The organism is Cobetia sp. MC34, from assembly GCF_018340035.1.
GTDB lineage: Bacteria > Pseudomonadota > Gammaproteobacteria > Pseudomonadales > Halomonadaceae > Cobetia > Cobetia amphilecti.
Window position 1 is genome coordinate 114425 of sequence record NZ_JADPPY010000007.1, and the last position, 44313, is coordinate 158737.

At 63.0% G+C, this 44313-nt stretch carries 39 protein-coding genes (1 of these 39 running past the window's edge); 25 read left to right on the plus strand and 14 right to left on the minus strand.

What is annotated here, in order from left to right:
* Together fdhA and argE are read left to right on the plus strand one after the other, a co-directional pair.
* Nucleotides 1-132, plus strand: the 3' end of a protein-coding gene (gene fdhA, locus IZU87_RS06005) for a formaldehyde dehydrogenase, glutathione-independent (RefSeq protein ID WP_054555477.1). 1077 nt of this gene lie to the left of the window's left edge; 132 of the gene's 1209 nt are visible here — the last part of the coding sequence; the start codon falls outside the window, past its left edge; its stop codon occupies nt 130-132.
* A gap of 231 nt (nt 133-363) precedes the next feature.
* Nucleotides 364-1602: an acetylornithine deacetylase gene (gene argE, locus IZU87_RS06010; RefSeq protein WP_249330455.1), complete on the plus strand. Its 1239-nt coding sequence runs from the start codon at nt 364-366 to the stop codon at nt 1600-1602.
* A gap of 42 nt (nt 1603-1644) precedes the next feature.
* Here the strand turns inward: argE and IZU87_RS06015 are convergent, their stop codons facing one another.
* Nucleotides 1645-2583, minus strand: coding sequence for a LysR family transcriptional regulator ArgP (locus IZU87_RS06015; RefSeq protein WP_213113987.1), 939 nt, complete (start codon nt 2581-2583; stop codon nt 1645-1647).
* Nucleotides 2584-2718: 135 nt separating this feature from the next.
* On the opposite strand from IZU87_RS06015, the gene IZU87_RS06020 reads away from it, so the two are divergent.
* Nucleotides 2719-3324: a LysE/ArgO family amino acid transporter gene (locus IZU87_RS06020; RefSeq protein ID WP_213113988.1), complete on the plus strand. Its 606-nt coding sequence runs from the start codon at nt 2719-2721 to the stop codon at nt 3322-3324.
* 356 nt (nt 3325-3680) lie between these two features.
* Nucleotides 3681-4760: a 4-hydroxyphenylpyruvate dioxygenase gene (hppD, locus tag IZU87_RS06025; RefSeq protein WP_054555475.1), complete on the plus strand. Its 1080-nt coding sequence runs from the start codon at nt 3681-3683 to the stop codon at nt 4758-4760.
* Between the two features lie 150 nt (nt 4761-4910).
* On the opposite strand, the gene IZU87_RS06030 is transcribed toward hppD, so the two are convergent.
* Complete coding sequence (locus IZU87_RS06030; protein ID WP_213113989.1) at nt 4911-5399, minus strand: Lrp/AsnC family transcriptional regulator; 489 nt, start codon at nt 5397-5399, stop codon at nt 4911-4913.
* A gap of 557 nt (nt 5400-5956) precedes the next feature.
* Here IZU87_RS06030 and IZU87_RS06035 point away from each other — a divergent pair.
* Both IZU87_RS06035 and gltS read left to right on the plus strand, forming a co-directional pair.
* Nucleotides 5957-7681 carry a 2-isopropylmalate synthase gene (locus IZU87_RS06035; protein ID WP_213113990.1) on the plus strand — a complete coding sequence of 575 codons (1725 nt, stop codon included), beginning with the start codon at nt 5957-5959 and terminating at the stop codon, nt 7679-7681.
* Nucleotides 7682-8138: 457 nt separating this feature from the next.
* Nucleotides 8139-9329, plus strand: coding sequence for a sodium/glutamate symporter (gene gltS, locus IZU87_RS06040; protein ID WP_043331271.1), 1191 nt, complete (start codon nt 8139-8141; stop codon nt 9327-9329).
* Nucleotides 9330-9563: 234 nt separating this feature from the next.
* Here gltS and IZU87_RS06045 read toward each other — a convergent pair whose 3' ends face one another.
* Nucleotides 9564-11060 (minus strand): SLC13 family permease, encoded by a 1497-nt coding sequence (locus IZU87_RS06045; RefSeq protein ID WP_054555474.1) that lies wholly within the window; start codon nt 11058-11060, stop codon nt 9564-9566.
* Between the two features lie 522 nt (nt 11061-11582).
* Between IZU87_RS06045 and galE the strand changes: the two genes are divergently transcribed.
* From galE to ihfA, 15 genes are all read left to right on the plus strand, one after another.
* The gene (galE, locus tag IZU87_RS06050) at nt 11583-12605 is read left to right on the plus strand and encodes a UDP-glucose 4-epimerase GalE (protein ID WP_213113991.1); all 1023 of its coding nucleotides are present in this window, start codon (nt 11583-11585) and stop codon (nt 12603-12605) included.
* Nucleotides 12606-12790: 185 nt separating this feature from the next.
* A complete protein-coding gene (gene cysQ, locus IZU87_RS06055) occupies nt 12791-13618 on the plus strand; it encodes a 3'(2'),5'-bisphosphate nucleotidase CysQ (protein WP_213113992.1) in 828 nt (275 codons plus the stop codon).
* A gap of 79 nt (nt 13619-13697) precedes the next feature.
* A complete protein-coding gene (locus tag IZU87_RS06060) occupies nt 13698-15548 on the plus strand; it encodes a sulfatase-like hydrolase/transferase (protein ID WP_213113993.1) in 1851 nt (616 codons plus the stop codon).
* A gap of 1 nt (nt 15549) precedes the next feature.
* Nucleotides 15550-16902, plus strand: a complete 1353-nt coding sequence (locus tag IZU87_RS06065; RefSeq protein WP_213113994.1) for a UDP-glucose dehydrogenase family protein — start codon at nt 15550-15552, stop codon at nt 16900-16902.
* Entirely contained in the window at nt 16899-18032 is a 1134-nt protein-coding gene (locus IZU87_RS06070; RefSeq protein WP_213113995.1) for a glycosyltransferase family 4 protein, read from the plus strand. Before IZU87_RS06065 ends, IZU87_RS06070 begins: the two co-directional genes overlap by 4 nt.
* A 231-nt stretch (nt 18033-18263) precedes the next feature.
* A complete protein-coding gene (locus IZU87_RS06075) occupies nt 18264-18776 on the plus strand; it encodes a DUF2489 domain-containing protein (RefSeq protein WP_213113996.1) in 513 nt (170 codons plus the stop codon).
* A gap of 20 nt (nt 18777-18796) precedes the next feature.
* A complete protein-coding gene (locus tag IZU87_RS06080; protein WP_213113997.1) occupies nt 18797-19951 on the plus strand; it encodes an amidohydrolase in 1155 nt (384 codons plus the stop codon).
* A 277-nt stretch (nt 19952-20228) separates the two neighbouring features.
* On the plus strand, nt 20229-21104 hold the full coding sequence (locus tag IZU87_RS06085) for an OmpA family protein (protein ID WP_213113998.1): 876 nt from the start codon (nt 20229-20231) through the stop codon (nt 21102-21104).
* Nucleotides 21105-21441: 337 nt separating this feature from the next.
* A complete protein-coding gene (gene thrS, locus IZU87_RS06090) occupies nt 21442-23340 on the plus strand; it encodes a threonine--tRNA ligase (RefSeq protein WP_043335653.1) in 1899 nt (632 codons plus the stop codon).
* 34 nt (nt 23341-23374) lie between these two features.
* Nucleotides 23375-23914, plus strand: coding sequence for a translation initiation factor IF-3 (infC, locus tag IZU87_RS06095; protein WP_082388253.1), 540 nt, complete (start codon nt 23375-23377; stop codon nt 23912-23914).
* Nucleotides 23915-24014: 100 nt separating this feature from the next.
* Entirely contained in the window at nt 24015-24209 is a 195-nt protein-coding gene (gene rpmI, locus IZU87_RS06100; RefSeq protein ID WP_043335648.1) for a 50S ribosomal protein L35, read from the plus strand.
* 45 nt (nt 24210-24254) lie between these two features.
* A complete protein-coding gene (rplT, locus tag IZU87_RS06105) occupies nt 24255-24608 on the plus strand; it encodes a 50S ribosomal protein L20 (protein WP_043335644.1) in 354 nt (117 codons plus the stop codon).
* Nucleotides 24609-24966: 358 nt separating this feature from the next.
* A complete protein-coding gene (gene pheS, locus IZU87_RS06110; protein ID WP_043335643.1) occupies nt 24967-25986 on the plus strand; it encodes a phenylalanine--tRNA ligase subunit alpha in 1020 nt (339 codons plus the stop codon).
* A gap of 56 nt (nt 25987-26042) precedes the next feature.
* On the plus strand, nt 26043-28427 hold the full coding sequence (pheT, locus tag IZU87_RS06115) for a phenylalanine--tRNA ligase subunit beta (protein WP_213113999.1): 2385 nt from the start codon (nt 26043-26045) through the stop codon (nt 28425-28427).
* A 26-nt stretch (nt 28428-28453) separates the two neighbouring features.
* A complete protein-coding gene (ihfA, locus tag IZU87_RS06120; RefSeq protein WP_107336300.1) occupies nt 28454-28810 on the plus strand; it encodes an integration host factor subunit alpha in 357 nt (118 codons plus the stop codon).
* A 140-nt stretch (nt 28811-28950) separates the two neighbouring features.
* Here ihfA and IZU87_RS06125 read toward each other — a convergent pair whose 3' ends face one another.
* Genes IZU87_RS06125 through IZU87_RS06130 form a run of 3 tightly spaced genes read right to left on the minus strand, consistent with a single transcriptional unit; the run spans nt 28951 to nt 30994 of the window.
* The gene (locus tag IZU87_RS06125) at nt 28951-30084 is read right to left on the minus strand and encodes a potassium transporter TrkG (protein ID WP_349305164.1); all 1134 of its coding nucleotides are present in this window, start codon (nt 30082-30084) and stop codon (nt 28951-28953) included.
* Nucleotides 30078-30344, minus strand: coding sequence for a hypothetical protein (locus IZU87_RS17630; RefSeq protein ID WP_249330456.1), 267 nt, complete (start codon nt 30342-30344; stop codon nt 30078-30080). Before IZU87_RS17630 ends, IZU87_RS06125 begins: the two co-directional genes overlap by 7 nt.
* Entirely contained in the window at nt 30341-30994 is a 654-nt protein-coding gene (locus IZU87_RS06130; RefSeq protein ID WP_213114000.1) for a potassium channel family protein, read from the minus strand. The genes IZU87_RS17630 and IZU87_RS06130 overlap by 4 nt, the downstream gene beginning before the upstream one ends.
* A gap of 433 nt (nt 30995-31427) precedes the next feature.
* On the opposite strand from IZU87_RS06130, the gene IZU87_RS06135 reads away from it, so the two are divergent.
* Nucleotides 31428-32891: a sodium-dependent transporter gene (locus IZU87_RS06135; RefSeq protein ID WP_213114001.1), complete on the plus strand. Its 1464-nt coding sequence runs from the start codon at nt 31428-31430 to the stop codon at nt 32889-32891.
* Between the two features lie 147 nt (nt 32892-33038).
* Here the strand turns inward: IZU87_RS06135 and lapB are convergent, their stop codons facing one another.
* From lapB to IZU87_RS06150, 3 genes are all read right to left on the minus strand, one after another.
* Nucleotides 33039-34217 carry a lipopolysaccharide assembly protein LapB gene (gene lapB / locus IZU87_RS06140; protein WP_043335632.1) on the minus strand — a complete coding sequence of 393 codons (1179 nt, stop codon included), beginning with the start codon at nt 34215-34217 and terminating at the stop codon, nt 33039-33041.
* Nucleotides 34218-34523 carry a lipopolysaccharide assembly protein LapA domain-containing protein gene (locus IZU87_RS06145; protein ID WP_054555462.1) on the minus strand — a complete coding sequence of 102 codons (306 nt, stop codon included), beginning with the start codon at nt 34521-34523 and terminating at the stop codon, nt 34218-34220.
* Nucleotides 34524-34766: 243 nt separating this feature from the next.
* A complete protein-coding gene (locus IZU87_RS06150; RefSeq protein ID WP_043335630.1) occupies nt 34767-35063 on the minus strand; it encodes an integration host factor subunit beta in 297 nt (98 codons plus the stop codon).
* 269 nt (nt 35064-35332) lie between these two features.
* Here IZU87_RS06150 and IZU87_RS06155 point away from each other — a divergent pair, with 269 nt between their 5' ends.
* Together IZU87_RS06155 and IZU87_RS06160 are read left to right on the plus strand one after the other, a co-directional pair.
* The gene (locus IZU87_RS06155; RefSeq protein ID WP_043335628.1) at nt 35333-35608 is read left to right on the plus strand and encodes an FAD assembly factor SdhE; all 276 of its coding nucleotides are present in this window, start codon (nt 35333-35335) and stop codon (nt 35606-35608) included.
* The gene (locus IZU87_RS06160) at nt 35568-36449 is read left to right on the plus strand and encodes a hypothetical protein (protein ID WP_213114002.1); all 882 of its coding nucleotides are present in this window, start codon (nt 35568-35570) and stop codon (nt 36447-36449) included. Before IZU87_RS06155 ends, IZU87_RS06160 begins: the two co-directional genes overlap by 41 nt.
* A 53-nt stretch (nt 36450-36502) precedes the next feature.
* Here IZU87_RS06160 and nadB read toward each other — a convergent pair whose 3' ends face one another.
* The 3 genes from nadB to IZU87_RS18030 all read right to left on the minus strand — a co-directional run bounded on the left by nadB (nt 36503) and on the right by IZU87_RS18030 (nt 40823).
* Nucleotides 36503-38209: an L-aspartate oxidase gene (gene nadB, locus IZU87_RS06165; protein WP_213114003.1), complete on the minus strand. Its 1707-nt coding sequence runs from the start codon at nt 38207-38209 to the stop codon at nt 36503-36505.
* Entirely contained in the window at nt 38206-39555 is a 1350-nt protein-coding gene (locus IZU87_RS06170) for an FUSC family protein (RefSeq protein ID WP_213114004.1), read from the minus strand. The genes nadB and IZU87_RS06170 overlap by 4 nt, the downstream gene beginning before the upstream one ends.
* A gap of 335 nt (nt 39556-39890) precedes the next feature.
* On the minus strand, nt 39891-40823 hold the full coding sequence (locus IZU87_RS18030; protein ID WP_213114005.1) for a peroxiredoxin-like family protein: 933 nt from the start codon (nt 40821-40823) through the stop codon (nt 39891-39893).
* A gap of 71 nt (nt 40824-40894) precedes the next feature.
* Between IZU87_RS18030 and IZU87_RS06180 the strand changes: the two genes are divergently transcribed.
* On the plus strand, nt 40895-42286 hold the full coding sequence (locus IZU87_RS06180) for a class II fumarate hydratase (RefSeq protein WP_213114006.1): 1392 nt from the start codon (nt 40895-40897) through the stop codon (nt 42284-42286).
* Nucleotides 42287-42391: 105 nt separating this feature from the next.
* Here IZU87_RS06180 and glpD read toward each other — a convergent pair whose 3' ends face one another.
* Nucleotides 42392-43894 (minus strand): glycerol-3-phosphate dehydrogenase, encoded by a 1503-nt coding sequence (gene glpD, locus IZU87_RS06185; protein ID WP_213114007.1) that lies wholly within the window; start codon nt 43892-43894, stop codon nt 42392-42394.
* Between the two features lie 192 nt (nt 43895-44086).
* Nucleotides 44087-44313: hypothetical protein (locus tag IZU87_RS06190; protein WP_213114008.1), on the minus strand; the 227-nt coding region annotated here is incomplete at its 5' end.

Sequence of the window (44313 nt, forward strand, 5' to 3'; positions counted from 1 at the left end):
GCCGATGCGGTCAATGTTCAGGTCATCAGTCTGGAAGAAGCACCGCAGGGCTATGCGGACTTCGATGGCGGCGCTGCCAAGAAATTCGTCATCGACCCCCACGCCATGGTGCGCAACGGCCGTGCCGCCTGATGCCATCACGGCCTGTATCCCGCCCGTAGCGGAGTTCTGCCGCCACAGACGACGCCGCCACGCCCTTTCATCGGGTGTGGCGGCGTCGTCTTTTTTGAAGCGTGCCTGCCAGTCGGATGTTGCAGCCAGGCCCTTGTTGTCGAAGAAGCGCTGCGCTATACCGGTGGGCATATGAGGCCAGCGCGCTGCGTATGGTGCTCTCCGCTCTGATGTATCTGCACAGGAATGCCCATGTCCGCTTCAGCGTCCCCCATCGCCAATACCGCCAGCCTGATGCCGCAGCACGCCGATTTCTCCGACTGGCCCAATAGCCGCGACTGGCTGGCGCATCTGGTCAGCTTCAATACCGTGTCGCGCGAGTCGAATCTGGCGTTGATCCATTGCCTGCGCGACGCCCTGGAAGTGGTCGGCGTCAGTGCCGAGGTCATCCACAACGATGGCGGCGACAAGGCCAATCTGCTGGCGGTGATCGGGCCGGAGGTCGAGGGCGGTGTGGTGCTCTCCGGGCACACCGATGTGGTGCCGGTGGAGGGTCAGGCCTGGGACAGTGATCCCTTCACGCTGCGTGAGGCCGAGGGTCGCCTTCATGGGCGCGGTTCCGCCGACATGAAGGGCTTCATCGCCTGCTGCATGGCGGCGGTGCCGGCGCTGGTGAATGCCCAGCGTGCGGGCACGCTGAAAAAGCCGGTGATTCTTGCCTTCTCCTATGACGAGGAGATCGGCTGTCTGGGGGCGCCGCGCATGATCGCACGCCTGCGTGACCGCCTGCCGCGTCCGGCGGCGGTGCTGGTGGGCGAGCCGACCATGATGGCGATCGTCGATGCTCACAAGGGCATTACCGATCTGCGCACCACGGTGACCGGCAAGCCGTCGCATTCCAGCCTGGTCTATCAGGGGGTGAGTGCCATCCATCTGGCGGCGCGCATGGTGACCTTCATCGAGGACCGCATGCAGGCGCGCATCGACTGCGGTCATCTGGACGAGTGCTTCGATGTGCCCCACGCCAGTCTGCATGTCGGGCGCATCGAGGGCGGCACGGCGGTCAACATCACCGCCGGGGAGTGCATCTTCGACTGGGAGCTGCGCCATCTGCCGGGCGAGGATGTCGAGGCGATGCTGGCGGAGATCGATGCCCACGCCGAGCGTCTGGTCGCTCCCTATCGTGAGCGGGCGCCTGAAGTGGCGATTCGTAGCGAACGCACGGTGGAAACGGTGCCGTCACTCGGGCATGGCGATCGGGACCCGGCCATTCGCCTCTGCCAGCGTCTGCTGGGCGATGAGCGGGCCAGCGAGGCCGTGGCGTACACCACCGAGGCGGGACAGTTCCAGAGCGAAGGCTGGCCGACGGTGGTCTGCGGGCCAGGCTCCATCGGGGTCGCGCATCAGGCCAACGAGTACATCGAGCTCAGCCAGCTGGCGGCCTGCGATCGCTTCCTGGCCCAGCTGGTGCGTGAGCAACAGGGCGGCTGAGCCCCCTTTTTGCCGGGCCTGATGCACGACTGACACGCGCTCTCACAGCATGCCGGGGCGGGGCGTCTCCTGCTCCGGCATCGGGCGCAATACCGTGGCACATTCCCGCAGCAGGTGGTCGGTGAGCTTGTCCAGCGTGCTGCCACCGTGGCGCCAGTGATGCCAGTAAAGCGGCACATCGAGGGCATGGTTCGGTGCGATATCCACCAGCTCACCACTGGCCAGCAGATGCGCCGCCTGCTGCTCGGGAATCATGCCGTAGCCCATGCCGCTCAAGGCCAGGCGCACGAAACCTTCCGACGACGGGCAGAGATGGTGAGGGAAAGGCTCATCGAAGCCCATGGTCGACAACAGCCGGTGCTGCAGGCGGTCATCACGGCCATAGACGATGGCGGGCATGCTGCGCAGGGTCTCGGCCGGCAGAATGGGCGGGATGGGATGGCCTTTCTTTGCGATATGGCGCTGCACGAAGTCCGGGCTGGCCAGCGCCCGATAACGCATGCTGCCCAGCGGGTGGGAGCGTGCCCCCTGCACCGGGCGTGGCGTGGCACAGATGCAGCCCGCGACTTCTCCATCGCGCATGCGCCTGAGCGCCACTTCCTGATCCTCCACCAGCATGTCCAGCAACAGGTCTCGCTCGCGACAGAAACTGCCGGTGACGGTCGGCCACCAGGTGGCCAGCGAATCGGCATTGATGGCGATGCGCAGTCGCTGCTCGCTCTCGCCGAGGGCGGGAATCTGGTCGAGCAGATCATGCTCCAGCAGACGCACCTGCTGGACATGATTGAGCAGGCGCCGCCCGAGTGGCGTCGGCCCCAGGCGTGGTGTACGCACCAGTACCGGCTGCCCCAGCCGTGCTTCCAGCAGCTTGATACGCTGCGAGACCGCCGACTGCGTCAGCCCCAGTGCTCGCGCCCCGCGTTCAAAGCCCGCCTGATCGATGACGGCCGCCAGCGCCTCCAGCAGTTTATAGTCCAGCATCAGTATTCCTTATGATCCATTCCCTGAATCAATTTCCTTGATGGATTCATCCTAGCGTACTCTGCCTGCCTCAGCACTGACAGCCGTGGCAGACGTCGTCAGTCACGGCAACGACACGACGAAAGGACAGGCGATATGTGGTGGTCATTCTTCAATGGGGCAGGGGTAGGCGCAGGCTTGATCATCGCCATCGGGGCGCAGAATGCCTTCGTGTTGGGACAGGGGCTCAAGCGCGAGCATCAATGGTGGGTGGCGGGGCTCTGCGCGCTGTGTGATGGCATGCTGATCATCGCCGGCGTGCTCGGGCTTGGCGCGCTGATGCAGCAATCGCCGCTGTTGATGAGCATTGCCCGCTGGGGAGGGGTGGCGTTTCTGCTCTGGCAGGCACTCAAGGCGTTGGGGCGCATGCGCACTGGTGGCCAGCTGACGGCGAGCAACGCCCTCAAGGCCAATCTCGGCAAGGTGCTGGCGGCAACCTTGGCCGTCACGCTGCTCAATCCCCAAGTCTATCTGGATACGCTGGTGATGCTGGGCGCGATCGGCGCGCAGCAGCCGTCCCCGCAAAGCTTCATCGTCGGGGCGAGCCTGGCCTCCTTCGGCTGGTTCTTCGGTCTGGTGGCATGTGCCGGTTGGCTTGCGCCACGTCTGACCAGTCCGCGTGCCTGGCAGGTCATCGAGGCCTTCATCGCCACGATTCTGCTGTGGGTGGCCTGGCAGCTGGGCAGCGGTGCCTGGCTCTAGCGGCCAACGCAAGGCGGGCAAGAGGCAACAGCAGGCGTGACGCGCCGATAGGTGTAAAGAAAGCATGACGCAGTGTCAGGCGCTGGCGGCAGCGGGAGTGCCCCGAGTGGGCAGTGTCGAGATGGCCGTCAGCGCCATGGCAGGGTTTCGTTACATGTCTGGCGTGGGAAGAGGCCGGACACGGCACCAAAGCAGGCGCAAGGCGAATGGGCAGGGTGGCAGGCAAGGCATAGATTTCCGATAACGGAATCGGGACACGACAGGCGAGGCGCGATGCGTTCGCCTGTCGTGAAGGATGTTGCCCGCCTTTTCTCTACCTTGCCTGCCCTGTCGGCAGCCCGACTCAGGAGCCCCTCATGAACGCACCGGCGCGTATCGAACAGCACAATCCCATCGGCACGGACGGCTTCGAGTTCGTCGAATTCACGGCCCCGGATGCGGCCGGCATCGATGCCCTGCGCAAGTTGTTCAACCAGCTCGGATTTACCGAGACCCGTCGCCATCGCTCCAAGCAGGTGTTCCTGTTCCAGCAGCACGGGATCAATGTGGTGCTCAACGCCGAGCCGAACAGCCCGGCGGCGGAATTCGCGGCGATCCACGGCCCGAGTGCCTGTGCGATGGCCTGGCGCGTGGCGGATGCCGAGCAGGCGCATCGCTACGCCCTGGCGCACGGTGCGCGCAGCGTCGAGCATCCGGTCGGGCCGGGCGAGGTAGGCATCCCCGCGGTGCAAGGCATCGGCGGTTCGGTGCTGTACTTTGTGGACCATCACCGCGAGCGCTCGATCTACGATACCGACTTCGTCGCCATCGACGGCGCAATCGAGAATGCCAACAGTGTCGGCCTGCATACGCTGGATCACCTGACCCACAATGTCGGGCGTGGCCAGATGGATGTGTGGGCAGACTTCTATGCGCGTATCGCCAACTTCCGTGAGATCCGCTATTTCGATATCGAAGGCAAGATGACCGGGCTCTTCTCGCGCGCGATGACGGCACCGTGCGGCAAGATGCACATTCCCATCAACGAGTCAGCGGATGATGACTCCCAGATCGCGGAATTCATCCGCGAATACCATGGCGAGGGTATCCAGCATCTGGCGATGGCGACGGATGATATCCAAGCCACCGTCAAGGCACTCAAGGCCAATGGCGTCACCTTCCTGACCACGCCGGCCACCTATTATGAGAAGGTCGATGCGCGGGTGCCCAACCACGAAGAGAATGTCGAGGACCTCAAGGCATTGAACCTGCTGGTCGATGGCGCGCCGGGGGAGGGCATTCTGTTGCAGATCTTCACCGAGACGGTGATCGGACCGATCTTCTTCGAGATCATCCAGCGCAAGGGCAACGATGGTTTCGGCGAGGGCAACTTCAAGGCGCTGTTCGAATCCATCGAGGAAGACCAGATCCGTCGCGGCATCATCGGCGCCGAGTGATTTCCCCAATCGGCACGCCGAGTGATTTCGCTAGCCGGCACGCCCTGATCACCGCGTGATCACGATGGCATCTTCAGCAACACGAAAGCCCCGCCGGTGATAGCCGACGGGGCTTTCGTGTTGCTGAAGTCTTGATTCAGGCAGTCAGGCTCAGGAGGTCGTCGGGACGCGCTGGTGATCGATCACCTGACGCAGCACGAAGCTTGAATGCACGCCGGTCACCCCCTCGATCCGCGTGATCTGCTTGAGCAGCAGGTCGTGATAGTCATCCATGTCCTTGACCACCACCTTGAGCTGGTAGTCGGCTTCCTGGCCGGTGATCAGCAGGCATTCCATCACCTGGGGCAGCGAGGCGATGGTGTCCTCGAAGTTGGTGAAGCGCTCCGGGGTGTGGCGGTCCATCGAGATATGCAGCAACGCCATCAGGCTGAGTCCCAGCTTGCGGGCATCTATCTGGGCGCGGTAGCCGGTGATCATGCCGCTTTCTTCCAGCGCACGGACACGGCGCAGGCAGGGCGACGGGGACAGGCCAATGCGCTCTGCGAGCTCCTGATTGCTGATGCGACCCGAGTGCTGAAGCTCGTCAAGAATGCGACGGTCGAAGCGGTCCAGTGTCGGGAGAGGAATATTATGGCTCATTTTCGCAATCCATTAGCGGTGAAGATGTGAATGGTGAAATAATCTGCTTTTAAGATGGCGATGTCATGTGGTTTTCGCAATCGTCCGCCCTGATATGCGGCATATACTGTAATCACTGCTCAGCGATGAAGACGCCCGCTCGGGTCGTGGCTGTCGCATGACACGACGCACGACGCGAACGACAGACCTGAGCAGGATGAGCCACCGGCGCTGGCGACACGCCTCTTGCAACCGGTGAACGCGGAACGCAGTCGGCTTCTGATCGAAGCGAGGCTGCCGAAAGGGCTCTGGTGGTGATCCCACCGTCCTTCTCTCCGCGCTGGAGACCGTGATCCGGTCCCGGAGCTTGCGGCGGGCAGTGACGTTACGCTGCCCCCGACTTGCTTGCTTGCCCTGCTGACGGCAAGCTTTCGGATGCAAGGCCTTCACGCCTTCGTCATCTCACATTTACTCAGGCGCCCCGATTGGGACACTGTTGAGTGCGAAAGGTGCCATCGATCTCCCGTATCGGGCCTCGATTGCCGGTTTTTCGCACCCAGACCGCCAAGGACACGACCATGACTGCTGCATCCACGCCAAGTGCTGCCTTCGACCACACCAAATATCGCCCCGTGCCCCCTGTTGCACTGACCGACCGCCAGTGGCCGTCGCGTACCGTGACCCAGGCGCCGCTATGGGCGAGTGTCGACCTGCGTGATGGCAATCAGGCGCTGCTCGAGCCGATGACGGTCGAGCAGAAGAAGCTGATGTGGAAGCTGCTGGTCAAGATCGGCCTCAAGGAGATCGAAGTCGGTTTCCCCTCCGCCAGTCAGCTCGATTTCGACTTCGTGCGCTGGTTGATCGAGGAAGATCAGGTTCCGGAAGGCGTCAGCATCCAGGTGCTGGTGCAGGCGCGTGAGCATCTGATCGCGCGTACCTTCGAATCGCTGGTCGGCGCGCGTGATGCCGTCGTTCACGTCTACAACTCCACCTCCACCGTGCAGCGTGAGCGGGTGTTCGAGATGGACCGTGACGGCATCAAGGCCATCGCCGTCGAGGGTGCACAGCTGGTCAAGGACTACGCCGAGCGCTACCCGGACACCAACTGGGTGTTCCAGTACTCGCCGGAGAGTTTCACCTCCACCGAGATGGATTACGCCGTCGAGGTATGTGAAGCGGTGATGGATGTCTGGCAGCCGACGCCGGAAAAACGCTGCATCCTCAACCTGCCGGCCACGGTGGAAGTGGGCCCGGCCAATCACTTCGCCGACCAGGTCGAGTACTTCATCAAGCACCTGAGCCGTCGTGACTGCGCGATCATCTCGCTGCACACCCACAACGACCGCGGTGGCGCCGCTGCCGCCGCCGAACTTGGCCTGCTGGCCGGCGCTGACCGCATCGAAGGCACCTTGCTGGGCAACGGTGAGCGCACCGGCAACATGGACCTGATCACCCTGGCGATGAACCTCTACAGCCAGGGCATCGATCCGGAGCTGGATCTCTCCAACCCGGACGAGATCATCCAGGTCTATACCGAGTGCACCAATCTGCCGGTTCACCCGCGTCACCCCTGGGTCGGCGAGCTGGTCTACACCGCCTTCTCCGGCAGCCACCAGGACGCCATCCGCAAGTGCCTCAAGAAGCAGCAGCCTGACGAGCCGTGGCAGGTCGCCTATCTGCCCATCGACCCGCAGGATCTGGGCCGCGACTTCCAGGCGGTGATCCGCGTCAACAGTCAGTCCGGCAAGGGTGGCATGGCCTTCCTGCTCGAGCGCGATCATGGCATCAGCCTGCCGCGCTGGATGAGTCTCGAGCTTGCGCCGCACGTGCAGAAGGCCAGCGAGCAGGTCAGTGGTGAGCTGTCCAGCGACCAGATTCGCGCGATTCTCGATGCCAGTTTCAAGCGTGAAGCGCCACTGAGCCTCAAGGGTTATCGTCTGGATCGCGAAGGGGCCGAGCAGCTCACCGCGACGCTGGTCGATGACAAGGGCGAGCAGATAGCGCTGGCCGGCGAAGGCAACGGTGCCATCTCCGCCTTCATGGATGCCTGGCAGCGTCACACCGGTTCCACCGTCAGCGTGGTGGACTACGGTGAGCACGCCCTCGGCGAAGGCAGCGATGCCGTCGCGGTGGCCTTCGTGATGCTCAACCTGGATGGCAAGCGTGTCTGCGGCATGGCCGAGGATGGCGATACCGTGAGCGCATCGCTCAAGGCCGTGCTGTCGGCGGTCAATCGCGGCCTGGAAAGCAGTGCACGCAGCGAAGCGGAACGTGCCGAGGAAGCCGGTCCGGTCGCTGTCTGACGACAACACGCCTCATGCGTGACTGATCAGAGGCATTTTTGCCTCTCTCGAGACCCTCGCTCATCAGAGCGGGGGTCTTTGCGTTTCGCGGCAGGGCAGAAGCTGCCCGGCCGGCGCTCACGCCCGCCGTTGCTGGGCTGACGCGGGCAGGCTTGCGTGGAAAATACGTGTCATGCTCGCCAGGCCGCTATAGACTTTTGTCTGATGTTGACGGCTCAGTCAACATCCGGACTTGCACCGGTGCCCACCCTGCGTATCATCGCTGCACCCGCATAATGATAACGATCTGGTGGCAGACCGGATTCGAGAACACAACAATTCCAAGCGGTGCAAAGGCAAACCCCCTGATTGAAGAGATAATGGATGCGTCCCCATCCATGCTCTGATCGGGCATCGCCAGTGCACCTCTCGTTCAGGAGGTCCGCTAGAACAACCCACAACTACTCATCGGTATCGCATGATTCAACTTGATGCTATCACCACCCTGTTGCTGGCGGCGCTTGTCCTCGTCGTTGGCCATCTGATCGTCGAGCGCGTGCGCGTGCTGCGCGAATTCAATATCCCCGAGCCTGTGGTCGGCGGCCTCATCGCTACCATCATCGTCACCGGCCTGCGCGGCCTGGGTTACGAGTTCCAGTTCTTCGGCGGTCTCCAGACTCCCTTCATGTTGCTGTTCTTCGGCTCCGTCGGTCTGTCGGCAGACGTGCGCATGATTCGTGCCGGCGGAAGCAAGCTGGTGCTGTTCCTCGCGCTGGTCATCGGTCTGCTCATCCTGCAGAACCTGCTGGGTGTCGGTGTTGCCAGTCTGTTCGGTCTTGATCCGGTACTGGGTCTGCTCGGCGGTTCCATCACCATGTCCGGTGGCCACGGTACCGGCGCGGCATGGGCCAACGTCTTCGCCGACGAATATGGCATCAATGGCGCGATGGAAGTCGCGATGGCCTGTGCCACCTTCGGGCTGGTGTTCGGTTCCCTGATCGGTGGGCCGACGGCGCGTTTCCTGATCAATCGCATGAAGCGTGAAGGGCAGGACATCAACGCCCAGGTCAGCGATTCCGAATATGACGAGACGGAAGTCCAGCATCCGCTGAATACGTCCAATGCCCTGAAGACACTCTTCATGCTGCTGCTCGGGGTCGTCTGTGGCCAGCAGCTGCAGTCACTCACCTCGGGCACCGCCTTCTCGCTGCCGACCTTCGTGTGGGTGCTGTTCAGCTGTATCGTCATCGGCAACGTGGTGCGCGCCTTCGGCGACAAGCACCTCAATACCCACGCCGTGGATGTGCTGGGCAATATCAGCCTGTCCATCTTCCTGGCGCTGGCGCTGATGACGCTCAAGCTCTGGGATCTGGCCAATCTGGCACTGCCGATTCTGGCCATCCTGCTGGCACAGGTCGCGCTGGTGTTCCTCTACACCACCCAGGTCACCTTCCGCCTGATGGGCAAGAACTATGACGCTGCGGTACTGGTCGCGGGTAACTGTGGTTTCGGCATGGGCGCCACGCCGACGGCGATCGCCAACATGCAGGCGGTCACGCAGCACCACGGGCCGTCGCGTCTGGCCTTCATCATCGTGCCGGTGGTGGGTGGTTTCCTGATCGATATCGCCAACTCGCTGATCATCAAGGGCTTCCTCGGCTTCTTCTGAACATGACCGCAGGTGTCATGATGAGAAGTCGCAGAATCTGCCTGGCATGAACGACAACGCCGGACTCCATTGGAGTCCGGCGTTGTCGTTTCGGGGGGCTGAGGCTTGCAGGTTGCGATGTCTCAGGCTTCAAGGGCTCAGGCTTCAAAGACGGTGAGAAGCTCGTCAGGCGCTTGTGCTCTCGCCCTCGTTCTCACCTTCGCTCTCTTCCCGGCCCCGCGTCAGCAGCCTCATCTACACCCACAGTGCCACGATCAGGCCATAGGCCAGCAGCGTGACGACCACGGTACCGGCCAGGTTCAGGAAGAAGCCGGCGCGCATCATGGTCTGGATCTTGAGGTGGCCGGTGGCGAACACGATGGCGTTGGGCGGGGTCGCCACCGGCATCATGAAGGCACAACTGGCCGCGATGGCCGCCGGCACGGTGATCAGCAGCGGATCGATGTCCAGTGACAGCGCCAGTGCCCCCAGCAGCGGCAGGAAGGCGGCTGCCGTCGCGGTATTGGAGGTGACCTCGGTCAGGAAGATGATCACCACGACCACGATGGCGACCAGGCCGATGAGCGGCAGCACGCTGAACATCGACAGCTGGCCGGCGATCCACTCGGCGAGACCCGAGCTCTTGATCACGCCCGCCAGTGCCAGACCACCCCCGAACAGCAGCAACACGCCCCAGGGCAGGTCACGCGCGTCTTCCCACACCAGCAGGCGGCGGCCGCGTGAGGTGCCGGAGGGAATGGCGAACAGGCCCACGCCGATGGCCATGGCGATGCCGGTGTCCGACAGCCAGGCAAGGCCCATCTGGTTGATCAGCGGACGGAACATCCACAGCAGGGCAGCCACCAGGAAGGCGACGCCGACACGTTTCTCGGCGCTGCTCATGGCACCCAGTGCCTTGAGTTCACGGCTGATCATCTCGCCGCTGTCTGCCGTCTCGGACTTGAAGGAGAAGGGCGTGCGCGTCAGCCACCACCAGGTGATGGCACACATGGCGATGGCGACAGGCAGGCCGACGACCATCCACTGGGCGAAGCCGATCTCGATGCCTTGATCGCTGGACAGGTAGCCTGCCAGCAGGGCATTGGGCGGCGTGCCGATCAGGGTCGCGATACCACCGAGGCTGGCGGAGTAGGCGATGCCCAGCAGCAGGGCGGCGGCATAGCGCTTCAGTTCCGGGTCATTGCTGTCGCGCTCGTCCTGGCCACTGGACATCAGGCTGACCACTGACATGCCGATGGGCAGCATCATGATGCTGGTGGCGGTGTTGGACACCCACATGCTGATGAAGCCGGTGGCGATCATGAAGCCGGCGATCTGGCGGCGCGGCGAGTGACCGGCAAGCTTCAGCGTATGCAGGGCCACGCGGCGATGCAGGTCCCAGCGCTGCATGGCGATCCCGAGCAGGAAGCCACCGAGGAACAGGTAGATGGTCGGGTTGGCATAGGCGGCGGTGGTGCTCTTGATGTCGTCGATGCCAAGCGCCGGCACCAGCACGATGGGCAGCAGCGAGGTCACCGGAATCGGCAGGGCCTCGGTGGCCCACCAGGTGGCCATCAGCAGGGCAAGGCCGACGCAGAGCCAGGCGCTGTCCGGCATGTCACCCGGCGCCGGTGTCAGCCAGGTCAGCAGCAACAGGAGGGGTCCGAGTATCAGGCCGATGCGCGCCGCGAGTGGCGCTTGTGGCGGCGTAGTGGATTGATCAGCGACGTGATCGGGAGATTGCTCAGGCATGTCGACTCCAGAGAAGCCGGTCGGCGACTGGCTTCCTCATCATGGTGGTCATCGTGTTGTTGGTATGGGTCATGGTAGGTGATGGCGAGTTGTCGTGTTGGTGTTATTCATTACATGTCGCGCATGTATCCCCGGTCGGGTGACGTGCACGGCGTGTCATGTTGCCTGCCTTGTCAGAAAGTCGCTCGCGAGTCGATCAGCCGGGCGCTCAGGCGGCAAGGCGCGGCCATTGTCTCAGCATTGCGGCGCGGCTCAATAGCCTTCATTGCCTGTTTTGAAACTCCGGCAAGTGAAACCTTGACGCCGCGCAAGCGCGACGCTTGATCCGAGGTGCTCACACCTCGGGCCAGGCCCTGTGTGACGCCATCTTGCACGGGGCAGGTTGCTGTCTGGCGACAGACGCTGTCGTTGGCTGTGGACTTGTGAGCGCAAGGGCCGGAAGGTAGGGTTAGCAGCCATGAACAGGGCCAGCGCAGGACAACTGCGTGGCCCACTGTCGCGTTACTTTCACAAGGAAGATGATTGATGATTCTGGTCACGGGTGGTGCAGGCTACATCGGCTCTCATACGGTATTGGCGCTCATGGAGGCCGGCCATCAGGTGCTGGTGCTGGACAACCTGTCCAATGCCAGTGAAGCCTCTCTTGCGCGTGTGGCGACGCTTGCCGGGCGCGAAGTGCCGTTCGTCGAAGGAGATATCCGCAACGGCGCGCTGCTCGACAGCCTGTTCGAGCGTCACGATATCGAGGCCGTGGTCCACTTCGCCGGGCTCAAGGCGGTCGGCGAGAGCGTCGCCAAGCCGCTGGCCTACTACGACAACAACGTCAACGGTACCCTGGTGCTGTGTGACGCCATGGCGCGTGCCGGCGTCAAGCGTATCGTGTTCTCTTCCTCCGCCACCGTGTATGGCGATCCGGCCTCCACGCCGATCCGTGAAGACTTCCCGACCTCCGCGACCAACCCCTATGGCCGCTCCAAGCTGATGGTCGAGGAAGTGCTGCGCGACCTGGCCGTCGCGGATGACAGCTGGCGCATCGCGCTGCTGCGCTACTTCAATCCGGTGGGCGCCCACGCATCCGGCACCATCGGTGAGGACCCCAACGGCATTCCCAACAACCTGGTGCCGTATATCAGCCAGGTCGCCGTGGGCCGCCTCGAGGAACTGGCCGTGTTCGGTGATGACTACCCGACGCCGGATGGCACCGGGGTGCGCGACTACATCCACGTCGTCGATCTGGCCGATGGCCACCTCAAGGCGCTGGACTACCTGGCCGGTGATGCGCGGGATGGCGTTCATACCTATAACCTGGGCACCGGGACCGGCTACAGCGTGCTGGACATGGTCAAGGCGTTCGAGAAGGCCAGCGGTCGCCCGGTGCCGTATCGCATCGCACCGCGTCGTGCCGGCGATATCGCCGAGTGCTGGGCAGAGCCGGACAAGGCCTTCAACGAGCTGAAGTGGAAGGCCGAGCTGGGTCTCGACCGCATGATGGCCGACAGCTGGCGTTGGCAGTCACGCAACCCCAACGGCTATCGCAGTGCCTGAAAACTGACACTGCAGGGTCAGTGCGCCGAAGTTGACCGAGCTTGAATTGACCGAGCTTGAGTTGACGGCGCTTGTGTGAAGACCTCTTGAAGCGGTCGCGGGCAGCATCCGCGGCCGCTTTTGCGTATGATGACGGCGGGCCGAAGGGCCCGTGTCGACTCCTTCGAATTCTCTGCGAGACCCCCATGACCCAGTCTGATGTCACCCTCGATCTTGAACTGCTGACGGCCATTGAACAGCTTTGCCGTGAAGCGGGGCAGGCGATACTCGCCGTTGCCCGTGGGGGAGAGCTCGGCACGCGCGCCAAGGCGGATGACAGCCCCGTCACGGCGGCGGATATGGCGGCGCATCATGTGCTGGTCGAGGGGCTGGCCCGTCTGACGCCGCAGATTCCGGTGCTCTCGGAGGAGAGTGACAAGGCCGATATCGCGGCGCGGCGTGACTGGCAGACCTTCTGGCTGGTCGACCCACTGGATGGCACGCGTGAATTCGTCACCGGCAGCGGTGAATACACCGTCAACGTGGCACTGATCCAGGGTTCGCGCAGCGTGCTGGGCGTGGTGGATGCGCCGGTGCTGGAGACGACCTGGAGCGGGCTCGCCGGCGTAGGGGCCTTCCGGGAAGACGCCACCGGGCGTGTCGCGATCACGGTCAGTCCGGAGCCCGAGGTATTGAGAGTCGTGGCCAGCAAGTCGCATCTCGATGCGCGTACGGCGGCGCTGATCGAACGACTGGCACCGGTGGAGAACGTCAGTTGTGGCAGCTCGCTCAAGTTCTGTCGCATCGCGGAAGGCAATGCGGATCTCTATCCGCGCTACGCGCCGACCAGCGAGTGGGACACCGCGGCGGCTCAGGCCGTACTGGAAGCGGCCGGCGGCCAGGTCTTCGATGCCGAGTCATTGCCCGCACAACCGCGTCGTCTGGACTACAACGCCCGCGATACGCTGGTGAATCCCTTCTTCATCGCCTGTGGCCAAGCAGATGGTCGCTGGCGCCAGGCGCTGGAGGTCTGAGGGTGGCCGGGGCTCGACGGCTCGTGCATCCATTGGCCCGCGTGAGGGCTGAAGCGTTCATGTCATGGCGAGGACGCGCATGAAGGGCCTGCTGCAGCGCCTCGTCCGTCGCCTGTTTGCGCGCAGCGATCAGGCGAGCAAACGGGCCGGGGTGATCTCCGCCATCACGCTGGCCCTGCTGGCGAGTCTGGTGCCGCTGATCTATCACGGCTTGCTCGAGGGCGGCCTGATCCTGTTCGGCAATCTGTTGCTGTGGCCGTGTCTGCTGGCGGCGCTGCATCGTCCGCGCTGGCGTTGGCCGGCGCTGGGGCTGATGGCGGCGCTGGGCGTCAATCTCTCCGCAAGCGTGGTCAGCGCCGTCTATTACGATTCCCGCTATGGGCTGGCCTTTGCGCTCAGCTCGCTGGATACCAGCCGCAGCGAATCGATGGCGATGCTGTTCAAGTTCCCGCTGGCCCTGATCGTGCCGCTGGGGTTCTTCCTGCTGGCGCTGTCACTGGGCAATCGCTTCGGGGCGGGGCTGGCTCGCGCCCGGCTGGGCGGGCGCAGCGGAATCGCCTTCGTGCTCTGGATGCTGATGCTGCTGGCCGGTAGCTGGCAGTGGGGGCGGGCCAGCGTGCCGTTGGCCATCACGACGCTGTCGGTCTCGCCGGGCTGGAACCTGGCCACCACCTCGCATGCCTGGTGGGAGAAGGAGCGCTACAAGGCTCTGATGGCGGATGACTATGATTTCGGTGGCGTCTCGCGCAGTCCCGAGGTGTCGGATGACGCCGTCTTCGTCCTGATCATCGGCGAATCCCAGCGCCGCGATCAGCTGTCGCTGTATGGCTATTCCCGCGCGACGACGCCGAATCTCGATGCGCGTCGCGACGAGCTGGTGGTCTTCGATCAGGCCATCGCCCCGGCGCCGCAGACCGTGCTGGCGGTACCGATGCTGGCCAGCCTGACCGACCCGCGGACCTTCTCGCCGCGCTACCTGGACGCCAATCTGATCTCGCTGGCCAATCAGGCCGGCTATCATACCGAGTGGCTGTCGCGCCAGGGGCTCGATATCACTTCCGAGCGCACCTGGATCACCGCCATCGCCCAGCGTGCCGATGTCGCTCGCACCATCATGACCGACTATGACGATGGCTTGCTGGATGCGCTTGATGAGGCGCTGGCGCGCGAGGTCGAGGGGCCGCGGCTGATCGTGCTGCATCTCTACGGCAGTCACCCGCCGGCCAGCCTGCAGTATCCGGACTCACTGCGCTATTTCCTGACCCCGGACAGCCGCTCACCGCTGACCGATGCCTACGATGACAGCATCCGCTTCACGGATCAGGTGATCGAGGGCGTCTTCCAGCGCCTGGAAGGGCGACCCGCTGGCGTGCTCTATCTGTCGGACCACGGCCTCGAGCATGACCCGCTCAGTGACGCCTATGTGCATGGCGGTGATCGCCCCAGTCAGGCGCCGTACCGCATTCCGCTATGGCTGTGGCAGACGGGGCAGGCGCCCAATCCCGCGCGTGAGCTGACGCGCCTGCGCTCGCACGCCGATGAGCCTTTCGCCAGTTTTGACCTGCCCTATCTGGCCAGCGACTGGCTGGGCATCCGCTTCTCCGGTGACAAGCCGTGCCTGTCGCCCTGGGCGGTCTGCTATCAGCCGCGTGAACGTCATCCGGTGCTGGACCAGCTGGGACGATTGAACTTCTATGAAGCCCTGCCGTCGGACTTTCTTTCCCGACCTCTCGCGCCGGGAGCCGAAAAGCTCGAGGAAGCGGTCGAGGCGACCACCGAGCTGCTGGAGCGCCCGGAGTTCATGTCCGGGCAGGGCGCGAAACGCGACGGGCAAGCCCCGCAGCCGGATTCCCGCGTGACGCCGTCGGAGGATTCATCGGCGTTCACCTTGTCACCTGCTTCATTACCTTCAGAAACCCTCAAGGACTGACATGAAAATCACTGTCTTCGGAACAGGCTACGTAGGCCTGGTGACTGGCACCTGTCTGGCCGATGTCGGCCATGACGTGATCTGCATGGACGTAGATGCGGCCAAGATCGATGGCCTCAAGCAAGGCGAGATCCCCATCTTCGAGCCGGGGCTGGAGAGCATGGTGCTGCGCAATGTCGAGGCCGGCCGTCTCAACTTCACCACTGACGCCCGTCAGGCCGTCGAGCATGGCGTGCTGCAGTTCATCGCCGTGGGCACACCGCCGGACGAGGACGGCAGCGCCGACCTCAAGTACGTGCTTGCGGTGGCCGGCACCATCGGTGAGCACATGAATGACTACAAGGTCATCATCGACAAGTCCACCGTGCCGGTGGGCACGGCGGATCGTGTCACGGCGCGAGTCGCCGAAGTGCTCGCCGAGCGCGGCGAAAGTGTCGACTTCGATGTCTGTTCCAACCCGGAATTTCTCAAGGAAGGCGCGGCGCTGGAGGACTTCACGCGTGGCGCGCGCATCGTGGTCGGCACCGATTCCGAGAAGGTGCGTGAGCGCATGCGCGAATGCTACGCGCCCTACAACCGCAATCATGAAAAGCTGATGTTCATGGATGTGCGCGCCGCCGAGCTGACCAAGTACGCCGCCAACGCCATGCTGGCGACCAAGATCAGCTTCATGAACGAGATTTCCAACCTGGCCGAACGCCTGGGTGCGGACATCGAGGAGGTGCGTCGCGGCATCGGCAGTGACCCGCGTATCGGCTACCACTTCATCTATCCCGGTTGTGGTTATGGCGGTTCCTGCTTCCCGAAGGACGTCCAGGCACTGGCGCGTACCGCCAGTCAGGTCGGCTATGACGCCGAGCTGCTGACTGCGGTCGAGTCCGTCAACAAGCGCCAGAAGGTCACGCTGTTCGACAAGCTGTCGCGGGCCTTCGATGGCGACCTCAAGGGCAAGACCATCGCTGTCTGGGGTCTGGCCTTCAAGCCCAACACCGATGACATGCGCGACGCGCCGAGCAGTACGCTGATGGAAGCGCTGTGGGACGCGGGCGCGACCGTGCAGGCCTACGACCCGGAAGCGATGAAGGAATGCCGCCGCATCTACGGCGAGCGTGATGAGCTGGTGCTGGTCGCGGACCGTCAGCAGGCAGTCAAGGGCGCCGATGCGCTGGTGGTGTGCACCGAGTGGAAGGAATTCCGCACCCTGGATGGCGAGTGGCTCAAGGCGCAGCTCGGCTTCCCGGTGGTGGTCGATGGCCGCAACCTGTTCGAGCCCGCCGCCATGAAGGCCGCTGGCCTGATGTACTACGCGGTCGGCCGCGGTGACTCCATGCGCCGCGTGCAGGAGGCGTCGTGAGCACTGGCGCAGGCAAGCTGGCCGCGATCGCCATTCGTCAGGTCGAGAAGAACACCGGTGCCAGCCGCAATGCCTTCGAGCAGGCGGATGCGTTGCGCGCGCTGGGCTATCGCGTGGTGATTCTCGCCGAGCGCGGCAAGCCCGAACTGGCTCGCGCCCACGGCGCGGAACTGGTGCGCCTGTGGCGGTGGCCCTTCAAGGGGGCGTATCGACGTTTCTGGTTCAATCGCCGTGTTCAGGCCTGGGCCAGCCGTCATGCGCCCGACCTGCTGATCAGTCATGGTGACTGCGAAAGCCCGGATACCGTCTATCTGCACAATTGCGTGCACCTTGCCTCGCAGTGCATCCATGGCCGTGAGCTGCCTCGCGACCACGAAGTGGCGGCGATTCATGATCACGTGCTCAAGGGTGGCAAGTTCCGTCAGGTTGCGGTCAATTCGCGCATGATGGGCGAGGATCTGATGGTGCGCTACGGTATCGCGCCTGAGCGGATCGAGATCAGCTACCCGGGCTATGACCCGGTGCAATTCACGGTCGAGCGCGCGCGCGCAGGGCGCACCGCCCAGCGTGAGGCATTGGGCGTGGCTGAGGATGAGCTGCTGGTCGGTCTGGTGTCATCCGGCAACTTCACCAAGCGCAACGTGGCCGGGTTCGTGGCGATGGCGGCGCTGATGGAGCAGGCCTCACCGGGCCGCTATCGCTTCCTGGTAGTAGGCAAGGATGATGCCGCGCCTTACCAGCAGCAGGCCAAGGAGGCGGGCATCGCCGAGCGCATGATCTGGCGCTCGACCATTCCCGAGGTCGAGACGCTCTATGGTGCGCTGGACCTGTTCGTGATGCCGGCCCATATCGAGGAGTTCGGGCGTGTCGCGCTGGAGGCGATGGCCTGTGGTGCGCCGGTGCTGCTCAATGCGCGGGTTGGCTCGGCTGAGCTGCTCGATGACCACCCTGAGCTGGTCATGGCGGCAGAGTCCACGCCACAGCAGTGGGCCGAGCGCTGCACCCATCTGCTCGAGAGCGACACGCAGGCGCTGAGCGCTGCGCTGGCCAGTCTGGCACGCAATTACTCGCATCAGGCGCAGAATCTCAAGCTCAAGGCCAGCTTCGAGGCCTTGATGGCGGGGCGGTGAAGATCTGCGCTGACAGATGGATCGCTCGCGTGCCGGACGAAGCATGAGTGCGACAGAGAAAAGCGTGCAAGAGTGAATGACGCGACTGGCCCCGTATCCCTGATGCGGGGCCTTTTGTTGACGCAAGGGGTGGGCGAGGGCGGGCTGCGTGGTCATCGGTCGCAGTGCCCCGCCTTGGGTGTCGCGTGTGCAGTCCCTATACTCATGGCTTGTTTACCGCAGGAGAAAGGCATGTCCCTGACTATCAGCATCATTCTGGCCGTCATCGCGATCATCATCATCGCGGGATTGGCGTTCTATGCCCTCAAGCTGCGCCGCGAGGTCAAGGTGCGTGAGGCGCGTCGTGAGCAAGAGCTCATCCAGGCGCGCGCCAACTGTCTGGAAAGCCTCGAAGCCATCGCACGCGCCATGCAGGCCGGGCAGGTCGACATGGTGGAAGGCGGTCTGCGCTGCAAGGTACTGATCGAGATTCTCGATACCAGGCTGGCAGAAGATGACGTGCTCTCGGTCTTCGGTGTCCTGCATGGGCGGGTCTCACACCTGCACACCCATTCGGCGCGCAAGGAGCTGTCGCCGCGTGAGCGTCTGGCCGAAGACAAGGAGCGCATCGCCGTCGAGGAAGCGCTGGCGGAGTCGCTGCAACTGGCGGCGAGTCGCGTGCTAAGCAACATGGAGTTCTGGCATCAGCATTACCTGGGGCGCAAGCGTCCCGCTTCGCCAGCAGATCTGGGGCAGGCCGTCTGATGAGTCTTCACGAGGCAGGCATGAACACGACACTTTCCTTGCTGGGCACGCCGCTGGCCGAGCTGCGTCACGCCCTGCACCGCTCACCGGAACTCTCCGGACAGGAAGCCGCCACGGCGGCCTGCATCGCCGGCTGGATGCAGGAGGCCGGCGCCGAGGTGGTCAGCGGGCTGGGCGGGCACGGTCTGGCCGCCATCTTCCGCGGCGCCGAGCCAGGCCCGCGCGTCATGCTGCGCTGTGAGCTGGATGCGCTGCCCATCGATGAGGCGCCACGCGGCGACTGGTCCTCCTGTCACCCGCATGTCGGGCACCTGTGTGGCCATGACGGCCACATGAGCTGGATGCTGGGCGTGGCGCAGCGCCTGGCGGCGTCTCCGGTCGCGAGGGGCGAGGTAGTGTTGCTTTTCCAGCCTGCCGAGGAAACCGGCGAAGGTGCGCGTGCCGTCGTGCGCAGCAAGGCCTTTGCCGCACTCAAGCCGGATTATCTTTACTCGTGTCATAACTTGCCGGGGCGCCCTCTCGGGGAGGTCAGTGTGCGCGACCATGCCTTCACCTGTGCTTCACGTGGCATGATCGTGCGCCTTTCCGGGCTCTGTGCGCATGCAGCTCACCCGGAAAATGGTCGCAGCCCGGCGATGGCCATGTGTCGCATCATGCAAGGCCTGTCGCGGCTGCCGTTGCAATTTGCCGATGAGACCGGACTTGCCATGGTGACCCTGATCCATGCGCGGCTGGGCGAGGTCGCGTTCGGCACCTCGCCGGGCGACGCCGAGGTGATGGTCACCCTGCGCACTGAAAGCGATGACATGATGAAGGCACTGGCTGAAGCGGCGGTCTCACTGGCGCGCAGCGAGGCGGAAGAAGACCGTCTGGGCATCGATGTGGACTGGTGTGACACCTTCGATGCAACCTGGAATTCTCCCGAGGCGAACGACATGATTCGCCGTGTAGCACGACAGCAAGGTATTGATTGCGTGGAACTTCCTCAGGCGCATCGCTGGTCCGAGGACTTTGGCGTGCTGGCACGAGACTGCCATGCCGCCATGTTCACATTTGGCGCAGGTGAGGAAATGCCGGGGCTTCACCACCCCGATTACGATTTTCCTGATACGCTGTTGGCGCCCGGCGTCGAGATCTTCGAGGGGCTGGTGCGCCAGCACCTTGGAAAAGGGTAAAACAGGGGTTTTACAGCGTCGCCATTCTGATACAGTTAGTGTCAAAGTTTTTCGACGTTGCAAAAAACACTGTTTTCCTTCAACGTATGCCTGAGGATCGGTACCGTTTTCAAGGGAAACAGACCCGATCAGAGCTGGAAGGACGCACCTGCATGTGCTTTCTTCTTAAAGGAAGATTTGAATAAAATTCCTTTCATCGTAACGAGTTCGGCTCTTATACTGAGTCGATACGTAACACCCTCGTTACATATTGCGCTGTGTTAAGAAGGAGTCTTACATGAAAAGATCTACGACTGGCCTGGTTCTGGGTTCTGCATTGGTTGTTGGCCTGTCTGGCTGCGCAAGCTCTGCTTCCCAGTCTTCATCTGCTGAGAAGCCCTGGTACAGCCAGCCGTTCGTCTGCGGTCTGGCCGGTGGCCTGATCGGTGGCGGGATTGGTTACGGCGTCTCTGGCGACAGCGACGAAGACACCGGCGCTTCTCTGGGTGCTGTCGGCGGCGCGACCGCTGGCGCACTGCTGTGTGCTGACGATGCTCCGAAGTCCATGGACGACGATGGCGACGGCGTGCCGAACGACCGTGACGAATGCCCGGGGACTCCGGCAGGCGTCGCTGTTGATGCGAAAGGCTGCCCGCTGGACACCGACGGTGACGGCGTTGCTGACTACAAGGACCAGTGCCCGGGTACTCCGGCCGGCGTCACTGTTGACGCGAAAGGCTGCCCGCTCGATTCCGACGGTGACGGCGTGCCGGACTACCAGGACCAGTGCCCGAACACCCCGGCCGGCGCCAAGGTCAATGCTATGGGCTGTGTCGCTGACCTCGTCCTGCGTGACGTGAACTTCGAGTTCGACTCCGCCAAGCTGACTGCCAACGCCGAGAAAGTGCTGAACGGTGTGGCGGCCAAGCTGGTCTCCAACGAGAACGTCCGCGTTCGCGTCGAAGGTCACACTGACTCCGTGGGTTCTGACTCCTACAACAAGCAGCTGTCCCAGAAGCGTGCTGACTCCGTGAAGGCCTACCTGGCTTCCGAAGGTGTTGGCGCCAACCGTATCCAGACTGTGGGTTACGGTGAAGAGCAGCCGGTCGCCAGCAACGATACCGCTGCAGGCCGTGCCGAAAACCGTCGTGTCGAGCTTGCTGAAGTCAAGTAAGCCGATCGCGGTAAGCTGAATCAGACGGGGCGCCTCAGGGCGCCCCGTCTGCGTTCGTGTCGTGCATGGCCTCCAGTGGCTCAAGCGTATCTTTACGACTTTTGAACGGGCTGCTAAGGTCTTGCCTCGTTCATGTTCCCGCGTTATGTGTCCACACCCTGACTGGTCGCTCGATCATCATGGGGCAGTGGGCGGCGCCCCAGGCATTGTAGGCCGGGGTCAGTAACGCGAGGGCGTGATCGTCATTGCCCCCATTTCGAGCCGACGCCCCGCGTTCGGCCAAATTCGCTTCACGTGACCCTTGGTAAGGGCCACCACTGAACGCAAGGAATTCTTCATGCCTATCGTTACTCTGCCTGACGGCAGCCAGCGTACCTTCGATACCCCGATTTCCGTGATGCAGCTGGCCGAGTCCATCGGTCCTGGTCTTGCCAAGGCCTGTGTGGCTGGCAAGATCAATGGCGTCGAGGTCGATGCCGCTGACATGATCACCGAAGACGCCAACGTCGCCATTCTCACGGCGCGTGATGCGGAAGGCCTGGACGTGATTCGTCACTCCTGCGCGCACCTGATCGGTCATGCTGTCAAGCAGCTCTACCCGGAGGCCAAGATGGCCATCGGCCCGGTCATCGATGACGGTTTCTATTACGACATCGACTTTGGCCGCTCGGTCACCCCGGAAGATCTCGAGACCATCGAGAAGCGCATGAAGCAGCTGATCGACAGCGAGTACGATGTGGTGCGTGAGTATGTCTCGCGTGACCAGGCCATGGCCGCTTTCGAGAAGCGCGATGAGCCGTACAAGCAGGAGATCATCGAGGGCATCGGCGAAGGCGACACCATCCGCCTTTACCATCACGAAGAATACACCGACATGTGCCGCGGCCCGCACGTGCCGAATACCCGTCACCTCAAGCACTTCCAGCTGCTCAAGCTGGCCGGTGCCTACTGGCGTGGTGATTCCACCAAGCCGATGCTGACCCGCATCTATGGCACCGCCTGGCCGGACAAGAAGCAGCTCAAGGCCTACCTCAAGCGTCTCGAGGAAGCCGAGAAGCGCGATCACCGCAAACTGGCCAAGAAGCTGGACCTCTTCCATATGCAGGAAGAAGCGCCGGGCATGGTGTTCTGGCATCCGAATGGCTGGACCATGTACCAGGTGCTCGAGCAGTACATGCGTCGTATCCAGCGTGCCAATGGCTACCAGGAGATCAAGACGCCGCAGGTGGTCGATCTTTCGCTGTGGAAGAAGTCCGGGCACTGGGGGCATTACAACGAGCTGATGTTCACCACCGAGTCCGAGAAGCGTGAGTACGCGGTCAAGCCGATGAACTGCCCGTGTCACGTCCAGGTCTTCAATCAGGGCCTGAAGAGCTACCGTGACCTGCCGCTGCGTCTGGCCGAGTTCGGCTCCTGCCACCGCAACGAGCCGTCCGGCTCTCTGCATGGCCTGATGCGTGTGCGTGGCTTCACCCAGGATGACGCCCACATCTTCTGTACCGAGAATCAGGTCGAGTCCGAGGCCGAGGACTTCATCCGTCTGACGCTGGAAGTCTACCGTCAGTTCGGCTTCGAAGACGTCGAACTGAAGCTCTCCACCCGTCCGGAATCCTTCATCGGTGAGCCGGAAGCGTGGGACAAGGCCGAAGCCGGCCTGCAGGCAGCACTGGATGCGACTGGCCTGCCGTGGGAGCTGCAGCCGGGTGAGGGGGCCTTCTATGGACCAAAGATTGAATTCTCTCTGCGAGATTGTCTGAATCGTGTCTGGCAGTGTGGTACTCTACAGCTCGACTTCAATCTGCCTGAGCGTCTCAGTGCCCAGTTTGTCGATGAAAGTGGAGAGCGTCGCATGCCGGTCATGTTGCACCGCGCGATTCTCGGCTCCTTCGAGCGCTTCCTCGGCATCCTGATCGAGCACCACGCAGGCGCGATGCCATTCTGGCTCGCCCCGGAGCAGGTTGTCGTAATGAATATCACGGATTCCCAGGCAGAATATGCCAAGGATCTGGTCTCCCGCCTCGAGAAACATGACATCCGTGTCAAAGCAGACTTGAGGAACGAGAAGATCGGCTTTAAAATCCGTGAGCATACTCTGCAGAAGGTTCCTTACCTCATCGTCGTTGGCGACAAGGAAGTGGAAGCTGATGCAGTAGCTGTCAGAACCCGTTCCGGTGAAGACCTCGGCACCATGAAAGTTTCAGAATTCATGGAACGCCTGAAGGAAGAACAGGTCTGACAGTAACGAATTTCAGCCAAACGGAGACGCAACGATCAAGCGGAATAATCAGCGCGGACGCCCCCAGGAAAAGCGGGCTCCCATCAATGACCGTATTCGTGCGGACGAAGTCCGCCTCATCGACGCAGATGGCGAGCAGGTTGGCGTAGTGTCAACCAAAGATGCGCTTGTCAAGGCCGAAGAGGCAGGGCTCGACCTCGTCCAGATTTCCAATGCCGACCCCATCGTCTGCAAGATCATGGATTACGGCAAGTTTCTTTTCGACGAGAAGAAACAGAAGAATCTGCAGAAGAAGAAGCAGAAACAGATCCAGGTCAAGGAAGTCAAATTCCGTCCTGGTACCGATGAAGGCGATTATCAGGTCAAGCTACGCAACCTGACTCGCTTCATCGAAGGCGGAGACAAGGGTAAGGTAACCTTGCGCTTCCGTGGTCGCGAAATGGCGCACCAGGACATCGGCCGCAAGCTGATGGAACGGATCGCCGGCGACCTCTCGGAGCTCGTGACCGTCGAGTCCTTCCCGAAAATGGAAGGCCGTCAGATGATCATGATTCTCGCGCCTAAAAAGAAGTGATCCATAGGCAGTAAAACGGACACATCAGGGTCACGCCTGCGGGCGTGGCTCTTTTTGTCGGCCCTGGATTTTCTCAAGAAACCGAGCGGAGTTAATACTCATGCCGAAGATCAAGACTAACCGCGGCGCTGCCAAGCGCTTCAAGAAGACTGCCAACGGCTTCAAGCACAAGCAGTCCTTCCGTAGCCACATCCTGACCAAGAAGTCGACCAAGCGTAAGCGTCAGCTGCGTGGCATGAAGCAGGTTCACGCTGCAGACAAGGCGCTGATCCAGCGCATGCTGCCGAACCTGTAAGCCGTCCTTACCTCGGTCCAACTTTCTTAATATCAGGAGTACGCTATGTCCCGCGTCAAGCGTGGCGTCGTCGCACGTCGCCGTCACAAGAAGATCATGAAGCAGGCCAAGGGTTACTACGGAGCGCGTTCACGCGTCTTCCGCGTAGCCAAGCAGGCTGTCATCAAGGCCGGCCAGTACGCTTACCGTGACCGTCGTGTCCGCAAGCGTCAGTTCCGTGCCCTGTGGATCGCGCGTATCAACGCTGCGGCCCGCATCAATGGCATGTCCTACAGCCGCTTCATCGCTGGCCTGAAGAAGGCCAATATCGAGATCGACCGCAAGGTCCTCGCCGATATCGCGGTTCACGAAAAAGCTGCCTTTGCTGCCATCGTCGAGAAGGCCAAGGCTGCTCAGTAAGTGACCGGATCAGATGTCGCCCAGTCCCGGCGAGCCGCTCATGTGGCGAACCGGGCCGTGACTGTCGAATGCTTGCATTGGACAACTCAGGCGGTATCGAGATGACGTGTTACGTCACAGGGGAAGAGCAGCCGCTCTTCCCCTGTTTTTGTTTGGCCTGCCGTCAGAGAGCCGGCGGTGGGTCAGCAGCGACATGAACGGGATTGGCCGCGTTGTGGGCCGGTCTCTGGCAAGGGCGCGATCGTCTGTGTGACTCACCGCAGGCGGAGCGCTCTCCCTGCCGACCTTCGGGTCGGCGCGACTTCCATTGGTGGCGGACATTGCCGCGCCAGTGACTCAAGCGATCGGAGCTGAACGGATGGAACATCTTTCCACCCTGGTGGACGAAGCACGCACCGCGATCCAGGCGGCCGAAGACGTCCAGACCCTCGACGAGGTACGGGTACGTTTTCTCGGCAAGAAGGGCGAGATCACCGCACTGCTCAAGGGCCTCGGCAAGCTGTCCCCCGAAGAGCGTCCCAAGGCCGGTGAGACCATCAACGAAGCCAAGCAGCTGCTGAGTGGCGAGTTGGATGCACGTCGCAATACGCTGGAAACGGCGGCGCTCAATGCGCGTCTTGCCGCCGAGCGCGTCGATGTGACCCTGCCGGGCCGTGGTGAGCCGGTAGGCGGCCTGCACCCGGTCACCCGCACGCTTGAGCGTATCGAAAGCTTCTTCTCGCACATCGGTTACGGTGTCGCTGAAGGGCCGGAAATCGAAGATGACCATCACAACTTCGAAGCGCTGAACATCCCGTCGCATCACCCGGCGCGCGCGATGCATGACACCTTCTATTTCGATGCCACGCGTCTTCTGCGCACTCACACCTCACCGGTCCAGGTACGCAGCATGAAGGCCAGTGAGCCGCCGCTGCGCATCGTCTGCCCGGGTCGCGTCTATCGCTGCGACTCCGATCTGACCCATACCCCGATGTTCCATCAGGTCGAGGGTCTGCTGGTCGACGAGAATGTCAGCTTCGCCGACCTCAAGGGCACCGTCGAAGAGTTCCTGCATGCCTTCTTCGAGCGTGATGACCTGGAAGTGCGCTTCCGCCCGTCCTACTTCCCGTTCACCGAACCGTCCGCTGAAGTCGATATCCAGTGCGTGATGTGTGCCGGTGACGGCTGTCGTGTCTGCTCCCACACCGGCTGGCTCGAGGTGATGGGGTGCGGCATGGTGCATCCGGAAGTCTTCCGTCACTCCGGTATCGATAGCGAGCGCTTCCGCGGCTTCGCCTTCGGCATGGGCGTGGAGCGTCTGGCGATGCTGCGTTACGGCGTCAACGACCTGCGGTTGTTCTTCGAGAACGACCTGCGTTTCCTTCGCCAGTTCAGCTAGGCACTCATTCACGTATCGCGCCTTGAGGGCGTGAACTTACGGAACAGGACAGCAAGATGAAATTTTCCGAACAGTGGCTGCGTGAGTGGGTGTCGCCGGAACTGAATACCCAGCAGCTGGCCGATCAGGTCACCATGGCCGGTCTGGAAGTCGATGGTATCGAAGCGGTCGCCGGTGAGTTCACCAGTGTGGTCGTGGCCGAGGTCAAGGACAAGCAACCGCACCCGGAGGCCGATCGCCTCAATGTCTGCCAGGTGGATGATGGCAGTGGTGCACTGGTGCAGGTCGTCTGTGGCGCGCCGAATGTCGCCACTGGCCAGAAGGTGCTCTTCGCTCAGGTCGGCGCCAAGCTGCCGGGCGACTTCAAGATTCGCAAGGCCAAGCTGCGCGGTGTCGAATCCCGCGGCATGATCTGCGGTGCCTCCGAGCTGGGTCTGGAAGCCGAAGCCTCCGACGGCATCATGGTGCTGGCCGCGGACGCGCCGGTGGGCCGTGATGCCCGTGACTTCCTGAATCTTGACGACAACGCCATCGAGGTCGATCTGACCCCGAACCGCGGCGACTGCCTGAGCGTCAAGGGTCTGGCGCGTGAAGTCGGCGTGCTCAACCGTCTCGCCGTCACGGCGCCGAGCATTGAGCCGGTCGCCGCCCAGATCGACGATACCTTCCCGGTCACCGTCAGCGCGCCAGAGGCGTGCCCGCGCTATCTGGGACGTGTCGTGCGTGACGTCAATGTCGCCGCGACCTCGCCGCTGTGGCTCGAGGAGCGTCTGCGTCGCAGTGGCATCCGCAGCATCGACCCCGTCGTCGACGTCACCAACTACGTGCTGCTCGAACTCGGCCAGCCGATGCACGCCTTCGATCTGGCACGCCTGAACGGTGGCATCGAGGTGCGCATGGCAGCCGCTGAAGAGCCGCTGACGTTGCTCGACGGTCAGGAAGTCGCGCTGCGTGACGACACTCTGGTCATCGCCGATGAGAAGGGCCCGCTGGCCATCGCCGGTGTGATGGGTGGCGAAGGCAGTGGCGTGAACGCCGAGACGCGCGACATCTTCTTCGAGTCGGCCTTCTTCGCGCCGTTGAGCGTCGCTGGCAAGGCGCGCAGCTACGGCCTGCACACCGACAGCTCGCATCGTTTCGAGCGTGGTGTGGACGCCCAGTTGCAGCGTGATGCCATCGAGCGCGCGACGGCCCTGCTGCTCGAGATCACCGGCGGCAAGCCGGGCCCGATCATCGAGGTCGCCAGCGACGTAGCACTGCCCAAGGCCGCCGTCGTCAGCCTGAGCGGCGCCAGTGTCGAGCGTACGCTGGGCATGGCACTGCCGGATGACGAGATCGTCGAGATTCTCGAGCGTCTGGGCATGCAGGTCGCCGCGAATGGCGATAGCCAATGGCAGGTGACGGTGCCGAGCTGGCGTTTCGATGTCAGCATCGAGGCTGACCTGATCGAAGAGCTGGCGCGCATCCATGGCTACAACAATCTGCCGGTCAGCCGCCCGAACGCGCGTCTGGCGCCGGCCGTGGCCAATGAGACCACCCAGCCGCTGACCAGCCTGCGTCGTCAGCTGGTGGCGCGGGGCTATCAGGAAGCGATCAGCTACAGCTTCGTCGCCCCTGAGCTGCAGAAGACGCTGGACCCGCAAGGGGTGGCGCCGGCACTGGCCAACCCGATTTCCAGCGACATGGCCGTGATGCGCAGCTCACTGCTGCCGGGGCTGGTCAAGGCGCTGAGCCACAACCTCAATCGTCAGCAGTCGCGCGTGCGCCTGTTCGAGACCGGGCTTGTGTTCCGTGGCGAGCTGGACTCCCTCGAGCAGACGCCGATGATCGGCGGCCTGATCACCGGTGCACGTCTGCCGGAAGGCTGGAATGGCGGTCGTGACAAGGTCGACTTCTTCGATCTCAAAGGCGATGTCGAGGCATTGCTGGCACTGGGCGGCAATCTGGATGCCTGGCGCTTCGAAGCCGCCGAGCATCCGGCACTGCACCCGGGCCAGTGCGCTCAGCTGTTCTTCAATGGCGAGCCGGCAGGCTGGATGGGTGCCCTGCACCCGGCGGCGCGCGCCGAGCTTGGCCTGAAGGTCGAGGTGTTCGTGTTCGAGATCACGTTGGCCTCTGCCTGCGCGGGCCGTCTGCCGCGCTTCGCGCCGCTCTCCAAGTATCCGGAAGTGCGCCGTGACCTGGCCTTCGTGGTCGAAGAGGGCGTTCACGTGCAGTCGCTGCTCGACGCCATCCGCTCGCAAGCCGGTGAATGGCTGACGGACCTGCGCCTGTTTGACGTCTATCAGGGTCAGGGGGTAGCCGATGGTCACAAGTCGCTCGCCCTGGGCTTGACCTGGCAGCATCCTTCGCGCACGCTGAATGATGAGGAAATCAATCAGTTAGTCGATGCGATCGTCACCGATGGCCACACACGTTTCGGGGCGGCGCTGAGAGCATGAGTCGCCACTTGAACGAGGGAGCGGACATGGGAGCGTTGACCAAGGCGGAACTTGCCGAGCATCTGCACGCAGAACTCGGCATGTCCAAGCGCGAAGCCAAGTCGATGGTAGAGGTATTCTTCGACGAGATTCGCGGTTGCCTGCGGGAAAATGAACAGGTGAAGCTGTCCGGTTTCGGCAACTTCGATCTACGTGACAAGCGCGAACGTCCGGGGCGCAATCCCAAGACAGGCGAGGAGATTCCGATCTCCGCGCGTCGCGTGGTGACATTCCGCCCAGGTCAGAAGCTCAAGGCCCGAGTGGATGAGTACGATGGCGAGACGCACGCACATCAGCGTCTTGAAGAGCATGATGACCACGATGATCATGATGATGATCACTGAGGTCATTGCCTGACCTCACCCGCCGCTCCCTGAGCGGGTGACCATGCTCACGAAAGCCCCGACGCCCAGCGTCGGGGCTTTCGTCGTTCTGAGGCGTCGTTTGTGGTGTGCCATCAGCCGGGCGCCATCACCCGTGCACATCAGCCGATCGAGAGCTCAGTGCGTGCATAGCTGATGCCGGGGCGGCTGCGGGTCGCCAGCAGGTAGCCGAGGGCGAGTGGTCCGGTGCGGCCCAGCAGCATGGTCGCGATGATCAGCAATTGCCCGCCGGGCGAGAGCTCGGGCGTCAGGCCGTGGCTCAGGCCGACGGTGCCGAAGGCCGAGACGGTCTCGAAGGCCAGCGACAGAAAGGCGTGGTCCGGGTCGGTGATGGTCAGGCCGAACAGCATGCTGAAGATCAGCAGCATCGCCGCCAGTGCCACGGCGATCGACTTGAAGACGGTGTCATCGCCGATGCGGCGGCCATGCAGGGTGGGGGAGGGCTCGCTGCGCAGAAAGGCGCGCGTGGTCAGCAGCAGCACCACGAAGGTGGTCAATTTGATGCCGCTGGCCGTCGAACCGCTGCCGCCGCCGATGAACATCAGCGCCATGGTCCACAGGGTCGAGGCTTGTGTCATCTCGGCGGAATCGATGACGCTGAACCCGGCGGTGCGCGGTGTGATGGCCATGAAGGCAGCGGCGAGCAGGCGTTCGCCATGACTGGCCATGGCACCCAGCGTGCCGGGGTTGCGCCATTCAAGCGCCAGTATCACCACCAGGCTCAGCAGGTTGAGCGCCACGGTGGCCTCGATCACCAGGCGTGTCTGCACCGAGAAGCGTGACGGCTGCAGCAATACGCGCCAGCCATGTTGGCGACGCCGCTCGCGCAGCTCGCCGATGACGGCAAAGCCGATGCCGCCGGTCATGAACAGAATGCCGATCACGCCGCTGGTCAGGGGGTTGGCCGCCTCACGCATCAGGCTGTCCGGCCACAGGGTGAAGCCGGCATTGTTGAAGGCCGAGACCGAGTGGAAGAGGCTCAGCCAGAGGCCCTCCTGCCAGCCGTACTCGGGCACCCAGTCCAACGCCAGCAAGGAGGCGCCTGCCAGCTCGAGCGTCAGCGCAAAGGCGGTGATGATCTTGAGCAGGCGGCCTATCTCGCGTGAGCTGCTGCGATTGAGCGCTTCGCGCAGCAGGCTGGTCTGATGCATCGGCAGGCGCTGACCCAGCATCACCAGTGACAGGGCGGCGATGGTCATGAAGCCGAGACCGCCGAGCTGGATCAGTATCAGCACGACGGTCTGGCCCGCGAGGGTAAGTCGCTGAGCGGAGTGACGGAGAGGCCGGTGACCGTGACGGCAGAGGTCGCGGTGAACAGCGCCGACAGCCAGCTCAAGCCCTGCTGATGCATGCCGGGCAGTTTCAGCAGGCAGGCGCCCAGCATGCCGAGGCCCAGAAAGCCGCTCAGCAGAATCTCCGGCGGCGACAGATGGATGATGGGCCCGCGTGGGCTGCGGGTCAGGGGGCGGAGATAGCGCCGGTAGCGCTGCCTCATAGATGTGCTCCCAGCTTGCGCAGCACGCTCAGCTCGCCGATCAGGACCAGATGGTCACCGGCGGCCAGACGCGTGCTGCCGGAGGGTTGGCGATCGAGTGTCTTGCCCTTGCGCAGCGCGATCACGCTGATGTCGTCATCGATGGGCAGCTGATCGAGCTGCTGGCAGTCATCGCCCAGTCGTGCACTGACCTCCAGCTCGACCACGAACTGGTGATCGCCGAGATGGATGAAGTCGACCATGGCATGGTAGGCGAGGCTTTCCGCCACACGCACGCCCAGGTCGTACTCCGGATGCACGATGTGATCGACACCCAGACGACTGAGCAGCTTGTGGTGTGCATCCGAGGTGGCCTTGACCCACAGCTCCCTGGCGCCGAGCTCCTTGGCCAGCAGCGCGCAGATCAGGCTCTGTTCCATCGAGTCGGCCAGATCGATCAAGACGGCGTCGTACTGCTCAAGCCCCAGCTCCTGCAGGGTATGTTCATCGGTGGGGTCCGCGATCACGGCTTGATTGAGCAGGTCTGCCACGGCATTGAGGCGCTTCTCATCGGCGTCCACGCCGAGCACTTCATGGTCATGGCGCCTGAGCTCCCGCGCGACGGTGCTGCCGAAATAGCCCAGTCCGATGACCGCGAATTGACGATGCATGACGACTCCTTGTCTGCGCTGCTGGGTGAGGCCAGACGCTCTTTGTCCAGACGCTCTCTGGTCAGGCACTCTCAGGCCCAGCCCTCTCTAGCCAGAGCGTTCTGGTCGGCGTCTCTTGAATGAGCCTACTCCAGTGATGCGGTGATGTCGGGTCCTTTTGCGGCGCGGTGCGTCTCAGGCGAGGTTGCTTGTCAGGCTTGGGAAGCAGGTATCGTTTCAAATGTTACCAATTTGAAGCATCCAATGTAGAGTGATTGCCGTCGTGTGGTGATGGCGTTTTCGCAGACGAATTCTGAGGGAATCGTGGTGATTTTCGATGGGAATCGCGGACGAACCTGCTTCATATCAGTAAAATGGTCTGTGTGAGCACCCAAGGCGGCCAGGCGTTGCGTCGATCACCACTGGCTCACAACAATAACTCGTAAGGTATTCCATGACGGCAAGACAGCAACCCAAGAATCTCTGGATCAGTCGCTGGGGCTTCATCCTTGCAGCTACCGGTTCCGCGGTAGGGCTGGGCAATATCTGGAAGTTTCCCTATATCACCGGTGAGTACGGCGGGGGCGCCTTCGTGCTGGTGTATCTGGCCTGCATCCTCGCCGTGGGCGTGCCCGTGATGATGGCGGAGATCGCCTTCGGGCGGCGCGGGCGCGGCAGCCCCATCGAGGCGATTGCCAATCTGGCGCGTGAAGCGGGGGCCAGTCCGTTGTGGAAGGTCTTCGGCTGGATCGCGATGCTGGCCGGCTTCATGATCCTGTCGTTCTATGTCGTGGTGGCGGGGTGGTCGTTCAGTTACCTGTGGAAGATGGCCAGTGGCGCGCTGTCCGGACACAGCGTCGCGGAGCTGGGCGCCATCTTCGAGGCCGGCAACGCCAACCCCTGGGCGCTGGGTGGCTGGGCCACGTTGGTGACGGTGGTGACGATGCTGATCGTCGGGCGCGGGGTGCAGGAAGGCGTCGAGAAGAGCGTGCGCTGGATGATGCCGGGCATGGTGATCATGCTGCTGATCATGATCGGCTATGCCCTGACCTCGGGCAACTTCTCGGCAGGCTTCCACTTCCTGTTCGATTTCGATGTCACGCGCTTGAGCAGCGAGGGGGTGCTGGCCGCGCTGGGGCATGCCTTCTTTACCCTGTCGCTGGCCTCCGGTGCCATCCTCACCTACGGCTCCTACCTGCCGTCGGGCACTTCCATCGCCCGCACCACCTTCACGGTGGCGATCGCCGATACCCTGGTGGCGCTGATGGCGGGACTGGCGATCTTCCCGATTATCTTCGCCAATGGCATGGACCCGTCCTCCGGGCCGGGGCTGATCTTCATGAGTCTGCCGGTGGCCTTCAGCCAGATGCCCTTCGGGCAGCTGTTCGGGGTGCTGTTCTTCGCCATGCTCTCGATCGCCGCCCTGACCTCCGCCATCTCGATGATCGAGGCGACCGTCGCCTGGCTGAGCGAGAACCGCAACATGAGCCGCACCAAGGCTTCGTGGCTGGCCGGCAGCGTGCTGTGGCTGGTGGCGATGTTCGCGATGCTGTCGTTCAATCTCGGCGCGGACTGGACGCTGGCCGGCAAGCACTTCTTCGACTGGCTCGATTATCTGACCTCGCGCTGGATGATGCCGATCGGTGGCATCGCCATGGCGCTGCTGGCCGGGTTCGTCTTCAAGAGCAGCATGCTGCGCGATGAGCTGAATCTGAGCGAAGCCGGCTATCGTCTGTGGCTGTTCATGATTCGCTATGTCAGCCCGGTCTGCATCCTGGCGATCTTCGTCGATGCCCTGGGCGTCGCAGAGCTGTCATTCGACGACTGGCCGTATTTCGTGGCCGTCATCCTGGCAGCCTGTCTCGTGGGCGAGCTGCTCTCGCCGCGCCTGCGCGAGCGTGCCGCCGAGCAGGGCTGATATGATCGCTGGCGTCAGTTCGATAGCGCCAGCCCGCTAGTCATCAAAGCGGCATGAAAAAGCCCCCTGCAGCGCGCTGCAGGGGGCTTTTCGTTCTGATGTCTGTGGCCTGTCTGTCTGCTGGTATCTGTGTGCCAGCTGGTGCCGTTACTCGCCTTCCAGACCGGTGATCGGCTTGACCGTGCCCCAGTGGCGGCACTTCGGACATTGCCAGAGCAGCATCGAGGCTTCGAAGCCGCAGCGATGACAGCGATGGCGAGGACGCGCCTGGATCAGCTGCTGGGTATGGCGCTTGAGCAGATTGAAACGCTCGGTCTCGCGCTCGTCGGCATCCAGCAGGTAGAGATCGAGCAGATAGTCGACGCCGCGCAGGCTGGGGTGACGATGCAGCTGCTCGCTGGCGAAGCTGGCAGCGGCCTCGACGCCCTCGCGGCGCTCGATCAATTGGGCAAGGCTGATGACTGTCGTGGTGTAGGGCGCGCGCTCGACTTCCTGATGCAGCAGGCGTACCAGGCCGCTCTCGTCATCCAGCATGCGAAAGGCGTTGCCCAGTGGCTCGAGGATGATGGGGGTGAAGCCGGTGTCCTGACGTGGAATGCGCTGCAGCAGGCGGATGCACTGCTTGTAGTTGGCATGATCGAATTCGATCTCGGCCAGCATCCAGTTGGCGCGGACGCATTTCTCGTCGGTGGAGAGCGCCTGCTTGAGGCGCTTGCGGGCCATCGCCTGACTGCCTTCGGCGATATCCAGCGCGGCCAGTTCGCAGTGCCAGTGGGCCGCTGCGCGGCGGATGCCGCCTTCCTGGCGCAGAATGGCGTGGGCGACTTCGAGCGCGGCCTCCCATTCGCGTTCCCGCTCGAGGAGGTCGATCAACAGGCGGCGGCCGGCACGCCGATGGCTGTCGTGCTGCGCTTGCTTGAGGAGGGTTTCCAGCAGCTTCTCGGCGCGGTCATAGACACCGCTGCGCATGAAGTCGCGGGCCAGTTCCAGCTGGACACGCTCGCCCTGTTCGCTATCCAGGGCAGGGCGGGCCAGCAGGTTCTGGTGAATCTTGACGGCACGATCGACTTCGCCGCGACTGCGATAGAGATTGCCCAGCGCGATGTGGGTATCGACGGTGTCGCTGTTGACTTCCAGGGCCTGAACGAAGGTTTCGATGGCACGATCAGGCTGCTCGTTGAGCAGATGATTGAGGCCGACGAAGTAGTCGCGGGACAGGGTGGCAGGAGCCGGTGCTTGTTCATCGGGGCGACGATCACGCCGCCCCAGCCAGAATCCGATGGCGATGGCCGCCATCAGCAATCCCAGCAATATCAGATCAGGCATTTATGCCACTTCCTTGATCTCCTGGATGCGCAGTTGGTCCAGTTCCTTGCGTTGCTGCTGGTTGCGACGCTGGGCACGGGTCAACAGCGTGCGCAGGCGCAGGTACATGCCGGTCATCGCGACCATGCCAAGCACGACGCCGACGGCCAGCGAGAACAGCAGCCACATGGAAAGGGACGCAGCAGGCAGCTCTACCCAGATGAGGTCGAGGGGCACGGCTTGCTGGTTGTGAACGGCAAAGAGAATACCGACCAGCAGGACGATCAGCAGGATCACGGCCAGAACGAGACCTTTTAGCCAACGCATAACGGTTTCCTTGTCATGAAATGCAGTCGTGAATCATCTGGGAGCGAGTGTATCACTGCCCATCGCGCGAGTCTTGGCGGCGACGCCGTTGAGGTGGGTGGCTGTTGTCTCTGGCATGACGGCTTGAGCAGATGTCGGCCGGCACTGAGCCAGCCGGCCCCGTCACGCCGGGTCTTCCTCTGCGGGCAGCGCTGTCAGTCAGCCGCGCCGTCGTCTTTGGCACTGTCATCGGTCGCGCTGTCGTCAATACCCCAGGGCGCGACTGGCATCGACCTGCTCGCGCAGCTCCTTGCCGGGCTTGAAGTGGGGGACGAACTTGCCATCCAGGTCCACCGGCTCGCCGGTCTTGGGGTTGCGCCCCAGTCGTGGCTCACGGTAGTGCAGCGAGAAGCTGCCGAAACCGCGAATCTCGACGCGACCGCCGTGGGCCAGGGCGTCTGTCACATCATCGAGGATGATGCGAACCGCGGCCTCTACATCCTTGAGCGACAACTCAGGCTGTCGCATGGCTATCTGTTCGATCAGCTCGGACTTGGTCATCGGATCTCTCCATGCCTGCACCTTTCTCGCGAAAGGCGTTCGTGATGCGGCAGCCGGGCGACCTCTTGTCACCGGACAGGCACACGCATCCTTGTGATTGTTATCTCCTCAGCATAATGGGCAAATCCTGAGAAAACAACGCACTAGGGACATCATTGCCGATCACGGCACGGATTGCCAATTCCTGCCCGAGCAACGGGTCAACGGATGCCGCTGACGCCCCCCTCGGGTATACTGCGCGCATTGATGTGACGACTGAGGTTCAGGCAATGGAAGATGTGATTCGCAAGCGGCTTCATTGGCATTCGCGTCGCGGCATGTGGGAGCTCGATCTGCTGCTGCTGCCGTTTCTGGAGCAGCGTTTCGACGCCTTGAGCGAAGACGACAAGGCGCTCTATGTGCAGCTGCTGGCCGAAGAGGACCAGGACCTCTTCGTGTGGCTGATGAAGCGCGACCCGTGCGGCAATGCCGAGTACCAGCGCCTGATCAACATGGTGATCGCCAATGCCGAGAATGGCGAGCGCGATCAGTTCAAGGGCCTCTAGACAGGCGTTCGCGACCCACGCCAGCCTGCGCGTCGGGCTGTTGGTGGCGAGTCTCGCCTTGTGGGTCTGGCTTGCCGAGCTGGCGACTGGCCAGTTCGTTGTCAGTACCTGGTGGACCTGTCAGTGGCAATATCTACGCAATGCCCTGCCTTTCGAGGCGGGGCATTGTGCGTTTGAGGGGCTCGCTCAGCTGTCGGATGGCGTCATGGCGCTGCTGAGCGTGTTGGGGCTGGGCTGGCTGCTGCAGGCCGGAGAGCTGGCGTCATGGTGGCGCCAGGCTCGGCGGCGACTCAAGGACCCCGAGGCGCGAGTCTGGCTGGCCCTTGGGGGCAGCCTCTGCGCCGATGCGGCGCTTGCCAGCGGTGGCCAGGCGCCAGTGCCGGAGAACGAGGTTGAAGCAGAGAGCGAAGTCGAGACCGAAGTCAGCGACACCCCGCCTGCGTCAGATGCACGCCACCGTCACCCGGAGATGCAGCTCTGCTGGTGGTGGGCCGATGGTGCCTCACGCAGCTGGCAGCCCGTCAACGTGCGCTGTCTGTGGTGCTCACCACGTCTGCTGGGGCTCGAGATCTCGCCGCAGGGTTTCGGGCCACAGGGGGTGGGACCACAGAGGGTGGGGCCACAGGGGATGGAGCTGCAGGGCTTGAGAGCGCAGGGCGCGGACCAGCAGCACCTGAAAACCCAGCGGGTGTGGCTGTGGCCGGATAGCGCCTCCAGCGAAGACCTTCACCAGCTGCGGCTGTGGTTGCTGTGGCCGCCCTTGCCGCATGGCTTGCCGCGTCAGCCGCCGCCATTGGAGACCCTGCGGCGCGTCGCTGCCCAGGGCTCCCGCCCACGCTGAGCCTGCTCATGGGCCTTTTCATGGGTCTTCGCATAAGCCTTCTCAAGAGCCGCTCAGGTCGCGGCAGCGAAGGCCGAGAGGCGAATGACGCTATCGCGGGCACGCGGCGCCGGCATCGGGAAGTCGCGGATGAAGTGCAGGCCACGTGACTCATGGCGCTGATGGGCGCACAGCAGCAGCAGCGGTGCCAGCGTCAGGGCCTGATAGAGCGCAAGGTGATCGAGCCCTGCTCGCGGCGCTGAAGCTTGCCTGTGCTGCTCGGCCTCCGCCGTTTGCCCCGCCTCCAGCGAGACCCACTGCGCTATCTGCTTCAACGCCTCCCTCAGGCCGTGCTGGCTGCGCTCGATCCCCGCTTGCAGACTCATCAGCTGGCGCAAGCTTTGCAGGCGCGTGCGCGCCTCGTCGGCGCTCAGACGCATCACGCAGCGCCAGACCTGACCATTGTCGGCGAGCTGTGTGAGCAGGGCGGCGTGTTGCGGCATCAGCGAGTCGAGCGTGCTCATCAGGCGTGGCTCGTCGGCGCGGCGCGGCTGCCCAAGTGCTTCACCACAGGCACGCGCCTGCACCAGGCACTCGAGCAGCGAGTTGCTGGCCATGCGATTGGCGCCGTGCAGGCCCGTGCAGGCGACTTCGCCGATGGCCCACAGCCCGGGCAGGTCGCTGGCGCCATCCAGTCCGGTGGCGATGCCGCCGCAGCTGTAGTGGGCGGCAGGGACGACGGGAATCGGTGCATGACGAATATCGATCCCGCGTGCCAGGCAGTGCTCGGCGATGGTCGGGAAGTGGTGCTCGATGGCCTCGGCCCCCAACGCGCTGATATCCAGACAGACATGCTCGAGACCGTGCGTGCGCATCTCGGCGAGGATGGCGCGTGCCACGACATCACGCGGCGCCAGCTCCAGACGCGGATCATGATCGGCCATGAAGCGATGCCCATCCGGGCGCAGCAGCAGCCCCCCTTCGCCCCGTACCGCCTCGGAGATCAAAAAGGGCGTGCCATCGGGGTCATACAGGCAGGTGGGATGAAACTGCTGGAACTCCAGGTTCATCAGGCTGGCGCCGGCGCGGGTCGCCATCGCCATGCCATCACCGACACTGGCGCTCGGGCTGGTGGCGTGGGCGAACAGGCCGCTGGCGCCGCCGGTGGCCAGTACCAGGTCATTGGCTGCCAGCCATTGGCGCTGACCCGTGCCATCCATCACCCACAGGCCACTGGCGCGGCCGGCGTTGACCGCGATGTCGACGGCCAGCAGGTCTTCGAGAATCTCGATGTTCGGGTGGGCTTCGACATGGGCGCTGAGCGTATCGAGCAGCGCCCGCCCGGTGGCGTCGGCGGCGTGGATGATGCGGCGGCGACCATGCCCGCCTTCACGGGTGAGGTGGAAGGGGTAGCTGGCGTCGGCGTCGGCCGGGGTGAAGGGCACGCCGAGTGCGATCAACCATTCGATGGCCTCCCGCGAGTGACCGACGGTGAAGCGCACCGCACGCTCGTTGCACAGGCCATCGCCGGCAATCAGGGTGTCGGCGACATGGGATTCCACATCGTCCTCGGGCGCCAGCACCGCCGCGATACCGCCCTGTGCCCAGCGGCTGGCGCCCTGTGCCTCACGCGCTGGACGCAACAGCGTGACGCGGCGAGTACGCGGGCCGGGGGGCAGGCGATTGGCGAGGCTGAGTGCCAGGGTCAAACCTGCCGCGCCGCCACCGACGATCAGCACGTCATGCTGGCTTGCGGGAGTCACTCCGGATACTGAGTTCATGTGTCTTTCCTGGCAGTCTCATTGCCGGCCGAGTCCGGCTGGTGCCTGTCGTGGCGGTCTGGCTCATCGCTGCTGTTGTCACTGATGCTGTCATCACTCGCCGGCGCTTTGCTGGTCGTCTCATTATTGGCCGTCGCTTTGCTGGCCGGCGCTTCGCTGACCGATGAGTGTTGCTCGCCAGCGTTGTTCTCGCGCCTGGTGGGGGCTGCCGTATCGCCCGGTGTCGGGTCTTCCGGCAGGAACAGGCGGCGTGCATCACTGATCAGGCCATGGCCCGGCAGTCGGCGTTGCAGGCGCTGGCTCGGCAGACGCTCCAGCAAGGCCAGGCGCTCGCCCAGGGCTTCGGTCAGGCGTGCCAGTTCGCGATTGAGCCACAGGTAGCCTGCCGGGCTGAACAGCGCACGGCCGTTGCGGCTCTCGACATTGCGGACATCGGCATAGCGTTGCAGGTCGAAGGGCGTCACCGTCAGTTCGATGCTCTGGCCGGTGCGCACCTGAAAGGCCAGGGTGCCAAGCGCGCGGGCCAGGCGATGCTGGGCATCGCGCAGGCCATCCAGCCCCTCGATGAATTCATGCCCCTCGCGGGTGTTCCAGTGGGTTTCCTGCAGCAGTTCGATGGTCGAGATCATGCGGCGCTCGAAGGACAGGATTTCCTCGATGTCGGCACGATTGATGCGGCCTTCCTGAGCGACGGCATCGACCAGACCGCGCTGCTTGACCAGCTGTGCCGAGGTGGCACGCACCAGCGCGAGCCCCTCATTGACGCCCTCACGCTCGGCCTTGGTATGGCCGTGGTAGAGGCGTGCCAGCTTGTCGAGGTTGTCGGCCAGCAGGAAGCGGAAGACATCCGTTGCCTTCTGGGGCAGCAGCACCATGCTGACCACGATGCTGATCAGGGTGCCCAGCACCACATTGAAGACACGCCACAGCCCGATGCCGAGATCATGATTGCCATCACCGATCACCATCAGCAGCGTGACGCAGAACAGCAGCGAGCTGTAGCCATAGCGATTGCTGAAGGTGGCATTCAGTGCCAGGGCGATGCCGACGATGCTCCAGAAGGGCACCACGCCGGGCAGAGGCTCGGCGACCAGAATCAGGATCAGGCCCCACAGGCCGCCAAGCAGCGTGCCGACCAGACGTTGCCAGCCCTTGTCGATGACACCGCCGACGTGGGGCAGGTTGCCCATGACCATCACGGTACTGACCAATGCCCAGGAACTGTGCGGCAGGCTGAACAGTTCGATGATGGAAAAGCACAGCGTCAGGGCGACGGTCACGCGCAGGATATGCAGGCGCTGGCGGTGCAGATAGGTGAAGTAAGGGTTGTGCGAGAACCATTTCATCGGGCGTATCTCACTGTGCTTGTCATGAGGAAGAGGCTACCCGAGGGTGAAGGGGGTCAGTCATCGTGACCGAGAATGAGGTGAACATCTGGAGCGACAGGGTCCCGTTGCTGGAGAAGATGAGGTGATGGCCGACATTGATGGAAATGCAGTGGAGGCGTGGTATCTCCACTGCGCTGCTGATTCAGGCTCGAGGTGCTTCAAGGCTGCGGTGGCGCAAGACTATGGTGATTCAAGACTGTAGTGATTCAAGACTGCTGCCTCTCGAGCGGGAGATATTACCCCAGACGCCGGCGGTGGCAGGCATCTGATAGCCTCAAGTGCCTGTGAGGATGTCAGGTGAGCTCTTTCAAGGCGTTGACGATATCTTCGGGTTCCGAGCGTGTCCGGTAATCGACATCGACGTGACGCCAGCTCACGGTTCTGTCTTGTGCGATGACGAAGGTCGCCGGGATGGGCAGTACACTGCCATCACCGTTGTTGATGGCATCCAGATCGAGTTCACGGTCCACGCGCATGTGTTCCATCAGATAGTCCGGCACCTTCCAGGCGACGCCATAGCGAGAGGCGACCTCTGCGTCCTGGTCTGACAACACGTGGAACAGCATCTCATCGATCTCGGTGGCGGAGAGCGAGTCATCCGGCACCTGTGGGCTGATGGCGACCAACTGTGCGCCGTGAGCGCGAATGTCATCGAGTCGCTCATTCAGGGCCCTCAGCTGCAAGCTGCAGTAGGGGCACCAGTCACCACGATAGAAGGTGACCACGACCGGGCCTGATTCGAGCAATTCCTCGAGAGACACTGCCTGGCCTGCGGCGTTGGGCAGCGCGAACCCGGGTGCCTTCTCGCCCACGGAGAGAGCATTCGCACCCTGTTGCAAAGCCTTGGCCTTTTCGATGATCTTATCGACATTCTTCATGAAATCAGGCTTGGCCTGGCGCCCAGCTTCAACCTTCGCTTCAGTCTGCTCTTTCAGGCTTTTCATGCTGTCCTCGCTAAGGTGGTAGTGGGCCGCTGGAAAGGGCCAGCCATAGGCCCTCGCACGCTCGGTAGTGTAACCGAGGCCTCGTCTTGCGTAACAGAGGATTGGTGACAAGCCATCTTGCAAGCGTGCGTCCGCGCCGTTGCAGGGCGGGTGATGACGGAGCCCGGCCATGAATGTGTAATTGTTATTGATAATCACTACTATTAAGCGGCTTGATTGGTATCCTGTGCGTCCCCAAGTGATCATCAGGGGATCGAAGCTGGCGATCAGGTCATTGATCACGTTGTTGCCAGCCGCCCATCAGTGACGCCAGCCAGGTGCGACGTCATATGCAACAGCACAGGGAGACAAGCATGAGCAGCCAGACCCGCCGTGAACGCGACAGCATGGGTGAACTCGAAGTGCCGGCCAGCGCACTCTATGGCGCCCAGACTCAGCGAGCGGTCGACAACTTCCCCGTCAGTGGCCAGCCGTTGCCTGCTGCCTTCATTCGCGCCGTGGCGCGTATCAAGCTTGCCGCCGCCGAGGTCAACCGTGACCTGGAGCTGCTGGATGACGTGCGTGCCGAGGCGATCATCAAGGCGGCACGCCAGATCATCGACGGCGAGCATGCCGATCAATTCCCGGTCGATGTCTTCCAGACCGGTTCCGGCACCTCGACCAACATGAACGTCAACGAGGTGCTGACGCAGCTTGCCAATCAGCATCTGGGCGACAAGGACGTGACCGTCGGCGCCAACGACCACGTCAACATGGGCCAGTCGAGCAATGATGTCATCCCGACGGCCATTCATCTGTCCGCCGTCATCGCTGTCTCGGACACCCTGTTGCCGGCGCTGCGCCATCTGCATGAGGTGATCTCCCGCAAGGCCTCTGAAGTGGATGACGTCGTCAAGACCGGTCGCACTCACCTGATGGATGCGATGCCGATTCGCATGAGTAAGGAGCTGGGTGCCTGGCAGGCGCAGGTCGGGCAGGCCATCGAGCGCATCGAGCAGGTTCTGCCGCGCCTCGAGCGCCTCGCCCAGGGCGGCACCGCCGTCGGCAGTGGCATCAACGCGCATCCGGAATTCGCCGAGCGCATCGCCGACCGCCTCTCGCACCAGACCGGCCATGCCTTCCGTCCCGCCGAGAGCTTCTTCGCGGCGCTGTCCTCCCAGGACACGGCAGTCGAGCTCTCCGGCCATCTGCGTACCTACGCCGTGGCGATGATGAAGATCAGCAACGACCTGCGCTGGATGAATTCCGGCCCGCTGGCAGGGCTGGGCGAGATCGAGCTTGAGGCTCTGCAGCCGGGCAGCTCCATCATGCCGGGCAAGGTCAATCCGGTGATTCCCGAGGCGGCCGCCCAGGTGGCAGCGCAGGTGATGGGCAATGACGCCACCATCGGCATCGCCGGGCAGAGCGGCAACTTCCAGCTCAATGTCATGCTGCCGCTGATCGCCAACAACCTGCTGTCCTCGATCACACTGAGTGCCAATGTCAGCCGCCTGCTGGCGGACAAGGCCATTGCCACCTTCAACGTGCGCCAGGACAACATCGAGGCACCGCTGGCCAAGAACCCGATTCTGGTCACGGCGCTCAATCCGGTGATCGGTTACAACGAGGCGGCGCGAGTGGCCAAGGTGGCCTATCAGGCCGGGCGTCCGATTCTGGATGTAGCCGAGGAAGAGACCGAGTTGTCACGCGAGGAGCTGGAGCGTCTGCTCGATCCGGCCAAGCTGACGGCGGGCGGTATCCAGTAAGTCGTCAATACATGACCTAAAATTTCGCCTGTCCCTGAACGAAAAGCCCGCCCCTCCGGCAAGGAGGGGCGGGCTTTCTTTTGCTGCTGGCTCAGCCGGTTTTCATCAGGCGGCGCGTGCCAGCAGGCGTTCCTTGAGGTAGTCGCCGATGCGCGTCTTCTGCTCATCGCTCAGGCGCAGCGTCAGCTTGGTGCGGCGCCAGACGACATCCTGCACCTCACGCGCCCATTCGTGCTCGACCAGGTAGTCGATCTCGGCGGCGCTCAGGCCGGCGCCGAAGTCCTCGCCCAGGTCCGCCTCGCTCTTCTTGCCGTCGAGGAAGTGCAGGCACAGGCTGCCGTAGCTTGAGGCGAAGCGTCGGGCGCGTGCTTCGCCGAGGAACGGGTAGTCGCGCTGCAGCTGGCGGGTGAAGGCCGCGCGGCTCTCGATATCGCCACCGGGCAGGGCCTTCTCGTGGGTCCACGGCTCGCCCATGCTCGGCAGCAGCGGCTTGAGGTCTTCGAGTGCCGATTCGGCCAGTTTGCGATAGGTGGTGATCTTGCCGCCGAAGATGGACAGCATCGGTGCGCCGCTGTCATCCAGATGCAGGGTGTAATCACGCGTCATCGCGGACGGGTCTGCCGACTCGTCGTCACACAGCGGGCGCACGCCGGAGAAGGTCGAGACCACGTCATCGCGGCTCAGCTTGCGCTTGAAGTGATGGTTGACCACCTCGAGCATGTAGTCGGTCTCATCGCTGGAGCAGGCCACCTCGGAGGGGTCGCCCTTGTAGCGCACGTCAGTGGTGCCGATCAGGCTGAAGTCTTCCTGATAGGGCAGCACGAAGACGATGCGCTTGTCCTTGTTCTGCAGGATGAAGGCGCGGTCATCGGTGTTGATGCGCGGCACGATCAGGTGGCTGCCCTGGATCATGCGGATGCCGTAGCGTGGCGTGCGCTCGGTGGCGCCCTTGATGAAGGACTCCACCCACGGACCTGCCGCATTCACCAAGGTGCGTGCGCGGCGGATGAAGGTCTCGCCGCTGCTGATATCTTCAAGCGTCAGCTCCCAGTGGCCTTCGACATCACGGGCGCCGACACAGCGGGTGCCCGTCATGATCTCGGCGCCTTGCTCGCGCGCCTGCAGTGCATTGGTGATGACCAGACGAGCATCATCGACCCAGCAATCCGAGTATTCGAAGCCCTGGTTGATCTCGCTGACCAGCGGGCTCTGCTCGCCGAACTTGAGGCCCTTGGAGGCTGGCAGGGTCTCGCGCTTGCCGATGTGGTCATACAGGAACAGGCCCGCACGAATCATCCACGCCGGACGCAGATGCGGTTGGTGCGGCAGGATGAAGCGCAGCGGCCAGATGATATGCGGCGCCTTCTTGAGCAGTACCTCGCGCTCCTGCAGGGCTTCGCGCACCAGACGGAACTCGTAGTGCTCCAGATAGCGCAGGCCGCCGTGGATCAGCTTGCTGCTGGCGGAGGAGGTCGCACTGGCGAGGTCGTTCTGCTCGCACAGGGCCACGCTCAGGCCACGGCCGCTGGCATCGTTGGCGATACCGGCGCCATTGATGCCGCCGCCGATGATGAAGAGGTCAAGAAGTGCATCGTTGTCGCGGGACATGGGCTGCTCCTGCTCGTGCCCGGCGCTACCGGGTGGGGCGAATGAGTCTGCACCGGCAAGGTGCGCGATAATAGGTTTTCGAAAGTGAACATAGCTTAGCAAAAGTCGAACATCAAGGGGATTCTTCTGCGCTGATGGCTTTCGGAAGTGATCATTTGGGCGAGTGTCTGGCAACTGAGGATTGCCTGATATTCAACCTGTTGTCTTGCCGGTGTTTTTTCTCAGTCTCTGATCATGGCGTGACATTTTCATGAAGCGCCTGGCTGTCATGTTGCCGCGCGGGCGGCGCAGACGATGCCCGCAGTGACTGATCAAGCGTCCTGACAGGTTATACGGAGACGAAGCGGTGCCGCTGGGCAGCGCACAGTCAGCAGCTGGGTAGCTTTCGTGATATGCGAGGTTCATCGGTGCAAAGGGGG

What these genes read in the sequence shown, in the direction of transcription:
- argE (WP_249330455.1), top strand. Translation starts at nt 364, where the DNA reads ATGTCCGCTTCAGCGTCCCCCATCGCCAATACCGCCAGCCTGATGCCG.
- IZU87_RS06015 (WP_213113987.1), bottom strand. Translation starts at nt 2,583, where the DNA reads ATGCTGGACTATAAACTGCTGGAGGCGCTGGCGGCCGTCATCGATCAG.
- IZU87_RS06020 (WP_213113988.1), top strand. Translation starts at nt 2,719, where the DNA reads ATGTGGTGGTCATTCTTCAATGGGGCAGGGGTAGGCGCAGGCTTGATC.
- hppD (WP_054555475.1), top strand. Translation starts at nt 3,681, where the DNA reads ATGAACGCACCGGCGCGTATCGAACAGCACAATCCCATCGGCACGGAC.
- IZU87_RS06030 (WP_213113989.1), bottom strand. Translation starts at nt 5,399, where the DNA reads ATGAGCCATAATATTCCTCTCCCGACACTGGACCGCTTCGACCGTCGC.
- IZU87_RS06035 (WP_213113990.1), top strand. Translation starts at nt 5,957, where the DNA reads ATGACTGCTGCATCCACGCCAAGTGCTGCCTTCGACCACACCAAATAT.
- gltS (WP_043331271.1), top strand. Translation starts at nt 8,139, where the DNA reads ATGATTCAACTTGATGCTATCACCACCCTGTTGCTGGCGGCGCTTGTC.
- IZU87_RS06045 (WP_054555474.1), bottom strand. Translation starts at nt 11,060, where the DNA reads ATGCCTGAGCAATCTCCCGATCACGTCGCTGATCAATCCACTACGCCG.
- cysQ (WP_213113992.1), top strand. Translation starts at nt 12,791, where the DNA reads ATGACCCAGTCTGATGTCACCCTCGATCTTGAACTGCTGACGGCCATT.
- IZU87_RS06060 (WP_213113993.1), top strand. Translation starts at nt 13,698, where the DNA reads ATGAAGGGCCTGCTGCAGCGCCTCGTCCGTCGCCTGTTTGCGCGCAGC.
- IZU87_RS06065 (WP_213113994.1), top strand. Translation starts at nt 15,550, where the DNA reads ATGAAAATCACTGTCTTCGGAACAGGCTACGTAGGCCTGGTGACTGGC.
- IZU87_RS06075 (WP_213113996.1), top strand. Translation starts at nt 18,264, where the DNA reads ATGTCCCTGACTATCAGCATCATTCTGGCCGTCATCGCGATCATCATC.
- IZU87_RS06080 (WP_213113997.1), top strand. Translation starts at nt 18,797, where the DNA reads ATGAACACGACACTTTCCTTGCTGGGCACGCCGCTGGCCGAGCTGCGT.
- IZU87_RS06085 (WP_213113998.1), top strand. Translation starts at nt 20,229, where the DNA reads ATGAAAAGATCTACGACTGGCCTGGTTCTGGGTTCTGCATTGGTTGTT.
- thrS (WP_043335653.1), top strand. Translation starts at nt 21,442, where the DNA reads ATGCCTATCGTTACTCTGCCTGACGGCAGCCAGCGTACCTTCGATACC.
- rpmI (WP_043335648.1), top strand. Translation starts at nt 24,015, where the DNA reads ATGCCGAAGATCAAGACTAACCGCGGCGCTGCCAAGCGCTTCAAGAAG.
- rplT (WP_043335644.1), top strand. Translation starts at nt 24,255, where the DNA reads ATGTCCCGCGTCAAGCGTGGCGTCGTCGCACGTCGCCGTCACAAGAAG.
- pheS (WP_043335643.1), top strand. Translation starts at nt 24,967, where the DNA reads ATGGAACATCTTTCCACCCTGGTGGACGAAGCACGCACCGCGATCCAG.
- pheT (WP_213113999.1), top strand. Translation starts at nt 26,043, where the DNA reads ATGAAATTTTCCGAACAGTGGCTGCGTGAGTGGGTGTCGCCGGAACTG.
- ihfA (WP_107336300.1), top strand. Translation starts at nt 28,454, where the DNA reads ATGGGAGCGTTGACCAAGGCGGAACTTGCCGAGCATCTGCACGCAGAA.
- IZU87_RS17630 (WP_249330456.1), bottom strand. Translation starts at nt 30,344, where the DNA reads ATGAGGCAGCGCTACCGGCGCTATCTCCGCCCCCTGACCCGCAGCCCA.
- IZU87_RS06130 (WP_213114000.1), bottom strand. Translation starts at nt 30,994, where the DNA reads ATGCATCGTCAATTCGCGGTCATCGGACTGGGCTATTTCGGCAGCACC.
- IZU87_RS06135 (WP_213114001.1), top strand. Translation starts at nt 31,428, where the DNA reads ATGACGGCAAGACAGCAACCCAAGAATCTCTGGATCAGTCGCTGGGGC.
- lapB (WP_043335632.1), bottom strand. Translation starts at nt 34,217, where the DNA reads ATGCCTGATCTGATATTGCTGGGATTGCTGATGGCGGCCATCGCCATC.
- IZU87_RS06145 (WP_054555462.1), bottom strand. Translation starts at nt 34,523, where the DNA reads ATGCGTTGGCTAAAAGGTCTCGTTCTGGCCGTGATCCTGCTGATCGTC.
- IZU87_RS06150 (WP_043335630.1), bottom strand. Translation starts at nt 35,063, where the DNA reads ATGACCAAGTCCGAGCTGATCGAACAGATAGCCATGCGACAGCCTGAG.
- IZU87_RS06155 (WP_043335628.1), top strand. Translation starts at nt 35,333, where the DNA reads ATGGAAGATGTGATTCGCAAGCGGCTTCATTGGCATTCGCGTCGCGGC.
- IZU87_RS06160 (WP_213114002.1), top strand. Translation starts at nt 35,568, where the DNA reads ATGCCGAGAATGGCGAGCGCGATCAGTTCAAGGGCCTCTAGACAGGCG.
- nadB (WP_213114003.1), bottom strand. Translation starts at nt 38,209, where the DNA reads ATGAACTCAGTATCCGGAGTGACTCCCGCAAGCCAGCATGACGTGCTG.
- IZU87_RS06170 (WP_213114004.1), bottom strand. Translation starts at nt 39,555, where the DNA reads ATGAAATGGTTCTCGCACAACCCTTACTTCACCTATCTGCACCGCCAG.
- IZU87_RS06180 (WP_213114006.1), top strand. Translation starts at nt 40,895, where the DNA reads ATGAGCAGCCAGACCCGCCGTGAACGCGACAGCATGGGTGAACTCGAA.
- glpD (WP_213114007.1), bottom strand. Translation starts at nt 43,894, where the DNA reads ATGTCCCGCGACAACGATGCACTTCTTGACCTCTTCATCATCGGCGGC.